Below are 57671 nucleotides of genomic sequence, written 5' to 3' on the forward strand. Positions count from 1 at the left end.
TTTGAAACCCTCTCCTTTTAATTGTTTTTGGTGAAGTTTTCCTCGAGCTTGTCCGTCGACGTTACTCCAGGGAGGCAGGTTCGTTCCTCCTTCATCCATAAAAAAGAACCCCTTTTTTGAGGAAGAGGGGTGGTTTCACGCCCTGCATCCTTCGGTAGCTGGCTGGCTTTGCGATCATTAGATCACGTTAGCCCCTGTAGCTTTGCGTCACTGGCTTTCACCAGTTTTGCCTTTATCGGGATTCAGAGTGTTTTTCCGAATCCGATAATTAATTTCTGTATACATCATAACCCGTTTACGCATTCGTGAACATCCGTCAAAGTTCTTATTTTCCGACAATATACTACATAAACATAAAGTCCTATTTGGACTTCATAAGTGTGTCTATGAACCTACTTATATAACCTTTTGTTACATTTATGGTATTATTTAGTTGTTTATTATGTCGAAATATGGGAGTTGGCAAGGTGTTAGTAGATTTTAGCGGTAAAGTTCTTTAAAATGAAAGGGTAGGAGTTGTTCATTAAATGAAAGTTATTCAAACCCTTGAATTACTTTAAAGTAGAATGTGATTATTACATGATTACTACAAGGTTTCTTCTTAACCTTGACCACAAGTAAGGTATAGTTAAAATTACTGACATTAATTATTACAATGGAGAATTGAGGGATCACGTTTATGGGTAACATTTTATTACTCGTCGTTGTATTTGCTGCGAGCTTCGCTATTTTTTATAGTGTTCGCACGCGTCAATACCGTAACAAAGAAAATATGGATATCATGAGATTCTATAATGCGAAAACCAATATCGCGATGGGGATTATGCTGGTTTCAATGGCATTGATTCAGCTATTTACTTTTCCTGAAACGACGGGTTGGCGCATTGGTGTGGGTATAGTATTTCTATTATTAGGAGCCTTTAATTTTATGATGGGACTTAGAAATTACAATACCTTCGCCCCTAAGGTATATAAAGAGAAAAAATAACGTATATTATTCAATTATCGAAGCATTTCCTTTACTCGAACGCCGCCAACAAAAGCCTGTCACTTCATGAGTGAACAGGCTTTTTTTAACGGTCTATAATCTGTGCGGTCATTATTCCTTTGGCGATCATATCATGTCCATGATACACTTCGACATCTACTTTACCGAATTTCCGACTCAGTTCGAGGACTTTTGGTATCACTTGTATCTCATTCTCCAACTGAACAGGCTTTAAAAAGTAGATAGAGATATTTTCAGCGACCACATCCCCTTTTTTACTACGGCGAAGGGTACGATTACCTGCTTCAGTCATAATCGTTGTAAGTACACCACTGGACAGTGTCCCCACATGGTTAATCATTTGAGGCAGGACTTTTCCTCGTATCGAGTAATGTTCACCATCCTCCTCCACGAAATGATGAATCATCTGATCTTCAAACGTCTCGCCTATTTGAGGTTGTTTCTGCATGTATTGCATCGCTTTCAAGACGTCTTGTCGGCTAATAATGCCGAGTAAGTATCTATGCTGGTCCACGACGGGGAGTATCTCAATCCCTTCCCATACCATCATATGAGCAGCAGATGCGACGGATGTTTTTACCGATACTGTTTTGGGATATTTGGTCATGACTTTATCTATGGTCAGGTTACGAGAATGACCCAGTATATCTTTGGCGGTGATGACACCGTGTACCTTCCCCTGTTCATCCACTACCGGATAACGACTATGATTGGTTTTTTCGCTATTCTGGTACCAGTCTTCTATCGTTTGGGTCGTTTGCAAAAAGACGGTGTGCGCCTTAGGAATCAGTATATCTTCGACCATCACAATGTCTTTTTTAATTAGACGGTCATAGATAGCCCTGTTGATCATTGCGGCCACAGTAAAGGTGTCATACGAACAGGAAATAACGGGGCGCTCAAGTTGATCTGCAAGTGCTTTAACTTCTTCTGTCGTGTCAAAGCCCCCTGTAATAAGGACGGCCGCACCGTGTTCCAAAGAAGAGCGATGGGCTTCTTCACGATTCCCAACTATTAATAGACTGTCACGATCAATGTACTTGACCATTTCCTCAAGCTTCATGGCTCCTATCACAAATTTATGCAACGTTTTGTGCAGCCCAGCTCTCCCACCGATGACCGTACCATCAACCACATTGACAACCTCAGCAAAGGTGAGTTTTTCTATGTTCTCTTTTTCTTTTTTCTCAATTCTAATGGTCCCTACTCGCCCGATGGTACTGACAATGCCTTGGGCTTCCGCTTCCTTAATCGCCCGATAAGCTGTTCCTTCACTCACTTTAAGTTCTTTTGCGATTTGTCGGACAGATATTTTATGCCCAATATCTAAACCCTCGATATAATTTAATATTTGTTCATGTTTTGTCGGCATCATACACCATACTTTCCTCAGGTTCCGTATTCATTCCATATAAGTTTATTATACAGAGAATAGAGGAAAGAAGGCAACGAAAGTGTTTTACCTAGAGTGCACGCGGCGATGACGATAACGTCTTAGACGACGAATCGCTTCTTTCTGTTCTTTCGTTAATCTTGGACGCTCAACGACCTCTCCTCTCCCTAATCTCATGATGGCTGACAAGTTAGCACCAATGACGAGCAAACAGAACAGTATCCACAGAAAACTAAAGCCAAATTCAATTGAGCTGCCATAAACAGGTAATCTTGGTGTAGCAAACCCTAGCATCAACAGTGCTCCTACTAAACACGTCCAATATCTCATGAGTGGTGGCATATGAATCATCCTCTCCCTCAATATTATGAAAAATAAGTCATCTTTTTGAGCTTTCATTGTGCTTTACATCGCCTATGATAGCCATACTCTTTTAATATTTTTTAGCTAAGTGTGAAAGTGACCAAAAATACTCTATATACCTAGCTTACATTAATAATTTATGCACCAGTTGGACAAACATGCAAAAAAAATAGCGCGGCATCTGCCACGCTGTTTATATTAAGGGGGTTTTCTATTGTCTTAATCTTACCGTATTAATATTACATGAATGTTACAGTCCATTATCAAGTTGATTACAATTGTTAAGGTTAGAGTTCTAACGTGTCTGACACTTCCATGACAATGCCTTCTATGCCTTTTGCTTTTAATGCATCGGCAAAGGCATGCGCATCTTGTTCAATCAGAGGAAATGTATTGTAATGCATTGGAACGACCTTCTGTGCTTTGACCCATTCTGCTGCGGTTAGAGCGTCTTCAGGACCCATGGTGAAGTTGTCACCAATAGGAAGAAAGGCAAGGTCTATATTGTTTCTTTCTCCTATGAGTTTCATATCACCGAACAGACCTGTGTCACCAGCGTGGTAAATCGTCTTGCCTTCAAGCGTTAAGAGAATTCCCCCTGGCATTCCGGTGTATGTGATGGTTTGGTTTTCTTCATCCGTATATGCGGAGCCATGGAATGCTTGTGTGAATTTCACTTGACCAAAATCGAAGCTTGCACTTCCCCCTATGTGCATCGGATGCACGTTACAGCCTTTCCATCCTAAGAAAGTCGCTAATTCAAACGGTGCGATCACTGTAGCGTTATTTTGTTTGGCGATTTGTACTGTATCACCTACGTGATCATTGTGCCCGTGTGTGAGTAAGATGTAAGAAACCTTGATATCTTCCGGATTTGCTTTTGCTACAGGGTTCCCATTTAAAAATGGATCAATAATGAGAGATGTTTGATCGGTTTCTACTTGAACACAACTTTGTCCATGAAATGTGATTTTCATTGATAAGACCTCCCTTGAATGCTAATTCTATCATTATTGTATAATAAGTGAGTCTATACTTCTATGGTGTCAAGTTCACTACCAACATCCTTAATTAAAGCATACATTTAAAAAATTTAATGAATTTTAATTATTCAGTACATAAATGATCGGCTAGCCCCGAAAAATTAGATAAGAGCCAAGCATGATATCTGTACAGCAGATACCAACGCTTCACTTGAAGGGGGATCCTCCCCCCTTCTCCCCCTTTATTTACCCTACTAGGATATTGACGGAGGTATATCCGTCAAATAAGTAATAACCCTACCTTACCAATGATGGACGGATGATGAAATCTCATTATCCATTGCAACGTTTTGATAAACAAAACAAAAAAACTGTTGGGACGACATAGTAAGTCGCAACAGTTTTTTTATATCCATTTATATGATAAATGGGCGCTTAATCATAACCCTCATTACGTTACAAACGTTTTTCTAGCGCGGCTTTTTCTTCTTCAAAGCCCGGTTTGCCCAGAAGAGCAAACATGTTTTTCTTGTAGGCTTCAACACCTGGTTGATTAAACGGGTTCACGCCTAAGAGATATCCGCTTATGCCACACGCCTTTTCAAAAAAGTAAACGAGGTGTCCGAATGTTTTGGCCGAGAAATCATCGATGGTCACCACAAGATTGGGGACACCGCCATCTGTGTGCGCAAGCAGGGTGCCTTCAAATGCTTTTTGATTTACCACATTCATCGTTTGGCCTGCGAGATAATTAAGCCCATCCAGATTTTGATCATCTTCCTCTATCACGATATCCTCTGGTGCTTCTTTAACCTGGAGCACTGTTTCAAATAGATGACGTCTACCCTCTTGGATATACTGCCCCATAGAATGTAAGTCCGTTGTAAAATCGACAGAAGCCGGATAAATACCTTTTTGATCCTTACCTTCACTTTCGCCAAAGAGCTGTTTCCACCATTCTGATACAAAATGCAAGGATGGTTCATAGTTAACGAGTAATTCAATGGTTTTCCCTTTGTTATATAAAACATGGCGGACGGCAGCATACTGATAACATTCGTTCTGTGATAAATCTGGGTTCGCGTACTTTTGCTGCGCCTCGCGTGCCCCTTCCATCATGCTAGATATATTGATGCCTGCTGTAGCAATGGGTAAAAGCCCAACGGCAGTAAGCACAGAGTAGCGTCCCCCTACATCATCAGGTACAACAAACGTTTCATAACCCTTTTCCGTAGCTAATTGCTTTAGGGCCCCTTTCTCTGCATCTGTGGTGGCGTAGATGCGAGATTTGGCCTCCTCTTCACCGTATTTCTTTTCTAACAAGTCACGGAAAATGCGGAAAGCTATGGCCGGCTCAGTCGTTGTGCCCGATTTACTAATGACATTAACAGAGAAGTCTTTTCCTTCCAACACTTGAATCAGGTGTTTCACGTATGTAGCACTGATATTCTGACCAACAAAGTAAATCTCAGGTGTTTGACGCTTAGCATTTGGAAGTTGATTATGGAACGTATGTGTCAACATCTCTATCGCTGCCTTAGCACCAAGATATGAACCCCCAATACCGATAACCACAAGCGCATCTGAATTGTTTTGAATTCTTGTTGCGGCTTGTTGAATTCGTTCAAACTCCTCTTTGTCATAAGCTTCAGGAAGGTCCACCCATCCCAGATAGTCGCTCCCCGCTCCAGTTTGTTCATGGAGCATATGGTGAGCCGTTTCGAGCATGTGTTTTTGTTGTGAAAGCTCTTCTTCTTTAAAGAAAGGTAATGCTTTTGAGTAATCAAATGATACAGCCATGATTTTCCCTCTTTCCTTCATTAGATATTTAGTCCCCGCCCACAGGTTGGTTTCCAACTATATATAATCCTTGTCCATATAGAGTGATCTATTCATCATTCCTCCATGGCTGTTCTATTCACTCTAGCCAGCACATTTGGAAGAATGATGATGACATTTTATGAACAGGATGCACCAATCGAGGTTGGTGTCTTTTCTAGTGTCGTTCGTTAGTTATCTAAAGTATCTTCAAAATGATTTATATCTTTATTGCTTCCAATTATCACTAATATATCGCCTTTATAAACAACATCTTCCGCTCGTGGGGACACATTAATATCATTAGCATAGGTTTTGATGGCCATAACGTTACAGCCATAACGTGCACGAATGTCTAATGAACCTAGAGTTTTCTGATGCATTTTATCTGTAACGGCTATTTCAACCAAGCTGTATTCTGGAGAAAGTTCAATGTAATCGATGACGTTTTCAGACACGATATGGTGTGCAGCTCTGACCCCCATGTCACGTTCAGGATGGATAATGCGATCCGCACCGATTTTCTCCAAAACTTTGCTGTGATAATCATTTGTTGCTTTAACTGAAACTTTCCTTACACCCATATCTTTAAGGATAAGTGTCGTTAGGATACTGGCTTGGATGTCATCTCCAATCGCGATAATGGCATGGTCAAAGTTACGAATACCTAGCTGTTTCATCGCTTGTTCATCTATAGAGTTAGCTTGAACAGCCTGTGTTGCGACAGAAGAAAACTCTTGTATTTTACTTTCATCCTTGTCAATGGCCAAGACTTCGTGTCCCAAGTTGACAAGTGTTTTCGTAATGCTTCCACCAAATCTTCCGAGTCCAATGACAACGAATTGTTTTTTCATTGTAATTTCTCCTTTGAACGATAAAACAGAGAAGTAGCGATACTACTTCTCTTATGTTTTGCAATTGCATGCAACGATTATACTCTTGCAACGTTGAATTTGCAACAGGACAATGCACCTTTATTTTATTGTTGTATGAGTAAAAGTATCATCATGTTCAAATGGTTTTTTCAAAAGACTTTTATGTGCGCTCATATTTCTTCCTATCTTGGCGCAACCTACACGTATAAACCATCATTTAACAAGTATGAGTGAGATAAACAAAAGCATGAAAGGTGGTGTAATACGTGCAGCATCTTTTAGAATATGTCCCACCAATGTCTGTATGGTTGAGTGGCCTGGCATTTTTGGTGTCACTTCTTCTCTTCCAAAGGTTATTTAAACTGATTGCCAAGCGATGTGAATTACCTTGGATGGACCAAAAAAACCTTAAGCAGAAAGAGCAAATGTTAATGAAATTGAAAGATGAACGGATGAAATAAATCGAGCTAAAGCATAGAAGGAGTTGCACTTCATGGTCCGACACGACTATCAGCTCAGTCCACTCGAAATGGCGATATCATTAATGGCCATGATTATCGGTGTTGGTGTGCTAACAGTGCCGCGCTCACTTGCCGTTGAACTAAACACCCCTGACGGATGGATCTCTCTTGTTCTAGCAGGCTTGTTTGTGATGGGCATCGTGACATTATATGTCCTGTTACAAAAACAATTTCCCTCCAAAACAATCCTTGAGTTTTTAGCTGAAGGAACTGTCGGTAGGTATGCAAGTTATGTACTCGGTTTCATGTTTATTCTGTACTTCATCAGTCTCAGTGGCTATGAGGCTAGAATATTGGCTTTTGTCGTTAAGATGTATCTATTGGACCAAACACCGTCTGAAGTATTAGTCTTATTAATTCTCATTTGCACCATGTACGCCGTTAGTAAAGGATTTCAGGCCATCGTTCACTTAAACTTTTTATTTTTACCCATCATTGTTTTGGTGCTAGTGTCTCTCATCTCCTTTAATATAACTGAGATTGAAATAGATAACCTTCGTCCCGTTACCCCTGAAGGTGCATTTGTACCGATTATGGGTTTAAAGGAAACAGTGTTCACCTTTATAGGTATAGAGATCATACTGTTTTTCATGTCTAGAATGAAAAAAGAGGACCTCAAGGCTAAGAGACTCAATATAGGGATTGGCATCACGACACTGCTGTACATTACTATCACTATTCTCGCCTATTCATTGTTTACCGTCGATGCGGTTAAGTTAATTACGTTCCCAACCGTTGAGTTGGCTAAAGTGATAGAAATACCAGGTGCCTTTTTTGAACGTTTGGAATCCGTCATGATCACAGTATGGATTATGGGCATTTTTAATACGTTGTCCATTACGCACTATCTATCAGTCGAAATTACAAAGAAACACTTTCTTCGCCGAATGCCTTTGTCCACATTGGCCATTTTGACATCTGTGATTATTTTTTTGGTAACGTTTATTCCACCTAATATTGTTAAAGCTTTTAAATTTGGAGATTGGATTGGTTACACTGGCCTCACTTTATATCTATTGTGTCTTTTATTTGGTTTCCTCACCATACTGATGAGAGCCAAACAGAAAAAGAAGAAAGACGATCAACGCCCTATACAAGGAGGCGTTTAGATGCAACTAAGCTTTCGCTTTATAGTAATGCTACTTCTACTTCTCACTTTAAGCGGCTGTTGGGACCGTACCGAAATTGAAGATGTAGGGTTTATTATGGGTATTGGTTTAGATCCGGTACAAGACGATGAACAGTCAAAACAACAAACGAATAATCAAAAACCTAGGACCTATAAATTCCGTTCAACTTACCAAATGGCTGTCCCAAGTAAAATTGGATCACAAGGCGCGGGGCAGAAAGGGCAACCTTTTTTTACCATTACGGAAGATGGATCAACCAACTTTAAACAGGTCCGTAATATTGCTGCCCGCACGAGTCGCAAACCAAATTTTGAACACCTCAAGGTTTTGTTGGTCAATCAAGAATTAGCACGAGATGGCATTCTAAAACCCATGTTTGATTTTTACTTGCGTGACCATGAGATGCGTAGACATACACAAATCTATATATCCAGTGCACCAACCATTGATATCTTGAAAATAAAATTGCCGTTGGCAGAAATTTTAGCCCAGAGTCTCTATGAGATGGGCGAAAATTACTCACTCGTTCTAGAGGAGATTGAGCCAACGGACGTTGGAACAATCTCAGAACAGGTCATTGGGGAAAGGAGTTTTCTTATCTCCAGAATTCTGTTGGAAGGAGAGGAAAGAGTAAAACTCACTGGCGCAGCCATCTTTAATGGTTATTCTGGAAAAATGGTGGGTTGGCTAGGTGGTAAGGATATCATAGGCTACAACTTTATAAGTGGACAAGGGCTAAATGGTGTACTGGAATTAGACTTTAAAGGAAATAAAGTCAACTTTGAAGTACTCAACAACAAAACAGTTATATCTTATGAGAAGAAAAACGATAAGGATACATTTTCAGTTGAAATAAACGTGGAAGGGGCACTTGGAGAAAGCTGGGCTTATGAAGTGCCTGTTAGCGAGGAAAAGATGATTAAAGAATTAGAAAAATCCGTAGTCAAGGAGATTAAGGATCACGTTACAGCGGTTGTGGACAAAATGCAACAGGAGTTCCATTCCGATATCTTTGACCTTCATAACAAAGTAAGAACAAGCGACTATCGTTACTGGCAGAAAGCCAAGAAAGACTGGGACAAAGAGAACGGTGGGTTTGCTAAAAGTGAGATCAATGTAAAGGTCCATGTAACCATCAGACACTATATGTTAAATGAGCGTATGGAAGATTGACATTTAAGAAGGAGTTCCCCAATGTTTAAGAAGCTGTTTACCAAATTAAATGAAGATGGAACGAGACAGTCCGATCAATATAATATACGCCTTTCTTCCAATATAGACACCACTATTAAAACGATAGACAATCTTGTCGGCGAAAGTGATGATGTCAGATTTAAGGATTTCTATATCGCTGGAAAAATCAGAGCCACCGTGATTTATTTTAGCGGTATGGTGGATGAGAAAGGTTTGGAGTATAGTGTGCTGCGTCCTCTCATTATAAGCAAGGATCAAGTGCTCGCCGAAAAGAGGGGACTAGCATTAGCAAAGCATATAACCCAGAAGGTCATGACGGTGTCTGAAACACATTTATACGACAACTTTGATGAAGCTTTTCTCCCTTTTATGTCTGGCGATGTGCTTATGGCTGTTGAAGGTGTTGAACATTTACTGGTCTTAAGTTTAAGTGAGTTTAACGAACGTTCCGTAGAAGAGCCCAAAAGTGAAGTGGTCATTCGTGGTCCCCGGGATGGCTTTACTGAGAACATTAAAACAAATACAGTTCTAATCAGAAGAAGAATAAAAGACCCTAATTTTGTTGTACAAATAGGATCACTCGGTAGAAGAGCAAAAAAGACGTTTGCCATCGGTTTTATAAAAGGCGTAGCAAATCCCGACCTTGTTGAGGAAGTACGTTATCGCCTAGCTTGCATTGATTCCGACGACGTCTCTGAGACTGGGACCTTAGAACAGTTGATACAGGATAATATCTTTACACCTTTTCCTCAACTGCTTCATTCAGAGCGACCAGACCGTGCGGCTGATGCAATTATGGAAGGGCAGGTCGTCATTTTATTAGATGGGACACCCTTTTGTTTACACGCACCTGTGACCTTACACCAATTACTAAAATCTCCTGAGGATTATTATGAACGCTGGGGTATTTCCAGTCTCATTCGGATCCTCCGTTACATCGCCGCTTTTATATCTATGTTTGTGTCGGCCATTTATATTGCACTCACAACGTATCATCAGGGCATGATACCGACAACACTCGCTTTATCAATTGCTGGAACGAGAGAAGGCGTCCCCTTTCCAGCCTTAATTGAAGTATTATTGATGGAAATCACTATAGAATTACTCCGGGAAGCAGGGATTAGACTCCCTCGCCTCATCGGCCAGACGATTGGCATCGTTGGTGGACTCGTGATTGGTGAAGCAGCCATACAGGCAGGTATTGTCAGTCCTATATTGGCTGTTGTTGTAGCCTTAACTGCCGTGTCATCCTTTGTCATTCCTAATTATAGTGTCAGTATCGCCTTTCGTATGCTACGTTTCATTATGATGTTTGCTGCAGCAGCTTTCGGGTTATACGGCATTATCATTGTGTACATTATGATTAATATCCACCTCGTGGGCTTACGCAGTTTCGGAAGTTATTATTTATCCCCTTTTGCGCCATTTTCTCCCACGGATTGGGTCGACGTTATCATTCGTGCACCATTGCCCACTTTACGTATAAGAAAAGCAGAACCGAAGACACTAGATAGTAAGAAACAGAAAACCAAAAAGCAGAAGATGTGATCCCATGAAAAAAGACAATCAGGCATTGGAAACCCTGTTGTGGAGTATCGCCCTGCCAGGGTTTGGACAATTCATAAACGGTAAATATATCAAGGGTATCTTGCTTGTCATTATTGAGATTCTTATTAATGTACAGGCGCGTCTTAATGTTGCTATCGTATTCAGCTTTTATGGCCAGATGAATGAGGCCGTCCAGCAGAGCAATTATCAATGGCTCATGTTTTATCCTTGTATTTATTTGTTTGGTATATGGGATGCTTATCGCGATGCAGGTGGATATACAAAACCGTATGATTTCTTACCTTTCCTCATGTCTGCCTATGTTGGAACCATCGGCGTCATTTATTCCCATACCTTCGAAATATTTGGGGTCATGTTAGGTCCTATCTTTTTACCGATCCTTTCCTTAATTTTAGGGGCGTTTATCGGGTACCTCATACAAAGCCGACTTATAAAGAAAAACCCCAGTGAGCCCGAAACGTCTGGGAACACTGAAGGCTCTTAAATTATTTGATCAAGAACGTGATCACAATTATTTAAAGTACTTTACTTAGAAAAGCCTTTGTTCTTTCGTGTTGGGGATGATTAAATAATGCTTCTGGTGTATTCTCTTCAACAATATATCCGCCATCCATGAAGATGACTCGGTCACCCACTTCACGGGCAAACCCCATCTCATGCGTAACAACCACCATGGTCATCCCTTCTCTTGCCAATTGTTTCATGACGGATAGCACCTCCCCGACCATCTCGGGGTCAAGAGCGGAGGTAGGTTCATCGAATAGCATAATACTGGGCTCCATTGCCAGTGCTCTAGCAATTGCAACCCTTTGCTTTTGACCACCGGACAGAGAATCGGGGTAGACATGCCTTTTGTCACCCAAACCTACCTTGTCTAGCAATTGCTCGGCTTTCTTCTCCGCTTCTTTCTTGCCCCACTTGTGTACCCGTCTGGGTGCTAATGTAATATTGTCCATTACCGTCTTATGCGGGAAAAGATTAAATTGTTGAAACACCATACCCACATCGGTACGCACATCATTGATATTTGTTTTTGGATCGGTTAAGTCAACACCGTTAATGAGGACATTTCCCGCCGTAACAGCTTCTAATAAATTGAGGCATCTTAAAAAGGTGGACTTACCGGAGCCAGACGGTCCGATAACGACGACAACTTCCTGTGGTTTAATCTTCGCATTGATGTCTTTTAAAACGTCTAGATCTCCAAACGACTTTTTCAAGTTTTGTACTTCTATCATCCCGTGTCCAGCCTCCTTTCTAAGTAGCTCACAAGCTTAGATAATGAGATCGTAAAAATTAAATAAAACACTGCTGCCATAAGATATGGTTCTGCCACACTAAATGTATTGGATTGGGCCAGTCTTGAATAATAGGTGATCTCTGGTACAGCAATCACCATCGCCACAGAAGAGTCTTTTAACAAGATAATGGATTCATTCCCTAATGGCGGGATCATTCTCTTAAAGGCTTGTGGTAAGATGATATCTTTCATCGCCTGTACCTTGGTCATACCTAGAGATCGTGCCGCTTCCATTTGGCCCTTATCAATCGACTGTATACCTGCCCTAAATATTTCTGCAATATACGCACCCGCGTTTAATGTTAGAGTCACAGCGGCTGACGTTATGGGGTTAAAGCCCATCTTTTGCATGATACCAAAATGAATAAATAACATCTGTACGAGCATAGGGGTTCCTCTGAAAATGGTGACATACAATTCAAACGGTAAACGAATAAGACGAATAGATGATAGCTTACCAAGGCCTATAAACAATCCTAAGATTGTACCAAATACGATACCGGCCGCTGAAATCCCTAATGTCACACCTGCCGCTTTCAGAAATATCGGAAACCACGTGATGATAATATCGATGTTGAAGCCAGTATATTCGGAAATAAATAGTTTAAAACTCGTCCAAGCGTCCACTGTCCCTCCTCCTCTCGACTCAATTATAATTGCTATGCATCATCATACGACATCCCCTCCCTCGCAACTCGAGCTTCGCCCAAAGGTTGCTGCAGGGCATCAGTAGGCATAGAAAATGCGTAACGTGCCCGTTACGCATTTTTGGTCCAAATTACTCTGCATTCAGTAAGGTATCAACATCCGGCTCATATCCGAACCATTCATTGAAGATTTCTGCGTACGTTCCATTCTCAATGATTGTTTTCAAGGCAGTATTAACTTCATCTCTTAAAGGATTATCTTTTTTAAAGATAATGCCGTAGAATTCAGGATCAAAGTTCTCAGGATCTCCAATTGCAATCAACTCAGAATCGGGATTCTTCTTTACATACTCCTCTGCAACTGTGTTGTCAATAACGGCCACATCTAGCTCTCCAGCTGTAACGGCCATGATAGCTACAGGCGTAGAATCATAATGACTAATAGCCTCATCAATCTCTGTTGTACTGTATCCTAACTCTTCTAATACGTTTTCTGTAGCAAATTGCCCCGTTGTGCCACTCTGAACCCCAATCTTTTTACCTTCAAGATCTAAGGCGGTTTCAATCTCTGTTCCTTCAGTAAATAACATCATCTGAGCAGATTCAAAATAGGGTGTAGTAAAATCATATGATTCCTGTCTAGATGGATCAATTGTAATGGCGGAAATACCCAGATCAATATCGTCATTCTCTAATGACATAAACAATGGATCCCATCCCGTGTTCGTAATCTCATAATCGTATCCCGCCTCTTCAAGTACAGCGCCAATCAAATCAACATCAAAACCCACAATTTCATTTGTGGCTGGATCTAAACTTTCGAATGGTGGATAGGCCGCATCGGTTCCAATCACTAATGTAGGTTTATCTTCCTCTGTATTTCCCCCTTCGTTGCCTGAAGACTCAGGGTCACCTGACGTTGTTTCTCCTCCCCCACACGCGACCACCAACGTAGTAACGAGCATTAAAACAAATAATAAGATACTTTTCTTAAATTGACCGATTAATAAATGACCGAACAATGAATGTCCCCCCTCAAAATATATAGTGCTCATATTTATGTTTATATGTGTTTTTTTATGCAGCACTTATGTATACATTATACTACTTTTTACCCAAATGTAAATGTAAAATAGTTCTATTTACTCACTGTGTTAAAGCTTTCATTTGTACTATATGACCATATGGCCACTTTATTTTCATACATCGCTTTTTATATTTTAATGGAGATGGTGACCCAAAATATACAAAAAAAACAGGATACTCAGGTGTCCTCCCCGAATGTATCCTGTCTATCTTATTTCTTATTTCACCATATGCCCCATACGTTCTGCAAAGTTGGTGACAATGGGCGCCACTTCTTTCATTTTATCCAGTGTCAGGCGGCTTGCTGGACCAGACACCGCTAGTGCTGCAACTAGGTTACCTGATCCGTTCTTAATAGGGGCAGCGATAGCAGATGTTCCTGCTTCACGTTCCTCTACACTGGTGGCGTAACCAAGCTGTTGTATATTCAGCAACTGTAACATATATCTTTCTTTATCTATCGAGCGGGGCCATTCTTCGTCATTGAGGATCATTTGTTGTGTGTCTGGGTCTGCGTAGGCTACTAAGATTTTACTCGATGCCCCTACGGATAAAGGGAGACGTACGCCAATGGGAGCGACGCGACGAATCGGTTGCATACTTTCAACAGCTTGTATTCTGACCCTTTCTTTACCATCGCGGACATATAAGCTGACCGTTTCCTCTAACAAATCTCGCAGTCGCTCCATTTCAGGTAGTAACAATTCACCCGGATCATCCACTCGGTGTAAATGGGCTGAGAGCTCCCATAGTCTGAAACCTAAACGGTAGCGATCGTTTTCACCGTTTCTGATGAGAAAACCTTTCCGTTCTAGTGACGCTAGTAATCGATAGACGGTACTTTTGTTTAGACTGACACGCTTAGAGATCTCCGTTAAAGTTAACTCCTGCTGATCAACGAAGCACAGCAATATGTCGAGGGCACGTTCAACGGATCTCACAGTCGTCTTTTCATTTTTATTCTCCGGCATCGTTATCCTCCTTTCCTGGTTATTAAGATGTATGTCATTCAAATTGATTTCGGTTGAGCTGTTTTTCTTTTACCTGATGGAACCGTGTGTTTCATTTAATAAAACATGATTTATACTCATACTATTATACACAAGTGGGGTCTGTAAATATTAAGTTGACACTGTATGATTAGGACGAGGACTACGGGCCTGCTTTTTCACACATTTTTTAAAAAGTCATGTACGAAAGTCGAAAAATACGTTATAATAATTACAACAGGAGAAACGTAGTTCCGTTTAGTGAAACTACTGTCTCTCAAAATTTATGCTTAGTATTTTTGGGAGGGTGACGTATGGCTACAAACGACCAATACAAAGTGAAATCTTCATTTCAAGTGAACGGTAAGGATTATGCTTACTACTCCTTACCTAAGGTTGAAGAGCAAGGACTAGGCCCAATTTCTAAACTGCCGTTTTCTATTAGAGTCCTATTAGAGGCCGCCGTTCGCCAATATGACGGCACTGCTATTACAAAAGAGCACGTTCAACAGATCGCTTCTTGGGCAGATGACCAAGAGAAAAACAAAGAAATTCCTTTTAAACCTGCACGTATTGTATTACAAGACTTCACAGGGGTCCCTGCCGTAGTAGACTTAGCCGCAATGCGTTCAACAATGGCTAAAGTTGGTGGAGATCCAGATGAAATTAATCCTTTAGTACCTGTTGATCTCGTCATTGACCACTCTGTGATGGTTGATGCTTTCGGTACAAAAGACGCATTAGCCTATAATATGAATAGAGAATTTGAGCGTAACGAAGAACGTTATCGTTTTCTACGCTGGGCGCAAACGGCGTTCAACAACTTCCGTGCTGTTCCGCCGGCTACAGGTATTGTACACCAAGTTAACCTCGAGTACTTAGCCACGGTAGCTGCGACGAAAGAATCAAACGGCGAAGAAGTTGTTTACCCTGATTCATTAGTGGGAACGGATTCTCATACTACAATGATTAACGGACTCGGTGTTGTCGGCTGGGGGGTTGGTGGTATCGAAGCAGAAGCAGGCATGCTCGGCCAACCGCTATATTTTGTCACACCAGAAGTTGTTGGGGTTAAGCTAAAAGGGAAGTTAGCTGAAGGTGCAACGGCAACAGACCTTGCCCTAACGGTAACCGAGATACTACGTAAAAAAGGTGTCGTCGGGAAGTTTGTAGAATTTTTTGGCGATGGACTGTCTAATATCAGCTTAGCAGACCGTGCGACAGTGGCGAACATGGCACCAGAGTATGGCGCGACCATGGGCTTCTTCCCTGTTGACCACGAAACAATATCCTACCTTCGTATGACAGGCCGGGAAGAAGAACAAATTAAATTAGTAGAAGAATACTATAAAGCACAAGGTATGTTCCGTACAGACGACACACCAGATCCTGTATTCTCAGATACAATTGAATTAGATCTGGGTTCTATCGTTCCGAACCTAGCTGGTCCGAAGCGTCCCCAAGACCGTGTCGAGTTGACTCAAATGAAAGAGTCCTTTAACGAAGTGCTCCGTACACCGATCGACCAAGGCGGGTTTGAGCTTTCAGAAGAGGACATTAATAAGAAAGCGACTGTAGAGTACGACGATGGGACAAAAGAAGAGCTAGATACGGGCGCTGTTGTCATTGCAGCTATCACGAGCTGTACCAACACCTCAAACCCAAGCGTTATGCTAGGGGCAGGGCTATTAGCGAAAAAGGCACAAGAAAAAGGCCTGACTAAGCCACGTTATGTGAAATCAAGCTTAACGCCAGGATCTAAGGTTGTTACTCAGTACTTGTACGATGCTGGTGTGATGGACGCTCTAGAGGCTCTCGGTTTCCACGTCGCTGGATATGGCTGTGCGACGTGTATCGGTAACTCAGGTCCACTGCCAGATGAGGTCTCCAAAGCCATCGCTGACCAGGATATGACCGTTGCGTCTGTGTTAAGTGGTAACCGTAACTTTGAAGGACGCGTACATGCTCAAGTTAAAGCAAACTACCTTGCTTCTCCACCACTCGTCGTCGCTTACGCATTGGCAGGAACGGTAAATATCGATTTAGCTCATGATCCATTAGGTCATGATAAAGAGGGGCAACCTATCTATCTTAAAGACCTGTGGCCGACACCAGAAGAAATTAAGGAAGCGATGAGTCTTGTTAATTCTGACTTGTTCAAGAAAGAATACGACAACATTTTCAACTCCAATCAACGTTGGAATGAAATTGATGCACCACAAGGGGAGTTATATGAGTGGGAGGATGAGTCAACGTATATTCAAGAACCACCATTCTTCACTGACTTGTCCCCAACATTAGAAGAAATCAAAGAAATCCGTGGGGCAAAAACATTGGCACTCCTAGGGGATTCCGTCACAACAGACCATATCTCCCCTGCTGGTAATATCGCACAAGATAGCCCCGCTGGCCATTATCTATCTTCTAACGGGGTCGAACGTAAGGACTTCAACTCTTACGGCTCTAGAAGAGGGAATCATGAAGTGATGATGCGTGGAACATTCGCTAACATTCGTATCCGTAACCTCTTAGCGCCTGGTACGGAGGGTGGTTACACCACTTACCTTCCAACGAATGATGTTATGCCGATCTACGATGCTGCGATGAAATATCAGGAAGATCAAACACCACTTGTGGTGCTCGCCGGTAAAGAGTACGGTACAGGAAGCTCACGAGACTGGGCCGCAAAAGGAACAAACCTGTTAGGGGTCAAAGCGGTCATCGCTGAGAGCTTTGAGCGTATTCACCGTACAAACCTTGTTTGTATGGGTGTCCTACCTCTTCAATTCGAAGAAGGGAAAGGATGGAAAGCACTCGGCCTCACAGGTAAAGAGTCATTTGATATCCTCGGACTAGATGAAAATATTCAGCCAGGGCAGTCATTGACGGTACGTGCGACTCGTGAAGATAATACAACAGTTGACTTCAGTGTCAAAGTCCGTTTGGACAGTGTTGTCGATATTGATTACTATCGCAATGGCGGTATTCTTCAAAAGGTCTTACGTCAACTCGCCAACCAACGCGTTTAAAGCATGTAAAGTTAATGCTAATCTTCACTTTAAAGCTATACCCTCCCCGGGGGTATAGCTTTTTCTCTACAGACAAATTCCAACCCAGGTCCTCCTACTTTTCCCTCGATGCTGAGGTACAGCTTAGAAACAGGTCATATCACCATTTCCAATGATTTATTTTTTATTTTTAAGAAGAAAGGATGAAAAATCATATACATGCAGTGTACAATAGAAATAAATATCAAATCCTATCTATGTGTAGATTCACCTTAGTTATCACGCCTCAAACTACAAAGCTTTCAAGCCTATGTACATATAAGGAGGACATTATGATGTCACAACGCAACCATGTCGAAGATGATATCACCATTGCTCAACAAGCTTCAATGAAGCGCATTGCCGAGATTGCAGAAAGTATTGGACTGTCGGAGGATGATTATGAACCCTATGGCCACTACAAAGCAAAATTAGGTATGAATCTGTCAAAAAAACTAGCGTCACGCCCTGATGGGAAATTGATCTTAGTGACTGCCATTAACCCTACACCTGCGGGTGAAGGAAAGTCCACTGTCACTGTGGGGCTAGGTCAAGCGCTCAACCGTCTTGGTCATCAAGCGATAGTCGCTTTACGAGAACCTTCATTAGGACCGACCATGGGCATTAAAGGTGGGGCCACAGGCGGGGGATACTCACAAGTTCTTCCTATGGAGGATATTAATCTCCACTTCACAGGAGATCTGCATGCTATTACAGCAGCCAATAACGCTTTATCTGCTATCATAGATAACCACATTCATCAAGGTAATGAATTGGGTATTGACCCTCGGCGCGTGATTTGGAAACGTGTCGTCGACCTTAATGACCGAGCTTTAAGGCAAGTCATTGTGGGGCTAGGTGGGCCCATAAAAGGTGTCCCACGTGAAGATGGTTTTGAAATTACTGTGGCCTCCGAGGTGATGGCTGTACTTTGCCTCAGCCATGATATACTAGACCTGAAAGAACGTCTAGCTAATATCGTCATCGGTTATACGTACGCAAAAGAACCGGTTACTGTCGGACAGCTCAATGCCCAAGGCGCTATGGCCCTTTTACTTAGGGAAGCGATTAAGCCCAACCTCGTTCAGACACTGGAAAACACGCCCGCTCTCATTCATGGAGGGCCATTTGCCAATATTGCTCACGGATGTAACAGCTTGATAGCCACAAAAATGGGGTTAAAGCTAGCCGATTATACGGTGACGGAAGCTGGATTTGGTGCAGACCTCGGCGCGGAAAAGTTTATGAATATCAAATCCCGTATAGGGCGTTTAAGTCCCAACGCAGTGGTGATCGTGGCTACCATTCGTGCCCTTAAAATGCACGGTGGGGTCCCAAAAGATCAATTAAAAGAAGAAAACGTCTCGGCTTTGCAAAAAGGATTGCGAAACCTAGAGAAACATGCAGAAACGATACAGGCATTCGGTGTTCCTTTTGTCGTCGCTATTAACCGTTTCGTCACGGACACGGATGAAGAAATTAGCAATCTACAACAGTGGTGTGGGCAAAAAGGTTACCCGGTCGCTTTAACCGACGTTTGGGCTCATGGTGGTGCTGGTGGCGAAGAACTGGTCAATACTTTAATCCCTCTCATAGAAGACCAACCTAACCCTGAACCTAAATTTACTTACGACACATTACAATCCATTGAGGAAAAAGTATTCCAAATTGCCACTAAGGTGTACGGAGCACAGGACGTAGAATTTAGTCCAAAAGCGAAGAAACAAATACAGGCGTTCAACGAACATGGGTGGCATAACCTTCCGATTTGTATGGCTAAGACACAATACTCACTCAGCGATGTGCCAAGTCAACTCGGTCGACCTCAAGACTTTACGGTCACTATACGGGAATTTAAACCGTCAGTGGGTGCCGGCTTTATCGTCGCTCTTACGGGTGATGTCATGACCATGCCTGGCTTGCCAAGGGTACCTTCCGCTATGCACATGGATATAGACCAAGATGGTGAAGCGAAGGGTTTATTTTAAGGCGATATCATAATCCAAGTACCCACTTCCATTCAATTCTTTCTCCTCGGAGTTTAATATTCTAGAGTGTTTTAGAACGAATGCATGGAGAGCTCATACTAACAAGCTCTCCTTTTTAACTTGAAGTAAATGACTTCTGTATAACACTAAACCTCACATGCTATCTCCAAGAAATACATTTAACTAACTCCATTGGTTTTATCATTTCAATTCATTATTGTATGACGCCTGTGCGCGCGAGATCACAATCAACTTTCACGTTGATCTCAGCCTTTTTGAATTTTTCATGCCAATTTTCCCTATTAATGTCACCATTTCTAACTGTACTACGATAAACTTCACCAAACCCAATAACGTCTGCTTCATGTTTCTGTAGTGTTTGTATCACCTTTTTCATTTCATTTGTCACCGCTGCTGCGATGAGATCTTCTACTTTACTAAATACCTTTGGATCTGATAACTCAATGGGCATGGTGATTTCCTGCAAGCGTGCTTTGAGATAGATTTCTACATCAAAAGCTGGTTTTTCTGGATCCACCAACGTGATTCGTCTATTACTGTGGATGTTCTCGATAATAAAATTAACCAAATCATCATTAAGATTGTTCTTGTCTATCCCATGGTCTTCTAATTGCGCTGCCTTTACGCCTAATTCAATACTCCCTGCTTTGAACTGATCCACTACTAATTTTACAAAAAAACTTTCCCGTGGTTTAATCGTCCCCTTCATTTTATCATCACAGAATAGGGCTAACTCCGTTATCTTGACCTCGTCGCCTTGACGTTGGACAATAGGTAACATAGGGTCCTTCCCAATAGCAAAGTAATCATGGACAAATTCGTGTAACGTGGGAGAAATTATTTGTTCGTTTCTAATATTTTGATCCACAAGTTGGTACAGATAGGACCCTATGTTAGGAATTTGTTTATATTGATGGGACAAAATTTCTTCGGCGGTCCCGTCACCGACCATCAGATAGACCATCGAACCGATTGTGGCATCCCTCGCTAGTGTATCAATTTCTTCAAATAGGCCCTCTTCTGCAACTTCCCTACCAAAGACACTCACCCGTAACTGGCCTGAACCAAGTTTATTTGATGACTTTAAATTTTGTACATTACGATTACCTTTGCTTGTGAAAGCTGTACTTTTTAGAATAATCATGGCTTCCTCTGCTTCAGGTTCAAATTGGTGCACCACCGAAGTCGTTTTCATTCTCCCATTTTCATGCTCATCATAACCGACAGCGATAATAATCCCCATTTCTTCAAGGATCGTCGTCTCTACACATCCCACAAGTAGTACGATCGTTAAGAAAACAAGGCAGGACTTACTTATCCAGGATGGTATAATCTTTTGACGTAGGCACATTTGATTAAGACTCCTTTTTAGATTTTTGAGCAAAATACTTCTTCTTAATAATCACCATCATAAACAGAATGACAGGATAAATGACGGTCAAGGCTAGCCCAAACTTACCTGTAAGATCCGTCATCTCGTTAATTTCCACCCTTGTACCCAAGAATAAGTTGCCAACTAATATAATGGGTAGCAGGATATAAAGGGTATTTTTTTGTTTGAAATTAAACATTCTTTTAAAGCCACGGGTAATGGCCCATACAATGAGTAAAAGGTTCGGGAGGATGATCAACATCCATATGGACACAGCTAGATACTCAAAACGCTCAATAAAAGGAAGCTGTATGATTTTAAACATCGTAATCGTACCAAATATGACACTCATCATTTGACCCTGACTGAAATACACAAGACTTACAATCATAACGCCAACATAGACAATGGCTGTCAGTAAGAGGCCTAAGTGGGCATACTTTTGGACCTTGTCCTTTTCCTTTACAAATGGGTAAATAAAATAAATAATTTCAAAACCCACAATGGTAAAGGACATTTTGTAGGCCCCGCGAATCAATGATTTTAGATCACTCTCAAGTATTGGTAAGATTTGATTCCATTCTGCGAACTGTAACGGGTAGTAGCTAAACAAAAGCATCCAAAACGTCAAGATAAATGAGAGAAAACAAACCCCAACAACAGCTCTGATGCCTCCCCTTACGCCGTAAAGGACAAGAAATAATATAAAAAAGGCAATGAGATAATTGGGGATATCCGGAAAAACCCATGTTTGAACGATTTCCGTGTATGTGCGGAGAATAATACTGATGGCGGTCATTAGGTAGAAAATGTAAATGCAGCTCATGATACGCCCTAAATGTTTTCCATATACATCGTGATGGACGCCGTATAGATCGGTGGATTCATAAATTTCTAATGTTTTAATGATTAAATAAGTGATGATATGAACCACGACAACGGAAATAATGACGGATACCCAAGCGTCGTGTTTTGCCTCTTCAAATATAATGCGTTGAAAACCTGCCATACCCACGCCCACCTGATTTGTGTGTACAGCAAAAAAAACCAAGAAGGCGTTAAATAGTAGGTATTCTTTTGGGCGTTCGACCACTCGCATAATATCACCTATTCATCTATATCTTTCTCTTTGGCTAACGACTGGGCATGTGTTCTCTTATCGCTATGATTACGTGTAAACACAGGACGTTTGTTGAAAAATTGCCATGGTAAACGTACGATACTATCCTTGAGGTCGGATATACGCAGAGGATAAACGGGTGCCAAGTAAGGTCTCCCTAAGCTCGTCTGACGTATCAGATGGAGAAGTAAAAAGGTGACCCCAAACATCATACCGATAAATCCCCATAGTCCAGCCATAATAATCATTGGAAATCGAATGACACGAATGGCTGTCCCCATCAAATAACTAGGAGCCGTAAAGGAAGCTAAAGCCCCCAATGCGACAATCATGATGAGAATGTTACTTGTAAAACCAGCCTGTACGGCTGCTTGCCCTATCACAATACCGCCGACGATCCCCATCGTTTGACCGACTTTAGCGGGTAGACGAGCCCCAGCTTCTCGTAATAGCTCAATAATAAATTCTAATAAAAGCGCTTCGAATAAAGGAGGAAATGGTACTCTAGACCTCGATTCGGCTAACGGCACTAACATGGCTTGTGGAATAACTTCATAATGATAGGTCACAGAGGCCACATACATCGGTGTGAACAAAACAGATAAGGCCATGGCGATCAAACGGACCATACGGATAAAGGTAGCCATGTTCCAACGAATATAACTATCCTCGTTTGTGGAAAAGAAATCTATAAACGTGTTCGGACATGTTACGACAAACGGACTGCCATCAACCAAGATAGCGACTTTACCTTCAAGTAAGGATGACCCAACAGTATCAGGACGTTCAGTCACACTAATTTGAGGAAATATCGTGGTTGAGTTATCCTCAATCAACTGTACAAGGATATTGGAGTCTATAATGCCATCAAAATCCAAATCCTTAATTCTTTGCCGAACGGTATGGACATTCTCAGGATCAGCAAGACCATGCACATACATGACTGTCACTTCTGTTTTTGAGACCTCACCCGCTTTTATGGATTCTGTCACTAAATCGGGATTACGTATGTAGTTACGTATCAATGAAATATTGGTGCTAAGATTTTCAGCAAAAGCGACTTGGGGTCCTAGGATGTGTGTCTCCACTTCTGGAGATGTGATATTCCTTGCAGGTACACTAGCAGCATCAAACATAAAACCTTCCTGCACCTTCTCTATGTAGATATAAACCCAGCCTCGCAGTATTTTATCTGCTACTTGTTCCTTTGTGCTCGTAAAATTTGAGTCTTCTAGAGGGAATTTTTCAATTAAATCTTCAAGATGATACCCAGCATCAAGCTTAATCAAACGTTTCAGTACATCTCTATCTATAATATTTTTGTCCACTAAATTCTCAAAAAAGATAACCAGAGCTTTAGAATTTTGAATACTCACTTCGCGTATGACGAGATCGTTACTATGATGGAAAAAAGATTTAAACGATTGCATGGCATGTTTAACACTTTTAAAGGTGAGTCTATCCTGTGGGTTACTTTTTTTGGATGTGGAAGTATTATTTTGTTCTTGGTACGGGTCAGTCTCTTGTTGTTTGTTGTTTTTCTTTAAAGTCTTATTAAATTTGAAGAACATGACAATCTCCCCTAGCAGGTGTTTTTTTTATTTTGTCCAAGTTCTGGTTATCTATGAGCTCTGATTAAACGCAACGTCAATCACAAAAAAGCCCAGGCCAAATGACTGCGACCTGAGCTCTCTTTGTTTTATTGTTTAACTAGTATTTTTTCATCACTTGATCCTTACCATCTGGGTCTACCGAAACGTTCCATTCCATGTTTTTAGCTAAATTATAGTCTCCTATAAGCGCCTGCCCGCCAATAGCCTTTTCATCAGCTTTTAAACCCTTGTGGATAGAGGGACCGAAGTTAATGGAACTATTTCCTGCTACCTCGTTCACTTTAAAAATACCGATCTTACCTAAAGCCATGACCTCACTCCTCTTTCCTGCCGTTGCACCCATGTCCTTTTTATTCTTACCATATTCTTAGTCTGAAGCCGTTATTCCATATGTTCAAAATGGCGGCCAAAGCAATATGACATGTATTCATACTATGCAACGCCTAGAATGGGTGTGTCGGGTGGGCCTCCAGTATAACAGTATTGATATGGGATATCACAAGCGAATGTGAACCTGGCCTTGGAGGAGGCAACCATTGGACCTGTATACCCTTACGGGGTATGTGTTTTTTGAAAAGAAGCGTGTCACCTTAAAAGGTCACACGATCCTTTATCACATATTGATTTGCAGTTCTATGCACTGACCACGTCAAAACCTTGTTCATCGATGGTTTCCTTAATTTTATCTAGATTGACAACTTTGCTATCATACTCTACATCGACTAGACCCTGATCTAGATTCACCTTAACGGATGAGACACCTTGAATTTCTCCTACACTACCTTCAACTGAAGATACACAGTGTCCACATGACATTCCCTCGACTTTCAATGTTTCTTTGACCATGACAAGTCCTCCTTAAACTTATAATATCACTTTGAAACAATGCTATGTCTTACCATAGAACGGACCCTTTCTTCTCCTTTTATGTTAGTATACCCCTCCTACGTATGTAAAGTCACGCCTCTTCCTTCCAACCTATTATCTAGTACGTATATTCTAGTACACGCTCGTCATACAATAGTATAACGCTAAAAATTGGAGGGTTTGGTGAATGACGGATCGGATTAAAACGAAGGATATACTCGCCTTTATCCAGCGGAAGATAAATGAAAGAACACTACGTCAGCGTCTTAAAACGAGCGCTAACAAAAAATCAGGACACGCCACAGATCACCAAAAACAAGCTCGTACTGACCCAGATCGTAAGAACCGTGATAAACAGCAGGTCTGATAAAGAAGGTTGACGTAAGATGTATGACCACTTCTTCTCTCTTATTGATCCTAAGCATTTTTCATGACGTATGGATCGACGCATGATAAAATCCTAATTGTTATTTAGATAATCGAAGCTTATATTCGATATATAATGAGACTTAGGAGGGTGTCATATGTCTATGTTATTCGAACCACACAAAATTAAAAATGTGACCTTAAAAAATCGTATCGTGATGTCCCCGATGTGTATGTATTCTTGTGAGGACGAAGACGGTAAAGTTACTCCATTCCATCACACACACTATATTTCCCGTGCGGTTGGGCAAGTGGGATTGATTATGCTTGAAGCGAGTGCTATCAGACCTGAAGGTAGAATTTCGGCAAAGGACCTAGGTATTTGGAGTGACGAACATGTGACGGGGCTTAAAGGGCTTGTCCAAGAGATTCACTCATACGGGTCAAAAGCGGCTATTCAACTTGCTCACGCCGGGCGTAAGGCAGAACTAGAAGGTTCTATCTTTGCACCAAGTGCTATTCCTTTTAATGATAAAAGTAAAGTTCCAGAGGAAATGACCGTTGAACAGATTGATGCTACAATTCAAGCGTTTGTTGACGGTGCACGTAGAGCTAAAGAGGCCGGCTTTGATATTATTGAAATACACGGCGCCCACGGTTATCTCATTAACGAATTTTTATCCCCTCTAACCAATCATAGAACTGATGAGTATGGCGGAGATCAGAATCGCCGCTATCGTTTTCTTGAACAAACGATTGATCGTGTAAAAGAAGTATGGGATGGTCCTATTTTTGTCAGAATCTCCTCTAGTGACTACCATCAGGAAGGGATGAGCATTGAAGATTATGTCGAGTACGCCCAGCGTATGAAAGCCCAAGGCGTCGATCTCATTGATTGTAGTTCAGGTGGGGTTGTTCCGGCCTCTATAGACGTTTATCCTGGTTATCAAGTCACTTTTGCTGAAAAAATTAAACGTCAGGCTGACATAGAAACAGGGGCAGTGGGTCTGATCACTCACGGTTTACAAGCGGAGGAGATCCTAAAGAATGAACGTGCTGACTTAATCTTTCTTGCCCGTGAATTACTAAGAGACCCTTACTGGCCACGGACTGCGGCCGCTCAATTAGGTGTAAGTATTGAAGGACCTCGTCAATACGACCGGGCTTGGAACTAAGTTATCTGTCATAGCTTATTTCATCCTTGCATGAGCTGTAGTTGAAGTCGAAGACACCTCAAACTGGGATGAGTACGATAAAAATATAAATGATCCAGCTAGAAACGCTCAGGGCCATCTGAGCGTTTTCTTTTTATTTTTTGGGGTTTCACGGTTTGTTCATATATAATTCTTCTTCCTTTGTGGTAGACTAAATAGTAATAATATAAAGAATAGCTTAACTGTAAAAGTTCTAAATCCTAGTTTAAAAGGAAGGAGTGTATGACGTAAGTGAAGTCCAAAGGTCTATTCCTATTGCTCCTCATTGCCGTGATGACGATTACCTTTTACACGTCACAGACCGATAATTCCCCCGCTACTGATGACAATGATTTTCCTGTTTCTGCTGGCACCCAACCGGGCGATCATCATGAGGCAGATGAAAATGAAACGTCAGAGGTCATGGGATCTCAAGAGGTCAAAGCTGAAGTTGGTTTTCAAGCCCCTTCCTTTTTCCTAGAACACCTACATACAGGGGAAGAATACAGTCTGGATTCAACAGATAAACCTGTTTTAATTAACTTCTGGGCTTCTTGGTGTGGTCCCTGTAAGCTTGAAGCACCTGACATGGTCAAGGTATATGAGGAATATGGGGAACACATCGACATCTACGCCATCAATTTAACGGATGTTGACGACATCCCACAAGTGGAAAGTTTCGTTGAAGAGTATGGTTTCACTTTTCCTGTTTTATTAGATGAAGAAGGAAAAGTTGCCGATCAGTATAACGTTATGGCCATTCCTACGACATTCGTAGTAAACAGTGAAGGCGAAGTAACGGCCAAACACCAAGGATATGCCACCATGGATGATCTTATTCATATCGTTTCAGAGGTTGTAGAGGAAAGTTAGATTACAGTCAAATATTGCTTTTTGAGATTTTGAATCCTTTACATTTAGCACGGAACCCCATCAACGCCAAACCCAAGTTATGGCGTTAGATGGGGTTCTGTTTTAAGGTATTGTCCATAAAGATGCCATGGTTCATCTACGGTGAACCACTCTTTTGGCATGAGGTCATAATGAGTCTGATTCACATCAATCCAAATCGTTTGATTGTATTTCTCAGCGTGATCCAACACGATAGACCATATATCCGGTTGCTCAAACAAGCGCTCACCAAAATATTTGAGGTGCAGGTAGTCTACTCCCTTAGTATCAGCATTGAAGAGGATACACTCTTCCCCACTAACCCAGGCTTCACATTGATCTAGATAAGCATCGCTGAACAACTCTTGATCATAAGGAAGCGGATAATAACATTGATATGGAAACATGCCCAAAGATGTTGCTTGTCCTTCTAACGACTGTAGTAAAGCACGCTTATCCTCCGGGCGTCTCAGACGTGTCCACGCCTTCTTGGGCTGTGCTTCATACTCGTTGCGACACCAGGCTTCTAACGCCTTTTTACCCTCTTCATGCAATTGACATGCATGGAAACGGGCCACATGACTCATGTTTAGATGTCGTGCTATGTGGTGAACAGCTAGGTTATTTTCTTGTGTCGCTAATCCTACCCACCGATAATCCTTATTTGTTTTTACTTCGTTGAAAGCCTTAGCCATTAAAAATTGTGCTAACCCTTGTTTACGGTAGGGAACAGCCACGCGTAACCGGCCTAGAACCACAAATTTCCCTTCAAAAACATGATAGCCTATTAAACCTACGAGTGTCTCCCCAATAAAAGCACCATAAAGGACGTCTTCCTTCACAATCCAAGGAAATACCATTTTTATGTAATCAGATTCCAAACCTGTGTCCATGTTTTCAATAGCGGTTTGGTCCTTTGCAGTTATTCTGCGTATCATATAGTGTTCTTCTATCTGCTCCAATGGTTGTCACCTCTTAAATCCGTGTCTTTTCATCCATTCTACTAAACTTTGATGTCCATCCACATAAGTGAGCACGTCGACATCATGGTTCTGCATATCGACTTCACTCCCTTTATAAGCGATGAAAGGAACTTCAGCCTCTTGTGCCGCTTTGCCATCAATCCACGCGTCCCCAACCATGACCCAGGAAGATACCTGAGGGTAGTGGTGTAGGACATAAAACACCCCTGAAGGTGACGGTTTTAATTTTTCCATTTGTTCGCGGCCAACTAATAGTTGAAAATAACGTCGTAATTTAGTACGCTCTAGGGCGTATTGTGCACTTTCCCACGCATTATTGGTTACGACCGTGAGTAGGACACCTTGTGAAGCTAAGTATTGTACACACTCCAAGGCACCTGGTTCTAACGCTGCAGAAGCCATACCCACTTTCTCATGTTGCTTCACTATCTCCCAAAGCGTGGCTTCTATATCTGTCTCAGGATAAGTTGTGAACCAGTCACGTGCATATTCTATGATTTGCGCGGGAGTCGATAACTGTTCCAGATCCTTTTTATGACCGATCTGTTCTTTATGTAAGGCGTAAATAAGATCTTCCCTCATCCCCTGAAAGTCAATGCTCGAATGTAGTAGCGTATTATCCATATCAAAGATAATACCTCTATTTGTATCGATCTCCTCAGACCATTCCTTCATATTTGGCGTACGCTGGTTTCTCTCTATACTTTCCATTCGTTCATCCGTCCTTTTTCATGCCATCCGTTAAGACGCTGATTTTTTACGCTAGCAAAACTAGTATTCTTTATTGTGTTTATTTTAAATTATAGAATAATTTGCATCATATTTCACTAATGACATCACGTAACCTTATCAGTTTGAGGCTTTTTTCTCTCTATTATTATCGTACCCGTCATGATATACTATTAAGAATAATATGAAAATGACAGCTAAGGAGGAGATGACTCATATGGAGGGTAGAGCACTATTATTCGTTGGGCCTGATGGGTCAGGAAGGTTTACACTTGCAGAGGCCATTGGTGTCACACTCGGCATTCCACGTGTCGTGTCGTTTACGACTCGTGAAAGACGACCAAAGGAAACTGAAGGAAATGAGTATCATTTTGTGTCTCAGAGTGAATTCAACGCTATGCGGGCGGACAACGAGTTTATTGAAGTTGTAGAGTCTGACGGGTACTTCTACGGTATTCGCAAAGAAGATTGTCAGAAGTTATTAGATGATCATGACAGCTTTTTCGCCATATTGAGTCCAGCTGGCTGTGAGATTTTTAAGCAAGAGTTTTCAAAGACGCTCACGATCTTTGTACATGCTGACAAGGACACCGTCATACAGAGACAAATTGAACGTGGAGATGACAAGGATACTGTTGACCGCCACCTAAAGCACTATGAAGAAATTATGGCATACCAACCTAAGTGCGATATCTCAATACCGAATTATGACTTGGCAAGCACAGCCCAGGAGCTTACCACTCGTATTGAAAACTTTCTTGGCATTACCCACCATCCAGATAGCAAATACTAATACATAACCCGCTTAGATCTTGCGAATATGTTGACATAATGAGTGCCAGAAACCCTAGCGATTTATGAGGTAATTGGCACTCTATTTTCTTTTGCCATTAACATATTAACATTTTCAGATATGACGTATATATTAAACTATCCTTTCTAGTGCTTCTGTCTCATTTTTCATGTTCACACAAGTTTCGTACTTTCCTCTCTTTATTTCCATTTATTAGTTGATTAAAATAAGGATAAACGTTGTTAAGGTGGGATGTTAGTGCATATTGGCAAAAGGATTTCTAAAATTCGTAAAATTAAAGGCATTCCCCAGGAAGACATATGCCATGGAGTTCTCTCTCGTTCTCACCTCAGTAATATAGAATCCGGTCGCTACGAACCAAACATGAATGTTTTACAAGCCGTTGCTAAAAGATTAAAACTGCCTGTCGATTACTTGGTCTGTTATCAAGAAACGGACAAAGGATTAGAGGAACTCTTAAAACTAGTGGATCAGCAGTTAGATGAGGATCTGGTTAAGGCGGAGCAATCTATTAAAAATATTCAGCATGACCACCCTTTTATTCCCTCCGTTAACCAAGAGGCACTTTATTATTTGCTCTTAAGTTGCTTTTATATAAAAACACAGTCCTTTAAAAGAGCCATTCACTGCTTTCAAAATGAATTTATACCCTTAATTAATGAGCATAGAATAGACTTAATGTCTACTATGATACAGGATCACTACTACCATGTCAGAGCGTTGATTGCCTTCCACTATAAAAGATATGAACAAAGTGAACAGTACCTGCTCAAACAGTTGAAAGTGTGCCAACGTTCTATTAGACAGGCTCATATCTATCTCCACATGGGTTACGCCTTATATTATGCTTCCAATATTCAAAAAGGGATAGACTATGCACAGCAAGCACAGGAACTGTTTCTTGCCGTTAACCGCATGGATAAAGTAACTGAGGTCACCACCCTTTTAGGGATGCTGTATAGGGAAAACGCGGCATTACAACAAGCAGAGAATGCCTTAGCAAAAGCTTTAGACTTAGCTAAACAGCATGGTGACTTAGTACAGCAAGGACACATCTATCATCATTTGGGCCTTACACATGAAGCCAACCAGCGCTGCCAAGACGCCCTACAACACTTGTTTCGGGCAGTTGAAGTGAAAAAGTATACGGAAGATAGCACCATTGATCAGACTTACAGTTGCATCCTAAACATATATATAAAACAACAAGAGTATCAAAATGCTGCCATATTATTAAAAGAAGTTAAACCAAGTGCTCAGAATACAGATGAAGCGTACCAGTTTAACATCATTGAAGCCAGACTACGTTTACGAGAAGGTCAGAGAGAGGCATATGAGGCACTGATGAAGTCAGCCATTAAATTTTTTGAAAAACAAGAGCAATATAAAAACATCCTGCCGTTGGCAGAAGAGCTAGGGGATTATTTTAAACGTTCACGAAAGTACAAACTAGCTTCAGACTATTATAAGCTGGCTCTCCAAGCGAATAAAAAAATAACTGTTATATAACCAAATAAATAATTGACATTATGTCATACAACAGAATATACTTTAATAAATATTAATATTCTGATTATTTAGGGAGTTGACGACATGTCGCCTTTTAACGACCATCCGTCTAAGGTTTGTACAGAGTGTCAACAGGAAATGCTAGAGATGTTTGACTGTTACAGTAACGTTTGTCCTGAATGTAGTCTCGAAGACCATGTCCTTGTCAACGCAGCTGGGGTTTGGACGTGGCAAAGATCTGCCCCATAGTACAAATGCATTGAAAAAACGCTTGGACAACCCAAGCGTTTTTCTTTTGCTATTATGCTTTTTCTCTTTCCTTAAAAGTCGTTCTCTTTTACAACCTGTTTTTAGGTTTTTCAACACGACCTACATAAAGTAGCGTAATCCACCAGCGATTAACATGACGATCAGCTGTGCAATGATCACGGTGTTACGTAGCCAGTCGTATGATTTTTGTTGCACTTGTAACGGTAAAGGTAGAATCGCGTCCCAAAAATGTCGGGTGTGATGTTCCCTAAGCGCTCTTAATTGTACAGTATTCATTAAAATGATAGCACCGATGGCTATCATCTGTGCCCACCAGTGCGGTAGCCAGAAGACAAAGAAAGCACCTAGTGCAGCTAAACGAACCGTCCGTCCAAAATAGTCTCCTGCACGGAGAAATGTATGGAGGTATAAGTAACGATAAGCGTTCTGTCTAGTCCGTTTCAACCCCTTAGTTAAAACGCTAATCCACGTCCTTTGTTTAACTTCTTGTGCTAAGTGAGGGACATCAACAAAGGCGTGAACGAAACTGTAAAAACGACTCTCGAGTCGTTCATTGACCTCTCGTATGTGATACCAATGATACGGATACGCATGGCGCACTTTGTTCTCTTGCAGGTAGAAAAAAATAAAGAGAGCACTAAAAAAGATAGCGCCTAACAAATAACCGATCATCCCACCTTCAACGAAAAACCAATAAATTAAGCCAATAGAGACAAGTCCTCTATATAAGCGCCAAACCTGCTGTGACCGACGATCAGGATGACGGTAGTATATCCATACGCCATGTAAGTTCCATCCCTTTAATAGGATAGGGATGACGAAATAAAACAGGTAAGATGACTGTGCCACCTTGGCATTGAACAATGGCGCGAATAGGATGAGTAGAGCAAACACGGTAATCGCTTGTACAACATAATTATAAGCAAATGCCCTAGAAAAATAGTCATCCATTTTATGTTCTAAAGGGGTAAGGAACACTAAATCCGCCTCTTTTATAAACGTGCGATGGTGTCCCATGCTACAAACACCACCGATCACGATCGCTAAAATTATATCAACGGGTACCGAGTCCGGAATCCATGCGATGAAATCCTCATAGTAGATGGCGGTTAATATTAATAACACTGTAACTGTAAACAGCAAACCACTATTTCCTATCAGACGCCAATAGCCTGAGGCCTCACGAAAGTGGCGGTCAAATCTTTTTTGGTATATGGCTTTAACATCTTGGTCCGTCTCATTTACATATGTGTTCAAACTGGGTCACCTACCGTTAATTGCACATATAAATCATCCAATGTCGCTTGAGGTTGACCACTTTGAGCCCTTAATTCCTCTAACGTTCCCTGAGCTTGTACCCGCCCCTCATGGATAATCACAAAGCGGTCACAGTAACGTTCTGCAGTGGACAAAATATGTGTAGACATCAAAATCCCTGAGCCGTCCTCTTTGCACTTCTCTAACCACTCCAGTAGTGAACGTATCCCTAGAGGATCTAAACCGAGTAATGGTTCATCAATAATGTATAATGGCGGTTCCACAAGAAAAGCCATCATAATCATCAGTTTTTGTTTCATTCCCTTAGAAAATTGAACTGGAAAACGATGCTGTTTATCTTCCATGCGAAATTCTTTTAAAAGATGACCGACTCGTTGTTCAAATACTTTCTGACTAAGGTTATAGGTCATGGCGACAAGCTCTAAATGTTCCCATAGTGTTAATTCTTCGTAATACACAGGGGACTCAGGAATGAAACCGTACTGGGATCGATATTGCTCCGGATTTTCTTTAAAGGTTTTCCCGTTAATTTTAATTTGACCTTTGACTGGTTGTAGTAACCCTAATATATGTTTAATAGTGGTACTTTTCCCTGCGCCATTAAGACCGATCAGCGCAACAATTTCTCCTGGATTGACATCAAATGTAACGTCATGTAATACAGGATTGGATGGCGAATAACCTCCTGTGACTTGTTCGATCTGTAATAAAGTTGACATACGATCCCCTACTTTCCAATGATTCTCTCTCTATTTTTCCTTATTTTAGTACAAAGTACAAGGGAGGATCAAAGATTTGTGACATGTTTTATAAATAGGGGTCGTATGTTCTAAAGATTCAATACGTTTATAATCCAATGCTCCATAAACTTGGATTGCCTACAGATACCGCTAACGCTCCCGCTTTTAAGGCCTCTTTCACTTCGTGTTCCTCCCGTATGAGTCCACCGGCGATGACTGGAGTCTGCGTCATTTCTGTCAGTTCATATATGACACGTGGCATCAGACCAGGCAATACTTCCACTGCATCGGGTTGACACTGGCGTATCATATCAATACCGCGGTTGAAAGCTGTCTGATCTAAAAGAAAAATACGTTGAATGGTCATGAGTCCCTGTTCCTTTGCTGTTTTAATGAGATGGTTTTTCGTCGTAATAATGCCATCTGGACGCCATTCTTTGGCCACATAAGTAATGGCTGATTTATCATTGGAGATCCCTTCGATAAAATCAAGATGTATAAAGACATACATGTTGGCCTGCTGTAGGGTTTGAACATAGTCTTTGATGCTCAGTAGGTCCCCTGTTAATAGAAAGGCTACATTGGCTTCACTCACCTTTGCTTTTTCTATCCTATCAGGGTCTTGGATTGCAGCGATGACCTGTGACTCAACCTTATCAACGATACGCTTCTGCATGTGTAACCAGCCCTTTCTAGATTACATTGATCACATATTTTTATTCGTCTAATTCCCACTCCATTGTACGCTTTACGGCTACTTGCCATTTATTATAGAGCTTCTCTCTCTTTTCCTCCTCTAAGGCAGGGGTGAATTGACGGTCTAGTTCAGTGCTCTCAAGTATTTGTTCTTTCGTCCAAAATCCAACCTGTAATCCTGCCAAACACGCGGCGCCGAATGCCGTGGTCTCCGTTAACATTGGTCTTTCAACAGGAACCCCGAGTATGTCGGCCTGAAACTGCATCATGAGATTATTAGCCACAGCGCCCCCATCCACTTTTAACGCTTTAAGTTTCAACCCTGCGTCGGCTTCCATGGCGCTCAACACATCCTTCGTTTGATAGGCTAATGAATCTAATGTCGCTCTCACAATATGTTCTTTTTTCGTTCCTCTCGTCAGACCAAAGATGGCCCCACGTGCATACATATCCCAATACGGTGCCCCTAGACCAGCGAATGCAGGTACGACGTATACACCGTCAGCATCCTTTACTTTTGAACCGTAGTATTCTGAATCTGGCGCTGAGTCAATTAACTTTAATCCATCTCTTAGCCATTGAACAGCAGCACCAGCAATAAAAATACTTCCTTCTAAGGCGTATTCTACTTTTCCGTCAATGCCCCAAGCAATTGTGGTTAACAGCCCAGAATGCGATTCAACTGGTGTCGTACCCGTATTCATCAGCATAAAGCATCCTGTACCGTAAGTGTTCTTAGCCATACCAGACTCAAAGCACTGCTGGCCAAATAAAGCGGACTGTTGGTCGCCCGCTACTCCCGCGATAGGGATTTCTGCTCCGCCAAACGTATGGGGGTCTGTCACGCCGAAATCGTCACTAGATGATTTGACTTCAGGCAAAAGTGTGCGTGGTATGGACAATGCCTGTAACAACGTATCGTCCCATTCCAGATCTCGAATATTATAAAGCATGGTTCGCGAGGCATTCGTATAATCAGTGACATGTTGTTTACCATTTGTAAGCTTCCAAATGAGCCATGTGTCTATCGTACCGAATAAGAGCTCACCTTTTTCTGCTTTTTCTCGTGCACCCTCTACATGATCAAGGATCCATTTCAACTTCGTACCGGAGAAATAAGCGTCGATGACTAATCCAGTTCTTTGGCGAATGTCTGTCTCCATCCCTTTGTCTTTGAGTTGGTCACAAATCTCTGCCGTTCTTCTATCTTGCCACACAATAGCGCGATGGATCGGCTTCCCTGTATTTTTATCCCACACGACGGTCGTTTCACGTTGATTCGTGATGCCGATAGCGGCCACCTCTTCAGGTTTGGCTCCCACTTTTTCTAAGACCTCTCTCGCTACACCGCTTTGGGCACCCCAGATTTCCATGGCGTCATGTTCTACCCATCCGCCCTGTGGATAGTATTGAGTAAATTCCTTTTGGGCCACGTCTACAATATCGCCCTTTTGATTAAATAATATTGCTCTTGAACTGGTCGTTCCTTGATCAAACGCCATAATATATTTTTTCTCCATGTCACTACCCCTCCGTTTTCTATAATTAAACGTTTTCAATACTGTCATTATGATGCCATATTACTATTTTCTTCTACTTGGTGTCCCGCTTTTCCTTTTGCTACGCCATAGTACATTAGGAAAAACGCAATCGTAACACTCAGCGTCGTTATGGTGATGAGCATCCCTTCCCCTATATACAAAGCGCGATATACCAGTGCACCAAGCACACCTCCTAAGATCGGTCCTACGACTGGTACCCATGCGTAACCCCAATTTGAAACGCCTTTTCCCCTAATGGGTAATAACCAATGAGCCAAGCGGGGACCTAGGTCACGAGCAGGGTTAATGGCATAACCGGTCGTGCCACCTAAGGAAACACCTATAGCTACAATCAACAGGCCGACAACGAGAGGATTTAAGCCTTGGGTAAAGTCATTGGTACCTATCGTTAATAAGCCAAATACGAGGATGAACGTACCGATCATCTCGCTTAGCACATTTGACGGCTTGTGCTTAATGGCAGGGCCTGTAGAAAATACAGCTAAAATCGCTTCCTGGTTTTTTGTCTTTTGCCAGTGCGGCAAGTATTGTAACCAGACGATGACGCTTCCTATAAAAGCACCGATGATCTGCGCGATGATATACGAGGGAACTTGTGACCACGGGAAGTCTCCAATGGTCGCCAGTCCGATCGTCACAGCAGGATTAATATGAGCACCACTTACATCCCCAACAGCGTAAACGGCCAAAGTGACAGCCAAGCCCCACCCGACAGCCACAACCATCCATCCTGCATTTTGTGCTTTTGAATGGGCTAAGCTTACACCCGCAACTACGCCTCCTCCAAAAATAATGAGTAACATCGTACCTACAATTTCGCCAACAAAAGCTGTCACACATTCTCCTCCTTTTCTAGCACTATTCAAAAATAAGCACCCTTTAACTGTATACGCTTACAAAATTAGGTATATCACTTCCTTTTTGGAGATAAAGAAAAAAAGGCCAAAAATATCACTAGCGATATGGCTAGTCGGGATATTTTTGGCCTTCTCCTATTCTCTGACCGATATTTATTTGTTTAAATATATCGAACACTGGCGTTCTTGTCAATTAAATAGTAAAAATTTAGCACCTACTCCCATATTTTCTATTTATCTATCGAATGTTAAAATGTATGATTGTATCTGTAGCTTAAAACACGTTATAAGGGAGGGGCACACATGCCGAAAACTAAAAATCTCATATCGATTGGACTTGTTTTTTTACTTATCGTATCATCAACCCTACTCACTTTTCCTCGTTTGACTGCAGCATCAGGTATTACGGTTAGTTTAAATGGGGAACCGCTCACATTTGACCAAGGTGTCATTATAAAGGATGGACGCGCACTCGTCCCTATGCGGAAAATTTTTGAAGCCTTAGATGCCACTGTTCATTATGACAGTGAAACAAAGGTGGTCATAGCAGAAAGAAATGATTTGCTTATTGAACTTCCTATTGGAAGTAAACACGTGAAAGTCAATGATCGTGATATTGAAATTGATGTAGCAAGTCAAGTGGTCAATGGTCGAACCCTCGTCCCCCTTCGTTTTATCTCAGAATCTTTGGGTGCTGATGTCCACTATGATAGCCAAGCTCGTCATATTTTTATTATGACAGTAGCCATTGAGCCTTCCTTTTTCTACATGGATACGTCCGCAAACATTTCGGAACATATTGATTATGAACAATTTGAAGCCCAATTCTCAAATACACATACTGATCAAGAGCTGGTGGGCATGTACTTAATAGAGGATTTAATCGGTCATAAAAATTACGTCGAAACACATCAAACCACTTCACTTGAATTAGATGGGGAGCTCTATGACTTTTACATGATTACATTCAGTGAACTTGATAACAATAAAGCAACTGGAGAGTTTGCTATAGAAGTTTATGACATTGATACAGGGGAAACTGTAGATGAGATTTATGGGCAAATGTCTGACATTGCATTTGATCAGAATCTCAAATTTACAATCCCTGAAGCCCTTGAGATCGCAGGGCAAGGTGGTGCAAACTCTGAACCTTCAGATGAACCGGCTGAGGAAGCAGAGCCTGAAAAGACATACTCAGATGAAGACTGGATCACATCTTATGATTCATTTATTACCGATGAAACATTTAGAGAAACCCTGCTCCATCCTACAGAACCTATTTTATACACATTGGATGATAACGGCTTAGTGGTCATAGACCTTACGGATCAATCTGTCGAACATGTAACACTTCCTCTACCTGCAGAAAGAATGGATCTATATGATGACAAACTCTATATTACTATGCTAACAGGAGAACATAGCCCTTACAGATGGGAAGAAGATCAGTCAGGTGAAATCGCCGTGGTGAACATAAACACACTTAACCTATCAAAAAGATTTGAAATTGATATTGATCCTTATGGGGTTGTTGCCGATGAAAATTATCTTTACGTTCAATCTGGTTCTGGACAATGGACCGATATACAAAGTTTAGATAAAGATACAGGCGCACTGATAGACTCGACAATGATTCGTGAGAGGAGTATTAACGTTATGCATCCTGACATGAACCGCATTTATACGATGACAACAGACTCTTCTCCTAAAGAATACAAATCCTACCACATAAAAGATGGGCAATTTACAGATGAAACAAGATGGCCGTACCATGGAGGTTACACCTTAGCAAACTATTATGATATCAGTTCAGACGGTAAATATATTTTTAATGGATCAGGTGGGGTCTTTCATGCCACTCAAAATAGTGACACTGATATGACACATGTAACGTCACTGTCTACTACTTTTACGAGTATCGCGTTTGGGCTAGAACAAAACAAGTTTTTCACAGCGAAAGATCAAACGGTAACAGTATATGACTATAGCACTTTCACAAAAGAAAACGAATTAACTCTAAATGGCGACATTCGTCACCTATTCTACCAAGATCAAACGTTGTATGTCGTCACCTACGAAACACCAAGTGGTAGCAATTTACCAAAATTTGTTGTTCATGAACTAGAACTATAGTAAATATCAGTCATTCATTACTTGTGCATTGTAAAAGGCGTATGAATACAATTCTATTCATACGCCTTTTTATTTGTTTCGGTGATCTAGTAGTGAGTGCTGTTTTGAGCACCCTGTCTTACCCCATAAACCGCGAAGGGATATTCGTAAATATACCGTCTACACCTAACGTTTCGAAGTGTTGATACGTTTTGCGATCATCAACGGTATAAGGATAAATTTTTAATCCAGCTTGATGACAGTCTTGGACAAAAGCTTGATCAATGAATGTGTATAGTGGGTGAATACTATACGCATCAAGATCACATCTTTGTATATATTCCCAAGGTGAAATAAGGTAATTCTTCAATAACACACCTTTCTTAAGACTCGGTTTGATATTTTGTACTGTTTTAAGAGCCTGATGGTCAAACGAGGAAATAATAATATTGTCTTCAAATCCATAGCGCTCTAGAAGGCTCACTAACTTTTGCTCAATGCCCTTATGAAAGTAGGGAATGTTTTTAATTTCTATATTTAATAAAACATCCTTGTCTATGAGCGCAAGAATCTCAGCTAATGTCGGAATCCTGGTCCCCTTATATTCTGACGAAAACCAGCTCCCAGCATCCCTTTGCTTCAATGCATTTAATGTTTGCTCTTTGATTAAGCCCGTACCGTCCGTTGTCCGATCAATATGGTCATCGTGACATACTACAATTTCTTGATCTATCGTTAAGTGAACGTCTAATTCAATGGCCTTGCACCCCTGCTGGAGCGCCAGTTGAAAAGCCGGTATCGTATTTTCGGGTGCTTCGAAGGAAGCCCCCCGATGTGCAAAAATAGTATCCATCAACGTCCGCCCTTTCGTTTACAGTTATGAAATGTTTCTTAGATTTTACGTGTCCTTTTCGATCTTAGCGTGTCCTTTTCGATCTTAGCGTGTCCTTTTCGCATCCTCTAAGGCACGGTCAATCATTTCAGCCGCTTCATTTAAGGCCTCTTCTGGACTCGCACCATCATATAACTTTTCAATAGCCGTCATGACATGTTCTCTCGCCTGTGGGAAGACGCTCATAAGCGCCCCTTGTGTAGCAGGCGTTAAGGTTGTATTTTGAAGTTGTTCGACAGCAGTGAGAAATTGGGGATAAGTGTCATAGACCTCTTGCAATGTAGCTTCCTCGTGCGCTGCTTTAGTAATTGGAAAATAACCTGTCTCACCAGCCCAATACGCTTGAGTTTCTGGCTCAACGAGGTATTTAATAAATTCCCAAGCGGCTAACTGCTCCTCCTCAGACTTCCCTTCCATCATCCATAATGATGCGCCTCCAATAATGACACCATGCCTGTCTTGCCCATCCATGACTGGTAAGTATGCGGTGCCAACTTCAAAGTCTGAATCATTGACGTTACTCGCAGTGCCTGCGGTTGAGTCTAAATACATAGCCAATTTCTCAGCCTTAAAAGCGGCTCTAATATCATCCCAGTCTCGACCGTATATACCTAAAGTCCCTTCCTTATTCATTTCATCTAACCATGTAAAAACGTTCAGTCCAGGCTGTTCGTTAATTAATGTTCTGGTCGGTTCGCCCGATCGACCATTATCTTGATCGACATAGTAAGCCCCCTGATTGGCCAGTAACTGTTCAAAAAACCAGCCATGGATTAAGAGACCAAAGCCATGAACATCAACATGAGTTTCTGCCCCTTGTGTTAATCTCTGAGCTACTTCTTGTACTTCACTGAACGTACTCGGGGGATCTTCGGGATCAAGGCCAGCTTCTCTAAACATATCCTTATTATATAACATGATCGCGTTAGACGTATTAAAGGGCATGGAATAGAGCTGACCATCAATCTGGTAATAACCTAGTATATTCTCTTCGAGGTTGGATATGTCAAATTGATCTTGATCAATAAATGTCTGCATGGGAACGATATAACCGCTTTCAGCCATATATTTTGTACCCACCTCAAATACCTGCATCAGCGTTGGTGCTTCTGGGGTTCCCCCGACTTGTCTGAGCTTATTAAGAGATTCCTCATACGTCCCTTGATATTCAGGTTGTACATAAAACTCATCTTGACTCGCATTAAAATCATCTGCTATCTTTTGCAGGGTTTCCCCTAGATTCCCTCCCATCGCATGCCAAAAGGTCACAATAAGTCTTCCATCATCCGTATACTGTGCTTCTCCACTTGTGGTACTACTACATGCTGTAAAGCCTAGAATGAGACAAACGCCAAACATGAAAAGTAACGTCTTTTTCATTATTACACCCCTTATATTGAATCGTTTTGTTAGATTTACATACCACCACTGGCTTTTCACACCAACACTTAGCCTTTCAGTGCTCCCGACATCAAGCCACGTTTCAAGTAGTTCAAACCGAAGAATAGGAGCAACAATGTTGGCAATAAAATAATGACCACGCCCGCCATCACCATGTTCCAGGATGTTGAGGCTTCCTGAGCGATCATCATCTTGATCCCAATCTGGACAGTCCGTACATTTTCATTACTCGTAGCCAATAACGGCCATAGGTACATATTCCACGTCGTTAAAAAGCCGTAGATGCCAAGTGCAATTAAGACTGGTCGAGACAAAGGAATGACAAAAGAGGCAAAGAAACGAAAACGTGAACACCCGTCCATTTGGGCTGATTCATGTAGCTCTCTAGGAATCGTGAGGAAGTGCTGTCGAAGTAGAAAAATACCAAACGCAATGGCAAAGAAAGGCACCGTCAACCCCTGATACGTATTAAGCCACCCGAGGTTTAAGACCGTGATATAGTTTGGAATCATCGTGGCTTCCCAAGGGACTAGCATTGTCGACAGAATAAGAAAGAAGAAAAAATGCCGGCCTTTGAACGGTATAAAAACCAGTGCATACGCTGCTAAACTGCACAGGATCAGTTGCCCGACCATCACACTAAAAGATACGATAAAACTATTCATAAGAAATTTAAGTAAAGGGACACTCGTAAAAGCTTGCACATAATTTTCAAAGGATATGTTCTTGGGTATGTAGTCCCCACTATGTAATGCAGCCGAACTAAGGAAACTTGCTAGGATAGCAAAAAGCACTGGGAAAAACAAAAGGAATGCTGAAATGATCAACAGCACGTAGAATAAAAGCGTTCTCATCATTGATAATGCACCTTCTTTTCTCCAACCTTAAATTGCATAATGGTGAAGAAGAGCACGAGGATAAATAGAATGATCGCTTGCGCACTCGCATAACCAAATCTTGAATGTATGAAGGCATCCTTATATATGGCATAGACGATCAGATTAGTGGCTTCAGCTGGTCCCCCACCCGTTAGGATATCGATCTGGCCGAACGTTTGGAAGGCATTAATAAGGGTAACCACGATCACAAAGAATAACGTTGGAGATAACATGGGGATTGTAATTTTAAACAATTGGGACCAATACCCTGCCCCGTCTATCCGTGCGCTCTCATACAGCTCTTCGGAAATATTCTGTAGTCCACCCAGTAAAATAATGAAGTTAAATCCAACATTCATCCACACGGTTGTTAAAGCAACAGAAAAAAGGGCCCATGTAGAGGATGTTAACCAAGGGATACTAGAGAGCCCAAGCATTTGTAGCCCATAATTAATGACACCGATGCTAGGATGAAATAGAAATAACCAGATGGTCGCTCCAGCAGCCACGGAAACGCCTAATGTTGAAGAAAAAATAACGCGGAAGAACGCCATACCCTTTAATTTCTCATTTGCAATAACGGCTAAGTATAAAGCTAGTAATATACCTGTTGGCACAGTATATAGTACAAATAAAAAGGTAGCTTTCATCGATTGTAGGAATTGTGAGGACGTCAGTAGCCGAGCATAATGTTCAAATCCTACAAATGATAACGTCATCCCTCTAGGGTTCGTGATAAAAAAACTGTAATAGAGCGTTTTGATCATCGGATAGAACAGAAAGACACCTAATATGAGTAAAGCGGGTGATAAATACAGGATCCCTTCCATAAACAATCGCCGTTGTTTTTGTCTCTTTCTAAGGGCACTTATCCCCAGGTCATCCTTTCCTCCTGTTATACTTGGTTGTGGCCTCATATCTCCTCCCCTCCTCTCAGGTTAAAGTACAGTTCTTGTCCCTATCTCATATCTATGAACAGAAATCAAAACTATGCCGCTTACTAGCCATCATAACTTTTGATCTTTAATGAAGGTTAAATACGGAGTAAAAAAACTGTAAACTTTTCATATAAAATGTCGCGAATATAAAAAAGCCGATTACTGTCCAGGGATTAAGCATTTCCCTGGCAATAATCGACATATTGTCGTGTCACATGATGATACATCCGCATGCTTTGTGTGAAAATGTTATTTCAGGTCTACTCTAGTTCACGTAGGCGCTGCTGAGCAAAATCCATCAGCTCTTTGATCTTTGATGTCGAGAAATCAAACTTAATCCCAGCCGTTTCATAGACTTCTGGTAAAGTCTTTGAGCTGCCTAGAGCAAGTGCTTTTTTATAGTTGCTAATCGCTTGTTGTGGATCATGGTGGTACTGTTCCCACATTTGTAGTGCGCCTAATTGTGCAATGGCATATTCGATATAGTAGAAGGGGACTTCGAAAATATGCAGCTGTAAAAGCCACCTTGCTTTGATTTGCTCTTCCACACCTTCTATGTCAAGATAGGCATAGTTATACCTTTTGACAAGGTCCATAAATTTTTCTTCTCTTTCCTCTACCGTGTGATTCGGATTTTCATACATCCAGTGCTGAAAGCGATCCACGACCATCGCCCAAGGAAAAAAGGAAATAATGTCTTCGATATGTTCTTTCTGTGCACGTTTCAATTCGTTCTCGTCTTCATAAAACCGATCCCACTTGTCGAGGGTAAATAATTCCATACTCATACTCGCTAGCTCGGCGGACTCCATCGGTACATCTTTATAATCAGCTAGTGTCTGTTGTCTTGTAGATAACAGATGATGGACACTGTGTCCACCTTCATGCACCATAGTGGATAGATCACCCTGGGTCCCTACTGCATTCATAAAGATAAACGGCAAGCCAGTGACAGGTAAGTCTGAACAAAATCCACCAGGTGATTTCGCCTTCCTGCTTTCTAAATCTAGAAGGTCTCGATCTCTCATTTCTGCAATTAATTGCCCAAAATCGGGATCTAACTGATTAAAAACATCAATGGTCCCTTCTACCAATTCCTCCGTCGTTTCAAACGGCTTTAACGGTTCTTGACCAGCAGGTATCGCCTGTGTGTCCCAAGGACGGTATCGCTCCACGCCAATTTGCTTATGATGCTTTTTCTGAATCTCCGTCACCATGGGGACCACCGCTTCTTCAACCGCTTCATGGAAACGAAAGCATTCTTCTGGTGTGTAATCAAAGCGTTCATATTTTTTAAACATATAATCGCGATAGTTGTCAAAACCGGCATTCTGAGCGATTTGATGTCTTAGAGTGATGAGCTCTGTCATGATATCGTTCAAGCGCTCTTCGTGCACCTGCACTTCCTGCCATACCTTCTTCCACGCCTTTTCCCTCACATGTCGTTCCTTACTCATAAGGTATGTCTTCATTTGAGGGATCGTCTTTTCTTCCCCTTCCCAATCAATCGTCAGGCTCCCTGTTATTTCAAAATATTCATTATGTAAATGGTCTTCTTTTATCTCCAAAGGGATATTCTCTTCTCGATAAAGCTCTATCGCATTCACTCTAGAACGTATGAGCAACCCGTATTTGTCTTGATCTAATTGCTTACGAAATTCATTATCATAAAACTTCTTATTCAGCTTATGGCTGTATGTTTTGAGCATAGGCATAATGTCTTGTTGGTGATATTCATATCTCTTTTTAATGTTTTCATCATCGTTATACCGGTTAAATGCAATATATACCCCTGAAAGTATCTCTTGAATCTCTTCCATTAAGGCACTCTCTTTTAACAACCACTGTTCTAAATCTTCAACGGATTGAATCTCTTCATTTAATAAGTTATTCAGTTTTTTCTCTAAAGCAGATTTGTCATATAAATCGATTTCCTCTTGAAAAAATTGCGTGTCAGCTTGCATCCATACCATCTCCTCAATCGTTAGGACATTATCTACAGCTACACTATCATAAATAAACATGAACTTCACCCTCACTCTGGAAATGGTTTTCGATCAAGAAAACACACGAGTGGTTTCTTGTATCTTACTTAATATCTGTACGAGTGAGGAAAAATATGCAAACCAAACCTATGCTTTGAAACACAAGACATGATACGACATACAAAAAGAGCGAGGGAATTTTAATTCCTCGCTCTTTTTTTCTCTCACGTATAACAAGAGATTTAGTTAATAACGACGGTCAAGTGCTACGACATTACGCATCTGAGATACTTCTGGATATTGTCTCATATTGTCTTCAAATATATCTAATGCACGTCTCATATACAAGGGAGACCTACCCGACACGTGGGGTGTTAAGATGATATTGTCGAGGGTCCACAAGGGATGATTGTGAGGAAGTGGTTCTTGATGATATACATCTAGCACAGCACCTGCAATGGTATGATGTTTCAAAGCTGTAACCAACGCAGATTCATCGACAACTTTACCCCGACCAATATTAATTAAGTACGCAGTGTCCTTCATCTGATCCAGTTCATCGCTGGATATGAAATGTTCCGTATCCTTCGTGTGGGGTAAGGTCACAACCACGTAATCACTCTCTTCGAACAACCGTGACTTCTCCTCAATCGGTATCATGTCGTCCACTTCAGTTGGTCCCTCCGAGGTGCTCCTACGTAACCCTAGTACTTTCATACCGAAAGCTTTGGCACGCTTAGCAATCTCTTCACCTATCGCTCCTACGCCAAGGATACCGATCGTCTTACCGTATAGTTCATCTACACGTAAACTGCGATCCCATGTTTGAGCCTTTTGTAAATCGTAAAACTCATAGTGCCTGCGTGCCAATTGCAGCATCATACCCATGGTGTACTCAGCCATCGGGATTTTATGAATGCCCTTGGCATTGGTGACCAGAATGTTGTGCCTTTGTAATGCTTCCCAGGGCATCTCATCCAAACCTGCGCTTAACACTTGTATCCACTTAAGTTGTTGCATTTGATCAATGTCGACATCCGTAAGATCTTCTCCATATGTAAGCAAAACTTCAGCTTGAGTTAAATGATGCTCGTACGCTTCTTCTTTACTTGCATAGAAAAAAAATTCATGGCCGGTAAATGCATCTCTTAGACGTGTTTGATGCTTTGTACTTATTTTAGCCGTAGAAACGATGATCATGCGCGTTCTCCTCCCTATCACACGCAACCTTTATCATAAAACTAGGCGTTCTCTTGTTCTTCATCATCACCATAGATTTCTTTTAATGGTTCAGCGATAATCTTATTAATATCCTCCATCACAACGCTTAAACGTTGTTCGGCTTCTAATAGTGAACTAATTGTCGGGTTCAATTTGATTGTTTCAAAAAGTGAATTCGCCTTCTGAATTTCTTCTTCAGATAGCTGTTGCCCTTGCATTTGTTTCATTTGTAATTCCATCTGCATCTCACGGAAATCTTGAAGCATCTTCTTTGAAGTATCCTCTTCGTTGACCTTTTCTTGAGCAGTTACAAGTGCTTGGAACTCCTCACTTTCTTTGATGGCCTTTGAAAGCCCGTGTGCAGAATCATATAAGTTAGACATGAAATAACCCTCCAATAATTGTTTGGTCTATTGTAACATACTGTAACCATATCCCGAACATTTCAATCATATTTGTAATCTTTCTCATATTCAAACGACACTTCAATATTTATCTTAGATTTACGAAATATTTTCATGTATAATAAATAGCAATGATGTTATCTTTATTTTCTGATTAGTTTTTTACATTATATTGAACGTCAATATTATGATGAAAGGTTGGATGATTGATGACCCAAACATTGTCTCAAAACTGGGATTTAGATACTTTCTTCCCTGGGGGAAGTGATTCCCAAGCATTTCAAGATTACCTCACGAAGTTAAAAGAAGATTTGGAACGCTTGAACATACGGGTTAAGGATATGTTTGCCCCTACAGCTTCGGATCAGTTAGCTGGTTTTTCAGCTCTTATACATGAGGTCCAAGACACGGCTGTACGTTTAAGAGAAGCTTCTGCATTCACGAGCTGCTTGACCGCTCAAGACATGAAGGACAACAAAGCGACATTACTAAGTGGCACCGTTAAAAGTCTTCGAGCCACTTACGCCACCATTCTGACCAACATCGAACGTATACTTACTGAAATCCCAGAAGATTTATGGTTGGAACTCGTTCGTCATCCAGAGTTTGAGGCGATCTCTTTCTACCTAGGGGAACGACGTCAAGCGGCTAGAGAAAAGTTGAGCCCTGACATGGAGGCTTTAGTCAGTGACCTTTCTGTTGATGGATACCACGGCTGGGGTGAATTATATAACACGACGGTTGGAAATATGGCGATTCCGTATGAAGACAACGGTGAAACTAAGCATCTTTCTGTAGGACAGGCTCAAAACAAATTGTCCGATCCGGATAAAACGGTGCGTGACACCATGTTTGAAAAATGGGAAAAGGCATGGTCAGCGCATGCAGATTTTTGTTCAGATGCATTAAATCACTTGTCTGGTTTTCGTCTTAGCCTGTATAAAAACCGTGGCTGGCATGATGTACATAAAGAACCGCTGGACTATAACCGTATGTCAGGACAAACCTTACAAGCGATGTGGAAAGCGATAGACGATCATAAATCTTACCTCTTATCTTATTTTGAAAGAAAAGCGCAGTTACTCGGGGTAGAAAAATTAGATTGGAACGATGTCAGTGCGCCGATAGGAAATGTGTCAAAAGCGGTAAGCTACGATGAGGCAGCTGATTTTATTATTAAGCACTTTGAGACCTTTAGTCCAAAAATGGCTTCTTTTACAAAAAAAGTGTTTGAGGAAAGTTGGATAGAGGCCGAAGATCGTCCTGGAAAACGGCCAGGTGGCTTCTGTACAAGTTTCCCCGACTCTAAGCAAACGCGTATCTTTATGACCTATTCTGGCAGTGCATCCAATGTGGCAACATTAGCTCATGAACTTGGACACGCCTACCACCAACATGTCATGAACGATTTACCGCCTATGGCACAACAGTATGCCATGAACGTTGCGGAAACGGCATCGACTTTTGCTGAATTGATCGTGGCCGATGCCTCAATTAAAGAAGCCCAAAATAAAGACGAGAAAATTGCATTACTAGATAATAAAATTCAAAGATCAGTGGCCTTTTTTATGAATATTCACGCTCGTTTTATTTTTGAAACTGCCTTTTATGAAGAGCGCAAGCGCGGCCTTGTCCCAGTCTCACGATTAAATGAATTAATGGTACAAGCTCAGAAAGAAGCATACAAAGATGCCTTAGGGTCCTACCATCCCCATTTGTGGGCATCAAAACTGCATTTCTACTTAACCCAAGTCCCTTTCTATAATTTCCCATACACATTTGGATTCCTGTTTAGTGCAGGGGTTTATCTGAAAGCGATGGAAGAAGGACAAGATTTTGAGAATCGCTACATCGCCCTTTTACAAGACACTGCTAGTATGACTGTGGAACAATTAGCGCACAAACACTTAGACGCTGACCTCACAAGCACAGCTTTCTGGGAAAGCGCCATTCAGTTAGTATTGCAGGATGTGAACGAGTTTTTGACATTAACGAATGAGTGATTATATTTGCTAAAACGACATGTATATGATACCTTAGATCAAGCATTGTCACGCTCAGTGGCAATGCTTTGTTCATGTATATTGTTGTGTAACCTTCGGCAAAATAGGGTAAAGTGTCCTATGAACTCTACAATCTTTTATTGTAAATGACATAAATCAAAGATTGCTCAAGGTTGGCACCATCACAAACAAACATTGTTTAAACATTCAAAGGAGGATTTATACGAATGGATAAGAAATTAGGGGTCGTGTTTTACGTCTCCGTTATTATCACGGGGCTATTTGTCCTCTGGGGATTCTTTGCTCCTGCCCAACTCCAAAATGTGACAGGAGACATCCTGAACTTTATTACTAACACATTTGGTTGGTTTTATTTATTTGCTACTTTCATGTTCTTGATCTTTGCCTTATATCTTGCTTTTGGTCCTTATGGCCGTATCAAGCTGGGAGAAGATGATGAAGATCCTGAATATGGCTACATGTCATGGTTAGCCATGCTGTTCTCAGCCGGAATGGGTATCGGCCTCGTTTTCTGGGGGGTTGGCGAACCTATGTATCACTTCTTCACCCCACCCACAGCTGATATCGAACCAGAAAGCGTTGAGGCTGCCAGTACAGCGCTCAGGTACTCTTTCTTCCACTGGGGGCTTCACCCATGGGCGATATACACTATCGTTGCGCTTTCATTAGCGTACTTCCAATTTAGAAAACGTGAATCTGGTGTCATTAGTTCAGCCTTCCGCCCTATACTGGGTAATCGGGTGGACGGATCTATCGGGTACACCATCGACACCTTAGCTGTTATTGCCACTGTGTTTGGTGTGGCAACGTCACTAGGATTTGGAACGCTCCAAATTGCTGGTGGGTTAAGTTACGTTCTTGATATACCCAGTGGTATTATCACGCAGCTCATGATTATCCTGATAGTGACCATCTTATATATGCTATCTACCTTAACGGGTTTAAATCGAGGAATTCTCTACTTAAGTAACGTTAACTTGATCGTAGCTGGCTTGCTTTTATTCTTTGTTATTTTTACGGGTCCTACAGCATTTATCATCGAAACGTTCACAACCACAATCGGAAGCTACCTAGGAGAACTGATTCCTATGAGCTTCAGAATGACACCCTTCACAGGTGGAGAATGGATCGGCGCATGGACTATTTTCTACTGGGCTTGGTGGATTGCTTGGGCACCATTTGTTGGCTCATTTATCGCCCGAGTGTCACGTGGACGAACCATTAGAGAGTTTGTTTCTGGTGTATTATTAGTCCCAACCCTATTAGGCGGTTTATGGTTTGCCGCATTTGGAGGCTCTGCTATCTTCTTTGACTTAAACGAGGGAGCAAACATCGGTGCAGCAGTTCATGATGACCTAGATAGTTCACTATTCGTGTTACTTGAACAGTTCCCATTTGGCGCCGTCCTTGCTGTACTTGCTATTCTGCTTATCATTACCTTCTTTATTACGTCTGCCGATTCAGCCACCTTTGTCTTGGGTATGATGACTTCTAAGGGGGCGCTTAACCCTGCTTTATCTACTCGTGTCGTATGGGGGATCATTCAGTCTTCCATCGCAGCGGCATTGTTACTGAGTGGCCATTTCAGTGAAGAAGGTGACGGACTAACAGGGTTACAAACAGCCTCAATTATCGCTGCCTTACCTTTTGCTCTCGTCATGTTATTCATGGTCGTCTCCGTCAATCGTTCGCTTAGACAAGAAGTGAAGGCAGAACGTCGCAAAGAGAAACGCCGTATTCGCAAGCTTGAGCAACTTGTAGAAGAAGAGATATTGAATAATGAAGATGACGGTAGTAGCCCCGATACCAAACGTTAACGCTTGTCATCAAACAAAAGCACTGGCCGTTTGGCTGGTGCTTTTAATCTTACTTGCATAAATGATTCCACTGAAAATATGCTTAACTTCCCCTCACTGCTGAGGGTCACAATTGTTTACGTTCGTGAGTCACCCTGCTATGATAATATAAAGATTAAAACATGATGAAGCGGAGGATTGTAAATCATGAGTAAACAGCTACCACCTGGGCAAATGGAAACAAAAAAATGGCCCATCCTTCACGAAGGTGATGTGTATCAATTTAATGAAGAAACGTGGGATTTTCATTTATTCGGCGCTATTGAAAAAAAGAAGGTTTTAACATATGAAGACGTCATTGCTTTACCTAAAACGACTCAAACGGTGGACATGCATTGTGTGACCACGTGGTCAAAATTTGATACAACCTTTGAGGGAATCGCCTTGAGAGAATTCGTATCCTTGGTTGACATGGACCCAGGAGTGAATTATATACGTATTTACGGCTACCTAGACGGTGATCGATTTGGCTATTCTGCCAACCTTCCACTTGGACCTCTTATGGGTGATGATGCTCTTTTTGTTTATCGTTGGAAAGACAGCAAACATGACTGGGAGAATATATCCGCTAAGCATGGCTATCCTTTACGTTTCGTTCCTCCAGAGACGTTTTACTTATGGAAAGGCACCAAATGGGTATCAGGCATTGAGTTCCTAAAAGAGGACAAGCCGGGATATTGGGAAACGCGTGGCTATTCTATGAGTGCTAACCCTTTCAAAGAGGAGCGTTTTGCTAATCCAGACGACCTTCCGAGTGGTTATGAAGGCGCAGATGAATGGAAGTAAAATGATTTATCTTGCCTAAAAGGACACTTTTTCTACTAGGGATGTGAAACATCCCTTTTTTTACTTTTTAACCTATTTTAAATAGGAGGTCAAAAGGATGAGGAAAAATGTGATGATTGCTGAAAATAGCATACAAGTAAGAAAAGATTTAGAATATAAACTCCAGGAACTCCCCCATGCCCATTTATTGTCCAGCGTAAGTGATGGCCAGACCTTACTTGAACAAGTAAAGCAACAACAACCGGACATCGTATTCCTTGATACTCACTTGGCGAGGCTTACGGGTATAGACGCAGCCCGGAAATTAGCGCTCTACAAGCATGTGCCTCATATTATTTTTATCTCCTCCTCGAGATCCTACGCCGTAGAAGCATTTGAGTTACAAGCCATCGATTACATTCTTAAACCTATCACTCAAAAGCGTCTCATCAGCGCTTGGTTTAAATTCCTGCAACATCCACCTAAATTACCCCATTGTGATCATGCACAACATACTACGAGTACATGTTTAACAGATGCACCTCGCCTCCCTAGACTACTGCTTGAAGAAAATGAGCGCATCAAAGTCGTTCAGCCTCATTCTATTTTATATGCTGTACGAGACCACCGTGTTGTGCGTGTCAAAACGCAGCATCACGTATACACGACAAAACTGACACTTCAGCAATTAGAAGAAAAACTGACCGCCTTTCACTTCTTTCGCTGCCACCGCAGTTACCTCGTTAACTTACAACACGTCCAAGACATCATCCCTTGGTTTAACGGTGCTTACAATATTGTGCTAAAAGATAAGACTCAAACGACAATACCCGTTAGTCGGTCAAGTGCCAAAGAGCTTTTAGATTATATGGCATTATAGGAATACAGAAAACAGCTAGTAACACAGAGTACATTCCTCTTAACATAACGATGAAATATAAAGAATAAAACCATTTAGACTTATAATTCAACCTTTCGAGCATTGATTATGACATTTTACACTTAATTGTACAAAACATCTAAACATTCTTACTACAATAACAAGAAACCGCTTGCAAAAGAGGAGGGGTGATATGTTATATCTCTTTCTGTTTATTATCCTTGTAAGTCTATTTTTAACGATCAAGTTAAAAAAAGGTTACTACCTTTGTGTGCCACTGGTATCTCTATTCATCTACTTCTTCATTCAAGTAGCCATGGTTCCAATGGGATTTAAGGAAACTTTAACATTTATTATGAGCTTGAGATAAAGGAGGGCTTGTGGTGAAAAAAGTCGAAGCTCGCGTAGCCGAAGCGTATTACAAAACGAGAGTGAAGTATATGCTTATTTACTTATCGATTTGGGCCATCGTGTCATTTGGCGTTGTAGGGACGGCAGAATTTTGGGCACAATTCACGATCAATGGGATGCCCGCTCATTATTTCATGGGAGCACAAGGGTCTATTCTCATTTTTATTGTTCTATTGTTTATTAATGCAATTGTCAATGACAAAATAGACCAGACATTCGGCATTGATCACAAACAGAATGAACGCATCAGTGCAGAGCAAGGAAACACCGTTCAGCATTAATTCTAAGAAGATAGGGGGATGAGATTTGGACACACAATTTTACGTATCACTTGGATTCATCATTGCCACCTTTACCCTGTACATAGGTATTGCCATATATAATCGTTCAAAGCAGACGTCCGATTTCTATGTGGCAAGTCGAGGAGTGCCGCCCGTTTGGAACGGTATGGCTATCGCGGGAGACTGGATGAGTGCGGCGTCTTTTATCGGTATGGCTGGAACGGTCATGATACTCGGTTATGATGGGCTAGCTTACATTATGGGGTGGACAGGCGGGTATCTCTTATTAACCTTTTTGCTCGCACCACAGCTACGGAAGTATGGACGTTATACTGTGCCCGAATTTATTGGAGATCGTTTTGATAGTCATACAGCGAGATTAATTGCCGCGATTGGTACTATGATTGTCAGCTTTGTCTATATTATTGGACAACTCTCTGGAGCTGGCGTTGTCATGGGCCGATTATTCGAAATTAATCACACAACGGGGACCATCATTGGTGTTGTTGTGATCACCATCTACGCCACATTCGGCGGCATGAGGGGGATTACTTGGACACAGGTTGCTCAGTATCTCGTGTTAATTACAGCTTATCTGATTCCCGTCATCTTCATGTCTTTACAGATTACTGGTAATCCAGTTCCCTGGGTTAGCTATGGCGAGGTTGTGTCTAATCTGGGAGCCTTGGATAGAGATTTAGGGCTTAGCGAATATTTCTCTCCTTTCCAAGAAACAAGCAAAGCACAGTTCATTGCGCTTATGTTTTGCTTAATGGCAGGAACTGCAGCGCTGCCTCATGTCATCGTTCGTTTCTACACAGTATCAACGATGAAGGCTGCCCGATGGAGTGGGGCTTTCGCTCTTATTTTTATCGGTTTGCTCTATCTGTCTGCACCGGCTTATGCGGCTTTTTCCCGCTTTATCCTTATGACGAAGGTTGCCGGAAGCCCCATCGACCAATTACCAGCGTGGGTGCAAACTTGGGTCAATACAGATCATCTTCAAATTGCTGATGGGAATGGAGACGGTATTCTCCAGTGGGAAGAATTGACCATCAGTAATGATATCGTTGTCATGGCCACGCCGGAAATTGCTAACTTAGGGATATTTGTGATCGGTTTGATAGCAGCGGGTGCCATGGCAGCGGCCCTTTCCACAGCAGGCGGTCTACTCATTGCCATATCGTCATCCTTCGCTCATGATATTTATTATCGGCTGATTAATCCGAAAGCGAGTGATAAGAAGCGACTCGCAGTGGCTCGAATCTCCATTGCCGTCGCAACCATTGTGGCTGGACTCGTTGCATTGGATCCACCCGGTGTTATCACACAGATTGTGGCTTGGGCCTTTTCTCTCGCTGCGGGGACCTTTTTCCCTGTGCTGTTACTGGGGGTTTGGTGGAAACGCGCCAACGCACAAGGGGCCATCGCCGGCATGTTATCAGGGCTTACAGTAACATTAACCTATATTATCCTAGCCAAATACTTTAATATCACCTTCTTCGGCATTATAGACACAGGTGCTGGTATTTTTGGTGCACCGGTTAGTTTACTCGCCACTTACTTGGTTTCATTACAATTCCCTGCCCCATCCCAGAAGATTCAAGATGAAGTCACAGACCTCCGTTACCCGGAACAGATGACATATAAAGATGGCCAAGTCTGGCTCGATGATTCTCAACAATCTTAGACAGGATTGGATTTATGCGTGTGTATGGCCTACTTCCTTCCTACCGCTAGATAAAGCAGTCTGGGAGCTAATCAAGAGTAGCGACTAAAAGGCGACCTCTTCACGAGGCCGCCTTTTTCGCTATGACATTCTGTTGGTTAATTCCTGAGTTTTGCCGTCCACTGTTGTACCAAATGGTGATGCCGTTCTTCATTGTAAGGATCTTTTTTCCTTTCTATCATGCGCTCTTCAAACTTAGAGACGAGCTTATTCATTCTCTTAAAGATCTTCTTCACTTTCTTTACACTTTTCTTTATTTCTTTTGGTGGTTTATGTTCATCTGCCCAGTGTATATATTTTTCTCTAGACGCCTTCGTTTCAAACTGGATGTCAAGCTGATGAAACACTTTATACTCAAAGTGTCGGCGAATTCTTTTGACTTCTTCTAAGATCTGATCATCAATATATCCTTGGTTGTTTTTCCTCTCTCCTAGTGCGATAGCATCTAAATCTAACTGTAGAAACACATCTTGGTCTTCGAGTACTTGTCTAACTGTATCTTGGCCTTCCTGAACCCAGGATATAATATGTTCCGCACTTTCTCCTAGGTTGTTTATTTCTTCAGAAGACTGTTCAGACAACCACGTTAACAACCGTTCGAAATGCTCAACCGAACCGTTGTATTTCCGCATGTCTTGTTGTACAACGTCTCCCCACTCCGCTTGAAAGCGACGATACAAATCATTATATAAATTAAAACCTTCATTTATCTCTATCGCTTTCTCTCGACTTACAACTTCATACTCACCGTCCACTACAAGAAAACCCGTTACTTTATAAGGCCCTTTTTTTCGGTCAAAAAAGTATACATTATGGTACTCAACGCCATCCTTGCGGTAAGTATAGCTAAAACGTTTGAACTCTTCTCCTTCCTCCTGATATGGTGCCACAACGGAGGAAAAGCGCGCGAGTCCTGTCGACATCATCATCTCTCCCCTCACCCACTTACATTCCTAACTAATACTAGTATCCTTGAGCTTGTCTCTCATGATTAACCTTGTTTTTCTCTAGATAAGCATCCTCGATCTGTGTGAATTTAAATCCTAGTGCTTTCGCCAAGTCCATGTATGACTGAAATAACATGGCATAATGGTCTTCATTAATGTCTTGGCTAAATGCACTGATATGGTCAAACAATCGAGCAAATGCTTCTGTTTGGGCTTGTTTATCACCTGCGGATGAAGAAGATGTATCCTCATCCAATAGGCTGCTGAGTCCTTCATGAGCTTCGTTATAATGGAAGTCAAGGCCTAATGATAATACAAAATGCAAACCATCCACGTACTCCTCTAGAATGACGTCTGTAGCAGACGGGGCTTTTGTACTCCAGTATTTGAAACATCGGGTTTCATTGGCCAACTCCCCTAATTCAACTTGAAGAGCCAATATTTTTTGTTCTGTTAATATTTGATTTTCTAGGTTATGTGTATCTCTAATTTTTTGATCGAGATCCCATTGTATATTAAATAATTGTTCTAGGTTCATTGTTATCTCTCCCCTTAATCTCAATACTACTTTAACTTATATTTCTTCACTCGTCCACGGTCATGATAAGGTTATGGTCTACTTTTTGACTTAATTGAACAGTTTTATCTGTCTCTGTGACTGTCATTGATCGTTTTTATTTTCGTTGTCTCTCCAGTTATAAGTTTGACCCGTGTCATCCCCTTCAGTCATGGACTCTTCAGTTTTTTCAATACGATGTTCAACACGATGGACCTCATCATCTATTAGGGTTTCTTTGTCGTTGTTCCTACTCGACAATATATAACCACCGATAAACAATGCAGCTAAGACCACCCAGAAAATCACCTTCCAAGTCGTCGAATGAACAAATTCCTCTGGGATAATGGCGATGTCTTCGTGGCCTAAGGTTAACATGGCCAGTTTCACACCTACCCACCCAACCACTAAATAAGCGGCCGTCTCTAGTCCAGGCCTGTTATTTAATAATTTGACAAAGAAGGTGGCGGCAAAACGCATGATGATAACCCCAATTAAGCCACCTGAAAGCACAACGATAAAGCGTCCACCATCCATCCCCCCGATCGAGGGTAAGTCCGTTGCCGGTAACGTCATCGATAATGCTACAGCAGCCAGGATGGAGTCTACGGCAAAAGCGATATCCGCTATTTCAACTTTTAGGACTGTTGCCCAGAAACCTGAGCCCGTTTCTTCTTTACTGTCTTTCTTATCTTTATCATCCTTCAATATGTATTTATGGACCAAGTGATGAATGGATAAGAATATGAGATAAATCGCACCTACCGCTTGAACTTGCCACATGTCTACAATTAAGGAAATGGCGAATAACGCACCAAAGCGAAAGATAAACGCACCGGCCAACCCATAGAAGAGTGCTCTTTTCCTCTTTTTCTCAGGTAGATGCTTGACCATAATAGCCATCACCAAAGCGTTATCTGCTGCTAAAATGCCCTCGAGTAAAATTAAGATAAGCAGGACCCATCCGTACTGAAGTAATAAGCTGGCATCCATCCTATACACTCCTTTTGTGTACCGTTTTACTAACAGATTCTGTCTTAATGTTCCCCAAAAAAAGCCGTAGCACACACGTGAATGAATCAAATTCATTCGATGTAAAACAAAAAAGCCTGCCATTCCGTGTGAATGGTCAAGCTTGATTGATTATCCATTAATGCTAGGTTCCTGTACCATTATTTTAAGCAGGTTCATCCCATTTTATATTGTCTTCTTGTTGATGTCGAGGCCGTGGTGTCTGTATGAGGGGCTTAACCTTGTACATGCGCATCGCGACCGATGTGGCTACGATCACTTTCACTGTGTCTCCAGGTATAAAGATCGCATTACCGATGAGCATCTCTAAGAAAGGCATCTGATAGACGACATTCAAGAATAGGCTACCCATAAGATACATGAGCAACATACCACCTAAAACGTTTGCCAGTGCGACCTTCCACGCATTGATCGACTGCCAATTCCTTTCCACAATATACCCAATGATGAACGCTGCCAATGGCCAGCTTAGGAGATATCCCCCTGTATGTCCAGCGAATACGGATATTCCCGTGTTTCCACCCGATAAGGGCACCGCACCGATGGCCACAAGTGTGAGGAAGACT

The 57671-nt window shown here is 41.6% G+C and carries 52 protein-coding genes, 1 pseudogene and 1 riboswitch (1 of these 54 running past the window's edge); of the genes and pseudogenes, 21 read left to right on the forward strand and 32 right to left on the reverse strand.

Translation table 11 applies throughout. The annotated features are described in order from the left end of the window. Positions 1–150 precede the first annotated feature (150 nt). Positions 151–241: riboswitch (cyclic di-GMP riboswitch) on the reverse strand. Positions 242–679: 438 nt separating this feature from the next. After that, positions 680–988, forward strand: coding sequence for a YtpI family protein (locus JKM87_RS15665; protein ID WP_202081316.1), 309 nt, complete (start codon positions 680–682; stop codon positions 986–988). Positions 989–1073: 85 nt separating this feature from the next. On the opposite strand, the gene JKM87_RS15670 is transcribed toward JKM87_RS15665, so the two are convergent. From JKM87_RS15670 to JKM87_RS15690, 5 genes are all read right to left on the reverse strand, one after another. Next, positions 1074–2381 (reverse strand): DRTGG domain-containing protein, encoded by a 1308-nt coding sequence (locus JKM87_RS15670; RefSeq protein WP_202081317.1) that lies wholly within the window; start codon positions 2379–2381, stop codon positions 1074–1076. 87 nt (positions 2382–2468) lie between these two features. After that, positions 2469–2801 (reverse strand): hypothetical protein, encoded by a 333-nt coding sequence (locus tag JKM87_RS15675; RefSeq protein ID WP_202081318.1) that lies wholly within the window; start codon positions 2799–2801, stop codon positions 2469–2471. A gap of 251 nt (positions 2802–3052) precedes the next feature. Further along, a complete protein-coding gene (locus JKM87_RS15680) occupies positions 3053–3742 on the reverse strand; it encodes a metal-dependent hydrolase (protein ID WP_202081319.1) in 690 nt (229 codons plus the stop codon). Positions 3743–4204: 462 nt separating this feature from the next. Beyond that, complete coding sequence (locus tag JKM87_RS15685; protein ID WP_202081320.1) at positions 4205–5548, reverse strand: glucose-6-phosphate isomerase; 1344 nt, start codon at positions 5546–5548, stop codon at positions 4205–4207. Between the two features lie 209 nt (positions 5549–5757). Beyond that, positions 5758–6420 (reverse strand): potassium channel family protein, encoded by a 663-nt coding sequence (locus JKM87_RS15690; protein ID WP_202081321.1) that lies wholly within the window; start codon positions 6418–6420, stop codon positions 5758–5760. Between the two features lie 287 nt (positions 6421–6707). Between JKM87_RS15690 and JKM87_RS15695 the strand changes: the two genes are divergently transcribed. Genes JKM87_RS15695 through JKM87_RS15715 form a run of 5 tightly spaced genes read left to right on the forward strand, consistent with a single transcriptional unit; the run spans position 6708 to position 11339 of the window. Beyond that, entirely contained in the window at positions 6708–6902 is a 195-nt protein-coding gene (locus JKM87_RS15695; protein WP_202081322.1) for a hypothetical protein, read from the forward strand. A gap of 32 nt (positions 6903–6934) precedes the next feature. Next, positions 6935–8071: a GerAB/ArcD/ProY family transporter gene (locus JKM87_RS15700; RefSeq protein ID WP_202081323.1), complete on the forward strand. Its 1137-nt coding sequence runs from the start codon at positions 6935–6937 to the stop codon at positions 8069–8071. Continuing rightward, the gene (locus tag JKM87_RS15705; protein WP_202081324.1) at positions 8072–9265 is read left to right on the forward strand and encodes a Ger(x)C family spore germination protein; all 1194 of its coding nucleotides are present in this window, start codon (positions 8072–8074) and stop codon (positions 9263–9265) included. Between the two features lie 21 nt (positions 9266–9286). Continuing rightward, the gene (locus tag JKM87_RS15710; RefSeq protein ID WP_202081325.1) at positions 9287–10834 is read left to right on the forward strand and encodes a spore germination protein; all 1548 of its coding nucleotides are present in this window, start codon (positions 9287–9289) and stop codon (positions 10832–10834) included. 4 nt (positions 10835–10838) lie between these two features. After that, positions 10839–11339 carry a hypothetical protein gene (locus JKM87_RS15715; RefSeq protein ID WP_202081326.1) on the forward strand — a complete coding sequence of 167 codons (501 nt, stop codon included), beginning with the start codon at positions 10839–10841 and terminating at the stop codon, positions 11337–11339. A 31-nt stretch (positions 11340–11370) separates the two neighbouring features. Here JKM87_RS15715 and JKM87_RS15720 read toward each other — a convergent pair whose 3' ends face one another. The 4 genes from JKM87_RS15720 to JKM87_RS15735 form a co-directional block, all read right to left on the reverse strand. Further along, entirely contained in the window at positions 11371–12093 is a 723-nt protein-coding gene (locus JKM87_RS15720; protein WP_202081327.1) for an amino acid ABC transporter ATP-binding protein, read from the reverse strand. Then, entirely contained in the window at positions 12090–12782 is a 693-nt protein-coding gene (locus JKM87_RS15725) for an amino acid ABC transporter permease (protein ID WP_336885195.1), read from the reverse strand. The genes JKM87_RS15720 and JKM87_RS15725 overlap by 4 nt, the downstream gene beginning before the upstream one ends. Before the next feature lie 151 nt (positions 12783–12933). Further along, entirely contained in the window at positions 12934–13824 is an 891-nt protein-coding gene (locus tag JKM87_RS15730; protein WP_236838890.1) for a basic amino acid ABC transporter substrate-binding protein, read from the reverse strand. 282 nt (positions 13825–14106) lie between these two features. Then, positions 14107–14859 carry an IclR family transcriptional regulator gene (locus JKM87_RS15735; RefSeq protein WP_202081328.1) on the reverse strand — a complete coding sequence of 251 codons (753 nt, stop codon included), beginning with the start codon at positions 14857–14859 and terminating at the stop codon, positions 14107–14109. Between the two features lie 332 nt (positions 14860–15191). Here JKM87_RS15735 and acnA point away from each other — a divergent pair, with 332 nt between their 5' ends. Both acnA and JKM87_RS15745 read left to right on the forward strand, forming a co-directional pair. Then, complete coding sequence (acnA, locus tag JKM87_RS15740; protein ID WP_202081329.1) at positions 15192–17906, forward strand: aconitate hydratase AcnA; 2715 nt, start codon at positions 15192–15194, stop codon at positions 17904–17906. 314 nt (positions 17907–18220) lie between these two features. After that, on the forward strand, positions 18221–19912 hold the full coding sequence (locus JKM87_RS15745; RefSeq protein WP_202081330.1) for a formate--tetrahydrofolate ligase: 1692 nt from the start codon (positions 18221–18223) through the stop codon (positions 19910–19912). Between the two features lie 214 nt (positions 19913–20126). On the opposite strand, the gene JKM87_RS15750 is transcribed toward JKM87_RS15745, so the two are convergent. The 5 genes from JKM87_RS15750 to copZ all read right to left on the reverse strand — a co-directional run bounded on the left by JKM87_RS15750 (position 20127) and on the right by copZ (position 24884). Next, positions 20127–21284: a Ger(x)C family spore germination protein gene (locus tag JKM87_RS15750; RefSeq protein WP_202081331.1), complete on the reverse strand. Its 1158-nt coding sequence runs from the start codon at positions 21282–21284 to the stop codon at positions 20127–20129. Between the two features lie 4 nt (positions 21285–21288). Then, positions 21289–22404, reverse strand: coding sequence for a GerAB/ArcD/ProY family transporter (locus JKM87_RS15755; protein ID WP_202081332.1), 1116 nt, complete (start codon positions 22402–22404; stop codon positions 21289–21291). An 8-nt stretch (positions 22405–22412) separates the two neighbouring features. Beyond that, the gene (locus tag JKM87_RS15760; protein WP_202081333.1) at positions 22413–23996 is read right to left on the reverse strand and encodes a spore germination protein; all 1584 of its coding nucleotides are present in this window, start codon (positions 23994–23996) and stop codon (positions 22413–22415) included. 139 nt (positions 23997–24135) lie between these two features. Next, positions 24136–24348, reverse strand: a complete 213-nt coding sequence (locus JKM87_RS15765; RefSeq protein WP_202081334.1) for a spore germination protein — start codon at positions 24346–24348, stop codon at positions 24136–24138. A 323-nt stretch (positions 24349–24671) separates the two neighbouring features. Beyond that, positions 24672–24884, reverse strand: a complete 213-nt coding sequence (copZ, locus tag JKM87_RS15770; protein WP_202081335.1) for a copper chaperone CopZ — start codon at positions 24882–24884, stop codon at positions 24672–24674. Positions 24885–25092: 208 nt separating this feature from the next. Here copZ and JKM87_RS15775 point away from each other — a divergent pair, with 208 nt between their 5' ends. The 3 genes from JKM87_RS15775 to JKM87_RS15785 all read left to right on the forward strand — a co-directional run bounded on the left by JKM87_RS15775 (position 25093) and on the right by JKM87_RS15785 (position 27337). Continuing rightward, a complete protein-coding gene (locus tag JKM87_RS15775) occupies positions 25093–25272 on the forward strand; it encodes a hypothetical protein (protein ID WP_202081336.1) in 180 nt (59 codons plus the stop codon). 157 nt (positions 25273–25429) lie between these two features. Continuing rightward, on the forward strand, positions 25430–26446 hold the full coding sequence (namA, locus tag JKM87_RS15780) for an NADPH dehydrogenase NamA (RefSeq protein WP_202081337.1): 1017 nt from the start codon (positions 25430–25432) through the stop codon (positions 26444–26446). 270 nt (positions 26447–26716) lie between these two features. Further along, positions 26717–27337, forward strand: a complete 621-nt coding sequence (locus JKM87_RS15785) for a redoxin domain-containing protein (protein WP_202081338.1) — start codon at positions 26717–26719, stop codon at positions 27335–27337. A gap of 77 nt (positions 27338–27414) precedes the next feature. On the opposite strand, the gene JKM87_RS15790 is transcribed toward JKM87_RS15785, so the two are convergent. Next, positions 27415–28317, reverse strand: a complete 903-nt coding sequence (locus JKM87_RS15790; RefSeq protein WP_202081339.1) for a GNAT family N-acetyltransferase — start codon at positions 28315–28317, stop codon at positions 27415–27417. A gap of 6 nt (positions 28318–28323) precedes the next feature. Continuing rightward, a complete protein-coding gene (locus tag JKM87_RS15795; RefSeq protein WP_202081340.1) occupies positions 28324–29049 on the reverse strand; it encodes an HAD family hydrolase in 726 nt (241 codons plus the stop codon). A gap of 235 nt (positions 29050–29284) precedes the next feature. Between JKM87_RS15795 and JKM87_RS15800 the strand changes: the two genes are divergently transcribed. The 3 genes from JKM87_RS15800 (at position 29285) to yhfH (ending at position 31639) form a co-directional block, all read left to right on the forward strand. After that, positions 29285–29860, forward strand: a complete 576-nt coding sequence (locus tag JKM87_RS15800; protein WP_202081341.1) for a guanylate kinase — start codon at positions 29285–29287, stop codon at positions 29858–29860. A 252-nt stretch (positions 29861–30112) separates the two neighbouring features. Continuing rightward, the gene (locus tag JKM87_RS15805) at positions 30113–31390 is read left to right on the forward strand and encodes a helix-turn-helix domain-containing protein (RefSeq protein WP_272899224.1); all 1278 of its coding nucleotides are present in this window, start codon (positions 30113–30115) and stop codon (positions 31388–31390) included. Between the two features lie 84 nt (positions 31391–31474). Continuing rightward, positions 31475–31639 (forward strand): protein YhfH, encoded by a 165-nt coding sequence (gene yhfH, locus JKM87_RS15810; RefSeq protein WP_202081343.1) that lies wholly within the window; start codon positions 31475–31477, stop codon positions 31637–31639. 120 nt (positions 31640–31759) lie between these two features. Here yhfH and JKM87_RS15815 read toward each other — a convergent pair whose 3' ends face one another. From JKM87_RS15815 to JKM87_RS15835, 5 genes are all read right to left on the reverse strand, one after another. After that, a complete protein-coding gene (locus tag JKM87_RS15815; protein ID WP_202081344.1) occupies positions 31760–32917 on the reverse strand; it encodes an ABC transporter permease in 1158 nt (385 codons plus the stop codon). After that, complete coding sequence (locus JKM87_RS15820; protein WP_202081345.1) at positions 32914–33657, reverse strand: ABC transporter ATP-binding protein; 744 nt, start codon at positions 33655–33657, stop codon at positions 32914–32916. Before JKM87_RS15820 ends, JKM87_RS15815 begins: the two co-directional genes overlap by 4 nt. A 127-nt stretch (positions 33658–33784) precedes the next feature. Then, positions 33785–34354 (reverse strand): glycerol-3-phosphate responsive antiterminator, encoded by a 570-nt coding sequence (locus JKM87_RS15825; RefSeq protein ID WP_202081346.1) that lies wholly within the window; start codon positions 34352–34354, stop codon positions 33785–33787. Between the two features lie 40 nt (positions 34355–34394). Next, positions 34395–35894: a glycerol kinase GlpK gene (gene glpK, locus JKM87_RS15830; protein WP_202081347.1), complete on the reverse strand. Its 1500-nt coding sequence runs from the start codon at positions 35892–35894 to the stop codon at positions 34395–34397. A 47-nt stretch (positions 35895–35941) separates the two neighbouring features. After that, a complete protein-coding gene (locus JKM87_RS15835) occupies positions 35942–36772 on the reverse strand; it encodes an MIP family channel protein (RefSeq protein WP_202081348.1) in 831 nt (276 codons plus the stop codon). 324 nt (positions 36773–37096) lie between these two features. On the opposite strand from JKM87_RS15835, the gene JKM87_RS15840 reads away from it, so the two are divergent. Continuing rightward, the gene (locus JKM87_RS15840; RefSeq protein WP_202081349.1) at positions 37097–38926 is read left to right on the forward strand and encodes a copper amine oxidase N-terminal domain-containing protein; all 1830 of its coding nucleotides are present in this window, start codon (positions 37097–37099) and stop codon (positions 38924–38926) included. Between the two features lie 118 nt (positions 38927–39044). Here JKM87_RS15840 and JKM87_RS15845 read toward each other — a convergent pair whose 3' ends face one another. From JKM87_RS15845 to JKM87_RS15875, 7 genes are all read right to left on the reverse strand, one after another. Then, positions 39045–39758 carry a glycerophosphodiester phosphodiesterase gene (locus JKM87_RS15845; RefSeq protein WP_202081350.1) on the reverse strand — a complete coding sequence of 238 codons (714 nt, stop codon included), beginning with the start codon at positions 39756–39758 and terminating at the stop codon, positions 39045–39047. Positions 39759–39842: 84 nt separating this feature from the next. Next, positions 39843–41177, reverse strand: a complete 1335-nt coding sequence (locus JKM87_RS15850) for an ABC transporter substrate-binding protein (protein WP_202081351.1) — start codon at positions 41175–41177, stop codon at positions 39843–39845. Positions 41178–41245: 68 nt separating this feature from the next. Continuing rightward, a complete protein-coding gene (locus JKM87_RS15855) occupies positions 41246–42055 on the reverse strand; it encodes a carbohydrate ABC transporter permease (RefSeq protein ID WP_202081352.1) in 810 nt (269 codons plus the stop codon). Further along, positions 42052–42993 (reverse strand): carbohydrate ABC transporter permease, encoded by a 942-nt coding sequence (locus JKM87_RS15860; RefSeq protein ID WP_202081353.1) that lies wholly within the window; start codon positions 42991–42993, stop codon positions 42052–42054. Before JKM87_RS15860 ends, JKM87_RS15855 begins: the two co-directional genes overlap by 4 nt. A gap of 281 nt (positions 42994–43274) precedes the next feature. Further along, on the reverse strand, positions 43275–45038 hold the full coding sequence (locus JKM87_RS15865; RefSeq protein WP_202081354.1) for a M3 family oligoendopeptidase: 1764 nt from the start codon (positions 45036–45038) through the stop codon (positions 43275–43277). Between the two features lie 207 nt (positions 45039–45245). Then, the gene (locus JKM87_RS15870; RefSeq protein WP_202081355.1) at positions 45246–46199 is read right to left on the reverse strand and encodes a D-2-hydroxyacid dehydrogenase; all 954 of its coding nucleotides are present in this window, start codon (positions 46197–46199) and stop codon (positions 45246–45248) included. Positions 46200–46240: 41 nt separating this feature from the next. After that, entirely contained in the window at positions 46241–46603 is a 363-nt protein-coding gene (locus tag JKM87_RS15875; RefSeq protein ID WP_202081356.1) for a YlbF/YmcA family competence regulator, read from the reverse strand. A 230-nt stretch (positions 46604–46833) separates the two neighbouring features. Between JKM87_RS15875 and JKM87_RS15880 the strand changes: the two genes are divergently transcribed. From JKM87_RS15880 to JKM87_RS15905, 6 genes are all read left to right on the forward strand, one after another. Next, complete coding sequence (locus JKM87_RS15880; protein WP_202081357.1) at positions 46834–48627, forward strand: M3 family oligoendopeptidase; 1794 nt, start codon at positions 46834–46836, stop codon at positions 48625–48627. 227 nt (positions 48628–48854) lie between these two features. Then, a complete protein-coding gene (locus tag JKM87_RS15885; protein ID WP_202081358.1) occupies positions 48855–50465 on the forward strand; it encodes a glycine betaine uptake BCCT transporter in 1611 nt (536 codons plus the stop codon). Positions 50466–50651: 186 nt separating this feature from the next. Next, entirely contained in the window at positions 50652–51290 is a 639-nt protein-coding gene (locus JKM87_RS15890; protein WP_202081359.1) for a molybdopterin-dependent oxidoreductase, read from the forward strand. Positions 51291–51387: 97 nt separating this feature from the next. Continuing rightward, positions 51388–52149 carry a LytR/AlgR family response regulator transcription factor gene (locus tag JKM87_RS15895; protein WP_202081360.1) on the forward strand — a complete coding sequence of 254 codons (762 nt, stop codon included), beginning with the start codon at positions 51388–51390 and terminating at the stop codon, positions 52147–52149. Between the two features lie 383 nt (positions 52150–52532). After that, positions 52533–52841 carry a sodium/substrate symporter small subunit gene (locus tag JKM87_RS15900; protein WP_202081361.1) on the forward strand — a complete coding sequence of 103 codons (309 nt, stop codon included), beginning with the start codon at positions 52533–52535 and terminating at the stop codon, positions 52839–52841. Positions 52842–52866: 25 nt separating this feature from the next. Continuing rightward, complete coding sequence (locus JKM87_RS15905) at positions 52867–54531, forward strand: sodium:solute symporter family protein (protein ID WP_202081362.1); 1665 nt, start codon at positions 52867–52869, stop codon at positions 54529–54531. Between the two features lie 137 nt (positions 54532–54668). Here the strand turns inward: JKM87_RS15905 and JKM87_RS15910 are convergent, their stop codons facing one another. From JKM87_RS15910 to JKM87_RS15925, 4 genes and pseudogenes are all read right to left on the reverse strand, one after another. Continuing rightward, positions 54669–55493: a hypothetical protein gene (locus JKM87_RS15910; RefSeq protein ID WP_202081363.1), complete on the reverse strand. Its 825-nt coding sequence runs from the start codon at positions 55491–55493 to the stop codon at positions 54669–54671. Between the two features lie 40 nt (positions 55494–55533). After that, positions 55534–56055, reverse strand: coding sequence for a dUTP diphosphatase (locus JKM87_RS15915; protein ID WP_202081364.1), 522 nt, complete (start codon positions 56053–56055; stop codon positions 55534–55536). Positions 56056–56289: 234 nt separating this feature from the next. Beyond that, positions 56290–57066: pseudogene (locus tag JKM87_RS15920) on the reverse strand (TerC family protein); the annotation flags it as partial. Between the two features lie 184 nt (positions 57067–57250). Further along, on the reverse strand, positions 57251–57671 hold the 3' portion of the coding sequence (locus tag JKM87_RS15925; protein WP_202081366.1) for a biotin transporter BioY. The gene runs 194 nt beyond the window's last position; 421 of the gene's 615 nt are visible here — the last part of the coding sequence; the start codon falls outside the window, past its right edge; it ends in the stop codon at positions 57251–57253.

Source organism: Caldalkalibacillus salinus (assembly GCF_016745835.1).
GTDB classification, from domain to species: domain Bacteria; phylum Bacillota; class Bacilli; order Caldalkalibacillales; family JCM-10596; genus Caldalkalibacillus_A; species Caldalkalibacillus_A salinus.

Bases quoted from the DNA above. Each gene is read 5' to 3' on its own strand.
- JKM87_RS15665 (WP_202081316.1), top strand. From the start codon at position 680: ATGGGTAACATTTTATTACTCGTCGTTGTATTTGCTGCGAGCTTCGCT.
- JKM87_RS15670 (WP_202081317.1), bottom strand. From the start codon at position 2,381: ATGCCGACAAAACATGAACAAATATTAAATTATATCGAGGGTTTAGAT.
- JKM87_RS15675 (WP_202081318.1), bottom strand. From the start codon at position 2,801: ATGAAAGCTCAAAAAGATGACTTATTTTTCATAATATTGAGGGAGAGG.
- JKM87_RS15680 (WP_202081319.1), bottom strand. From the start codon at position 3,742: ATGAAAATCACATTTCATGGACAAAGTTGTGTTCAAGTAGAAACCGAT.
- JKM87_RS15685 (WP_202081320.1), bottom strand. From the start codon at position 5,548: ATGGCTGTATCATTTGATTACTCAAAAGCATTACCTTTCTTTAAAGAA.
- JKM87_RS15690 (WP_202081321.1), bottom strand. From the start codon at position 6,420: ATGAAAAAACAATTCGTTGTCATTGGACTCGGAAGATTTGGTGGAAGC.
- JKM87_RS15700 (WP_202081323.1), top strand. From the start codon at position 6,935: ATGGTCCGACACGACTATCAGCTCAGTCCACTCGAAATGGCGATATCA.
- JKM87_RS15705 (WP_202081324.1), top strand. From the start codon at position 8,072: ATGCAACTAAGCTTTCGCTTTATAGTAATGCTACTTCTACTTCTCACT.
- JKM87_RS15710 (WP_202081325.1), top strand. From the start codon at position 9,287: ATGTTTAAGAAGCTGTTTACCAAATTAAATGAAGATGGAACGAGACAG.
- JKM87_RS15715 (WP_202081326.1), top strand. From the start codon at position 10,839: ATGAAAAAAGACAATCAGGCATTGGAAACCCTGTTGTGGAGTATCGCC.
- JKM87_RS15720 (WP_202081327.1), bottom strand. From the start codon at position 12,093: ATGATAGAAGTACAAAACTTGAAAAAGTCGTTTGGAGATCTAGACGTT.
- JKM87_RS15735 (WP_202081328.1), bottom strand. From the start codon at position 14,859: ATGCCGGAGAATAAAAATGAAAAGACGACTGTGAGATCCGTTGAACGT.
- acnA (WP_202081329.1), top strand. From the start codon at position 15,192: ATGGCTACAAACGACCAATACAAAGTGAAATCTTCATTTCAAGTGAAC.
- JKM87_RS15745 (WP_202081330.1), top strand. From the start codon at position 18,221: ATGTCACAACGCAACCATGTCGAAGATGATATCACCATTGCTCAACAA.
- JKM87_RS15750 (WP_202081331.1), bottom strand. From the start codon at position 21,284: ATGTGCCTACGTCAAAAGATTATACCATCCTGGATAAGTAAGTCCTGC.
- JKM87_RS15755 (WP_202081332.1), bottom strand. From the start codon at position 22,404: ATGCGAGTGGTCGAACGCCCAAAAGAATACCTACTATTTAACGCCTTC.
- JKM87_RS15760 (WP_202081333.1), bottom strand. From the start codon at position 23,996: ATGTTCTTCAAATTTAATAAGACTTTAAAGAAAAACAACAAACAACAA.
- JKM87_RS15765 (WP_202081334.1), bottom strand. From the start codon at position 24,348: ATGGCTTTAGGTAAGATCGGTATTTTTAAAGTGAACGAGGTAGCAGGA.
- copZ (WP_202081335.1), bottom strand. From the start codon at position 24,884: ATGGTCAAAGAAACATTGAAAGTCGAGGGAATGTCATGTGGACACTGT.
- JKM87_RS15775 (WP_202081336.1), top strand. From the start codon at position 25,093: ATGACGGATCGGATTAAAACGAAGGATATACTCGCCTTTATCCAGCGG.
- namA (WP_202081337.1), top strand. From the start codon at position 25,430: ATGTCTATGTTATTCGAACCACACAAAATTAAAAATGTGACCTTAAAA.
- JKM87_RS15795 (WP_202081340.1), bottom strand. From the start codon at position 29,049: ATGGAAAGTATAGAGAGAAACCAGCGTACGCCAAATATGAAGGAATGG.
- JKM87_RS15800 (WP_202081341.1), top strand. From the start codon at position 29,285: ATGGAGGGTAGAGCACTATTATTCGTTGGGCCTGATGGGTCAGGAAGG.
- JKM87_RS15805 (WP_272899224.1), top strand. From the start codon at position 30,113: ATGTTAGTGCATATTGGCAAAAGGATTTCTAAAATTCGTAAAATTAAA.
- yhfH (WP_202081343.1), top strand. From the start codon at position 31,475: ATGTCGCCTTTTAACGACCATCCGTCTAAGGTTTGTACAGAGTGTCAA.
- JKM87_RS15820 (WP_202081345.1), bottom strand. From the start codon at position 33,657: ATGTCAACTTTATTACAGATCGAACAAGTCACAGGAGGTTATTCGCCA.
- JKM87_RS15825 (WP_202081346.1), bottom strand. From the start codon at position 34,354: ATGCAGAAGCGTATCGTTGATAAGGTTGAGTCACAGGTCATCGCTGCA.
- glpK (WP_202081347.1), bottom strand. From the start codon at position 35,894: ATGGAGAAAAAATATATTATGGCGTTTGATCAAGGAACGACCAGTTCA.
- JKM87_RS15840 (WP_202081349.1), top strand. From the start codon at position 37,097: ATGCCGAAAACTAAAAATCTCATATCGATTGGACTTGTTTTTTTACTT.
- JKM87_RS15845 (WP_202081350.1), bottom strand. From the start codon at position 39,758: ATGGATACTATTTTTGCACATCGGGGGGCTTCCTTCGAAGCACCCGAA.
- JKM87_RS15850 (WP_202081351.1), bottom strand. From the start codon at position 41,177: ATGAAAAAGACGTTACTTTTCATGTTTGGCGTTTGTCTCATTCTAGGC.
- JKM87_RS15855 (WP_202081352.1), bottom strand. From the start codon at position 42,055: ATGATGAGAACGCTTTTATTCTACGTGCTGTTGATCATTTCAGCATTC.
- JKM87_RS15860 (WP_202081353.1), bottom strand. From the start codon at position 42,993: ATGAGGCCACAACCAAGTATAACAGGAGGAAAGGATGACCTGGGGATA.
- JKM87_RS15865 (WP_202081354.1), bottom strand. From the start codon at position 45,038: ATGTTTATTTATGATAGTGTAGCTGTAGATAATGTCCTAACGATTGAG.
- JKM87_RS15870 (WP_202081355.1), bottom strand. From the start codon at position 46,199: ATGATCATCGTTTCTACGGCTAAAATAAGTACAAAGCATCAAACACGT.
- JKM87_RS15875 (WP_202081356.1), bottom strand. From the start codon at position 46,603: ATGTCTAACTTATATGATTCTGCACACGGGCTTTCAAAGGCCATCAAA.
- JKM87_RS15880 (WP_202081357.1), top strand. From the start codon at position 46,834: ATGACCCAAACATTGTCTCAAAACTGGGATTTAGATACTTTCTTCCCT.
- JKM87_RS15885 (WP_202081358.1), top strand. From the start codon at position 48,855: ATGGATAAGAAATTAGGGGTCGTGTTTTACGTCTCCGTTATTATCACG.
- JKM87_RS15890 (WP_202081359.1), top strand. From the start codon at position 50,652: ATGAGTAAACAGCTACCACCTGGGCAAATGGAAACAAAAAAATGGCCC.
- JKM87_RS15895 (WP_202081360.1), top strand. From the start codon at position 51,388: ATGAGGAAAAATGTGATGATTGCTGAAAATAGCATACAAGTAAGAAAA.
- JKM87_RS15910 (WP_202081363.1), bottom strand. From the start codon at position 55,493: ATGTCGACAGGACTCGCGCGCTTTTCCTCCGTTGTGGCACCATATCAG.
- JKM87_RS15915 (WP_202081364.1), bottom strand. From the start codon at position 56,055: ATGAACCTAGAACAATTATTTAATATACAATGGGATCTCGATCAAAAA.